This window comes from Clostridium sp. CTA-7, from assembly GCF_054768095.1.
This window is the reverse complement of the sequence record NZ_BAAAAV010000013.1, coordinates 1-56,608: the sequence shown is the minus strand read 5'-3', so window position 1 is coordinate 56,608 and position 56,608 is coordinate 1. Positions and strand designations below refer to the sequence as shown.

The 56,608-nt window shown below is 29.2% G+C and carries 49 protein-coding genes, 1 tRNA gene and 1 rRNA gene; 43 read left to right on the top strand and 8 right to left on the bottom strand.

All coding sequences use genetic code 11. The annotated features are described in order from the left end of the window. Positions 1–92 precede the first annotated feature (92 nt). The 8 genes from ACYUEX_RS18170 (at position 93) to ACYUEX_RS18135 (ending at position 10,349) form a co-directional block, all read left to right on the top strand. Positions 93–2,665 (top strand): 23S ribosomal RNA (locus ACYUEX_RS18170). 59 nt (positions 2,666–2,724) lie between these two features. Beyond that, a tRNA-Asn gene (locus ACYUEX_RS18165) sits at positions 2,725–2,799 on the top strand. Between the two features lie 152 nt (positions 2,800–2,951). Continuing rightward, on the top strand, positions 2,952–3,983 hold the full coding sequence (locus ACYUEX_RS18160; protein ID WP_460289408.1) for a polysaccharide deacetylase family protein: 1,032 nt from the start codon (positions 2,952–2,954) through the stop codon (positions 3,981–3,983). Positions 3,984–4,073: 90 nt separating this feature from the next. Then, positions 4,074–4,748, top strand: a complete 675-nt coding sequence (locus ACYUEX_RS18155) for a response regulator transcription factor (protein WP_411169049.1) — start codon at positions 4,074–4,076, stop codon at positions 4,746–4,748. Positions 4,749–4,750: 2 nt separating this feature from the next. Further along, entirely contained in the window at positions 4,751–6,139 is a 1,389-nt protein-coding gene (locus ACYUEX_RS18150; RefSeq protein ID WP_460289407.1) for a sensor histidine kinase, read from the top strand. A gap of 1 nt (position 6,140) precedes the next feature. Continuing rightward, on the top strand, positions 6,141–7,613 hold the full coding sequence (locus ACYUEX_RS18145) for a hypothetical protein (protein WP_460289406.1): 1,473 nt from the start codon (positions 6,141–6,143) through the stop codon (positions 7,611–7,613). Between the two features lies 1 nt (position 7,614). Next, positions 7,615–8,994, top strand: coding sequence for a TldD/PmbA family protein (locus ACYUEX_RS18140; RefSeq protein ID WP_460289405.1), 1,380 nt, complete (start codon positions 7,615–7,617; stop codon positions 8,992–8,994). Positions 8,995–9,005: 11 nt separating this feature from the next. Then, positions 9,006–10,349 (top strand): TldD/PmbA family protein, encoded by a 1,344-nt coding sequence (locus ACYUEX_RS18135; protein ID WP_460289404.1) that lies wholly within the window; start codon positions 9,006–9,008, stop codon positions 10,347–10,349. A gap of 115 nt (positions 10,350–10,464) precedes the next feature. On the opposite strand, the gene ACYUEX_RS18130 is transcribed toward ACYUEX_RS18135, so the two are convergent. Continuing rightward, on the bottom strand, positions 10,465–12,324 hold the full coding sequence (locus ACYUEX_RS18130) for an LTA synthase family protein (RefSeq protein WP_460289403.1): 1,860 nt from the start codon (positions 12,322–12,324) through the stop codon (positions 10,465–10,467). Between the two features lie 222 nt (positions 12,325–12,546). Here ACYUEX_RS18130 and ACYUEX_RS18125 point away from each other — a divergent pair, with 222 nt between their 5' ends. Beyond that, positions 12,547–13,500 (top strand): NAD(P)/FAD-dependent oxidoreductase, encoded by a 954-nt coding sequence (locus ACYUEX_RS18125; RefSeq protein ID WP_460289402.1) that lies wholly within the window; start codon positions 12,547–12,549, stop codon positions 13,498–13,500. Between the two features lie 20 nt (positions 13,501–13,520). Here ACYUEX_RS18125 and ACYUEX_RS18120 read toward each other — a convergent pair whose 3' ends face one another. Both ACYUEX_RS18120 and ACYUEX_RS18115 read right to left on the bottom strand, forming a co-directional pair. Beyond that, positions 13,521–14,108, bottom strand: a complete 588-nt coding sequence (locus ACYUEX_RS18120) for a GDSL-type esterase/lipase family protein (protein WP_411169042.1) — start codon at positions 14,106–14,108, stop codon at positions 13,521–13,523. 14 nt (positions 14,109–14,122) lie between these two features. After that, positions 14,123–14,761 carry a RusA family crossover junction endodeoxyribonuclease gene (locus ACYUEX_RS18115; RefSeq protein WP_460289401.1) on the bottom strand — a complete coding sequence of 213 codons (639 nt, stop codon included), beginning with the start codon at positions 14,759–14,761 and terminating at the stop codon, positions 14,123–14,125. 226 nt (positions 14,762–14,987) lie between these two features. On the opposite strand from ACYUEX_RS18115, the gene tsaD reads away from it, so the two are divergent. From tsaD to eutH, 5 genes are all read left to right on the top strand, one after another. Beyond that, complete coding sequence (gene tsaD, locus ACYUEX_RS18110) at positions 14,988–15,998, top strand: tRNA (adenosine(37)-N6)-threonylcarbamoyltransferase complex transferase subunit TsaD (protein WP_411169040.1); 1,011 nt, start codon at positions 14,988–14,990, stop codon at positions 15,996–15,998. A 21-nt stretch (positions 15,999–16,019) separates the two neighbouring features. Then, the gene (locus ACYUEX_RS18105) at positions 16,020–17,048 is read left to right on the top strand and encodes an alpha/beta fold hydrolase (RefSeq protein ID WP_460289400.1); all 1,029 of its coding nucleotides are present in this window, start codon (positions 16,020–16,022) and stop codon (positions 17,046–17,048) included. A gap of 92 nt (positions 17,049–17,140) precedes the next feature. Further along, positions 17,141–18,385, top strand: a complete 1,245-nt coding sequence (locus ACYUEX_RS18100; protein ID WP_411169038.1) for a S1C family serine protease — start codon at positions 17,141–17,143, stop codon at positions 18,383–18,385. Positions 18,386–18,577: 192 nt separating this feature from the next. Then, positions 18,578–18,988: a carboxypeptidase regulatory-like domain-containing protein gene (locus ACYUEX_RS18095; protein ID WP_322459093.1), complete on the top strand. Its 411-nt coding sequence runs from the start codon at positions 18,578–18,580 to the stop codon at positions 18,986–18,988. A gap of 108 nt (positions 18,989–19,096) precedes the next feature. Continuing rightward, positions 19,097–20,179: an ethanolamine utilization protein EutH gene (gene eutH, locus ACYUEX_RS18090; RefSeq protein ID WP_460289399.1), complete on the top strand. Its 1,083-nt coding sequence runs from the start codon at positions 19,097–19,099 to the stop codon at positions 20,177–20,179. Between the two features lie 11 nt (positions 20,180–20,190). On the opposite strand, the gene ACYUEX_RS18085 is transcribed toward eutH, so the two are convergent. Continuing rightward, complete coding sequence (locus tag ACYUEX_RS18085) at positions 20,191–21,234, bottom strand: FAD:protein FMN transferase (RefSeq protein ID WP_460289409.1); 1,044 nt, start codon at positions 21,232–21,234, stop codon at positions 20,191–20,193. 113 nt (positions 21,235–21,347) lie between these two features. Next, entirely contained in the window at positions 21,348–21,779 is a 432-nt protein-coding gene (locus ACYUEX_RS18080) for an FMN-binding protein (RefSeq protein WP_411169036.1), read from the bottom strand. A 318-nt stretch (positions 21,780–22,097) separates the two neighbouring features. Here ACYUEX_RS18080 and ACYUEX_RS18075 point away from each other — a divergent pair, with 318 nt between their 5' ends. From ACYUEX_RS18075 to ACYUEX_RS18060, 4 genes are all read left to right on the top strand, one after another. After that, complete coding sequence (locus tag ACYUEX_RS18075) at positions 22,098–23,975, top strand: FAD-dependent oxidoreductase (RefSeq protein ID WP_411169035.1); 1,878 nt, start codon at positions 22,098–22,100, stop codon at positions 23,973–23,975. A 142-nt stretch (positions 23,976–24,117) separates the two neighbouring features. Further along, entirely contained in the window at positions 24,118–24,498 is a 381-nt protein-coding gene (locus ACYUEX_RS18070) for a NusG domain II-containing protein (protein ID WP_460289398.1), read from the top strand. Between the two features lie 9 nt (positions 24,499–24,507). Further along, positions 24,508–25,020, top strand: coding sequence for a Gx transporter family protein (locus ACYUEX_RS18065; protein WP_460289397.1), 513 nt, complete (start codon positions 24,508–24,510; stop codon positions 25,018–25,020). 79 nt (positions 25,021–25,099) lie between these two features. Then, positions 25,100–26,065, top strand: coding sequence for a polyprenyl synthetase family protein (locus ACYUEX_RS18060; protein ID WP_460289396.1), 966 nt, complete (start codon positions 25,100–25,102; stop codon positions 26,063–26,065). An 8-nt stretch (positions 26,066–26,073) separates the two neighbouring features. On the opposite strand, the gene ACYUEX_RS18055 is transcribed toward ACYUEX_RS18060, so the two are convergent. Continuing rightward, entirely contained in the window at positions 26,074–26,961 is an 888-nt protein-coding gene (locus tag ACYUEX_RS18055; protein ID WP_460289395.1) for a LysR family transcriptional regulator, read from the bottom strand. Positions 26,962–27,098: 137 nt separating this feature from the next. On the opposite strand from ACYUEX_RS18055, the gene ACYUEX_RS18050 reads away from it, so the two are divergent. After that, on the top strand, positions 27,099–28,205 hold the full coding sequence (locus tag ACYUEX_RS18050; RefSeq protein WP_460289394.1) for an ABC transporter substrate-binding protein: 1,107 nt from the start codon (positions 27,099–27,101) through the stop codon (positions 28,203–28,205). Here ACYUEX_RS18050 and ACYUEX_RS18045 read toward each other — a convergent pair. After that, complete coding sequence (locus ACYUEX_RS18045) at positions 28,202–29,323, bottom strand: glycosyltransferase family 4 protein (protein WP_460289393.1); 1,122 nt, start codon at positions 29,321–29,323, stop codon at positions 28,202–28,204. The genes ACYUEX_RS18050 and ACYUEX_RS18045 overlap by 4 nt on opposite strands. A 153-nt stretch (positions 29,324–29,476) precedes the next feature. Here ACYUEX_RS18045 and ACYUEX_RS18040 point away from each other — a divergent pair, with 153 nt between their 5' ends. Genes ACYUEX_RS18040 through ACYUEX_RS18030 form a run of 3 tightly spaced genes read left to right on the top strand, consistent with a single transcriptional unit; the run spans position 29,477 to position 32,296 of the window. After that, positions 29,477–30,472, top strand: coding sequence for a CotS family spore coat protein (locus tag ACYUEX_RS18040; protein WP_460289392.1), 996 nt, complete (start codon positions 29,477–29,479; stop codon positions 30,470–30,472). A gap of 9 nt (positions 30,473–30,481) precedes the next feature. Next, positions 30,482–31,234, top strand: coding sequence for a hypothetical protein (locus tag ACYUEX_RS18035; RefSeq protein WP_460289391.1), 753 nt, complete (start codon positions 30,482–30,484; stop codon positions 31,232–31,234). A 15-nt stretch (positions 31,235–31,249) separates the two neighbouring features. Beyond that, positions 31,250–32,296 (top strand): CotS family spore coat protein, encoded by a 1,047-nt coding sequence (locus tag ACYUEX_RS18030; protein ID WP_460289390.1) that lies wholly within the window; start codon positions 31,250–31,252, stop codon positions 32,294–32,296. A 62-nt stretch (positions 32,297–32,358) separates the two neighbouring features. Here ACYUEX_RS18030 and ACYUEX_RS18025 read toward each other — a convergent pair whose 3' ends face one another. Next, a complete protein-coding gene (locus ACYUEX_RS18025) occupies positions 32,359–33,477 on the bottom strand; it encodes a glycosyltransferase family 4 protein (RefSeq protein WP_460289389.1) in 1,119 nt (372 codons plus the stop codon). Between the two features lie 105 nt (positions 33,478–33,582). Between ACYUEX_RS18025 and ACYUEX_RS18020 the strand changes: the two genes are divergently transcribed. From ACYUEX_RS18020 to ACYUEX_RS17920, 21 genes are all read left to right on the top strand, one after another. Next, complete coding sequence (locus ACYUEX_RS18020; protein WP_460289388.1) at positions 33,583–34,584, top strand: CotS family spore coat protein; 1,002 nt, start codon at positions 33,583–33,585, stop codon at positions 34,582–34,584. Between the two features lie 86 nt (positions 34,585–34,670). After that, positions 34,671–35,561: a sporulation peptidase YabG gene (gene yabG, locus ACYUEX_RS18015; protein WP_411169024.1), complete on the top strand. Its 891-nt coding sequence runs from the start codon at positions 34,671–34,673 to the stop codon at positions 35,559–35,561. Positions 35,562–35,820: 259 nt separating this feature from the next. After that, on the top strand, positions 35,821–36,057 hold the full coding sequence (locus ACYUEX_RS18010) for a Veg family protein (RefSeq protein ID WP_322413704.1): 237 nt from the start codon (positions 35,821–35,823) through the stop codon (positions 36,055–36,057). Positions 36,058–36,432: 375 nt separating this feature from the next. Next, positions 36,433–38,016: a DUF3794 and LysM peptidoglycan-binding domain-containing protein gene (locus tag ACYUEX_RS18005; protein WP_460289387.1), complete on the top strand. Its 1,584-nt coding sequence runs from the start codon at positions 36,433–36,435 to the stop codon at positions 38,014–38,016. A gap of 144 nt (positions 38,017–38,160) precedes the next feature. Next, positions 38,161–38,997: a cyanophycinase gene (locus ACYUEX_RS18000; protein WP_460289386.1), complete on the top strand. Its 837-nt coding sequence runs from the start codon at positions 38,161–38,163 to the stop codon at positions 38,995–38,997. Continuing rightward, the gene (gene cphA, locus ACYUEX_RS17995) at positions 38,978–41,602 is read left to right on the top strand and encodes a cyanophycin synthetase (protein ID WP_460289385.1); all 2,625 of its coding nucleotides are present in this window, start codon (positions 38,978–38,980) and stop codon (positions 41,600–41,602) included. The genes ACYUEX_RS18000 and cphA overlap by 20 nt, the downstream gene beginning before the upstream one ends. Positions 41,603–41,723: 121 nt before the next feature. Continuing rightward, positions 41,724–42,566, top strand: coding sequence for a 4-(cytidine 5'-diphospho)-2-C-methyl-D-erythritol kinase (gene ispE, locus ACYUEX_RS17990; RefSeq protein ID WP_460289384.1), 843 nt, complete (start codon positions 41,724–41,726; stop codon positions 42,564–42,566). A gap of 60 nt (positions 42,567–42,626) precedes the next feature. Next, positions 42,627–43,280, top strand: coding sequence for a stage II sporulation protein R (gene spoIIR / locus ACYUEX_RS17985; protein ID WP_460289383.1), 654 nt, complete (start codon positions 42,627–42,629; stop codon positions 43,278–43,280). A 92-nt stretch (positions 43,281–43,372) separates the two neighbouring features. Further along, complete coding sequence (locus ACYUEX_RS17980; protein ID WP_460289381.1) at positions 43,373–44,362, top strand: tRNA 4-thiouridine(8) synthase ThiI; 990 nt, start codon at positions 43,373–43,375, stop codon at positions 44,360–44,362. A 13-nt stretch (positions 44,363–44,375) separates the two neighbouring features. Continuing rightward, positions 44,376–44,792 (top strand): YwiB family protein, encoded by a 417-nt coding sequence (locus ACYUEX_RS17975; RefSeq protein WP_460289380.1) that lies wholly within the window; start codon positions 44,376–44,378, stop codon positions 44,790–44,792. A 133-nt stretch (positions 44,793–44,925) separates the two neighbouring features. Then, the gene (locus tag ACYUEX_RS17970; protein ID WP_460289379.1) at positions 44,926–45,228 is read left to right on the top strand and encodes a hypothetical protein; all 303 of its coding nucleotides are present in this window, start codon (positions 44,926–44,928) and stop codon (positions 45,226–45,228) included. A 172-nt stretch (positions 45,229–45,400) separates the two neighbouring features. Further along, positions 45,401–47,005 (top strand): CTP synthase, encoded by a 1,605-nt coding sequence (locus ACYUEX_RS17965; RefSeq protein ID WP_460289378.1) that lies wholly within the window; start codon positions 45,401–45,403, stop codon positions 47,003–47,005. 128 nt (positions 47,006–47,133) lie between these two features. After that, positions 47,134–48,885: a sensor histidine kinase gene (locus ACYUEX_RS17960; protein WP_460289377.1), complete on the top strand. Its 1,752-nt coding sequence runs from the start codon at positions 47,134–47,136 to the stop codon at positions 48,883–48,885. An 11-nt stretch (positions 48,886–48,896) separates the two neighbouring features. After that, positions 48,897–49,646 carry a response regulator transcription factor gene (locus ACYUEX_RS17955; RefSeq protein WP_460289376.1) on the top strand — a complete coding sequence of 250 codons (750 nt, stop codon included), beginning with the start codon at positions 48,897–48,899 and terminating at the stop codon, positions 49,644–49,646. A 203-nt stretch (positions 49,647–49,849) separates the two neighbouring features. Next, entirely contained in the window at positions 49,850–50,932 is a 1,083-nt protein-coding gene (locus ACYUEX_RS17950) for a BMP family lipoprotein (protein WP_460289375.1), read from the top strand. Between the two features lie 14 nt (positions 50,933–50,946). Then, positions 50,947–52,251, top strand: coding sequence for a pyrimidine-nucleoside phosphorylase (locus tag ACYUEX_RS17945; protein ID WP_411169011.1), 1,305 nt, complete (start codon positions 50,947–50,949; stop codon positions 52,249–52,251). 37 nt (positions 52,252–52,288) lie between these two features. Further along, on the top strand, positions 52,289–52,954 hold the full coding sequence (gene deoC / locus ACYUEX_RS17940; protein WP_460289374.1) for a deoxyribose-phosphate aldolase: 666 nt from the start codon (positions 52,289–52,291) through the stop codon (positions 52,952–52,954). Positions 52,955–53,013: 59 nt separating this feature from the next. Continuing rightward, the gene (locus ACYUEX_RS17935; protein WP_460289373.1) at positions 53,014–53,838 is read left to right on the top strand and encodes a transketolase; all 825 of its coding nucleotides are present in this window, start codon (positions 53,014–53,016) and stop codon (positions 53,836–53,838) included. A gap of 2 nt (positions 53,839–53,840) precedes the next feature. Beyond that, on the top strand, positions 53,841–54,764 hold the full coding sequence (locus ACYUEX_RS17930) for a transketolase family protein (protein ID WP_460289372.1): 924 nt from the start codon (positions 53,841–53,843) through the stop codon (positions 54,762–54,764). 96 nt (positions 54,765–54,860) lie between these two features. Continuing rightward, complete coding sequence (locus tag ACYUEX_RS17925) at positions 54,861–55,883, top strand: LacI family DNA-binding transcriptional regulator (RefSeq protein WP_460289371.1); 1,023 nt, start codon at positions 54,861–54,863, stop codon at positions 55,881–55,883. A 109-nt stretch (positions 55,884–55,992) separates the two neighbouring features. After that, the coding region (locus ACYUEX_RS17920; protein ID WP_460289370.1) for a BMP family lipoprotein at positions 55,993–56,608 on the top strand (616 nt) is incomplete at its 3' end.

The following is a 56,608-nucleotide window of genomic DNA, read 5'->3' as shown; positions in this document are numbered from 1 at the left end:
AAAAACAACTTTAATTAACAACGTTAATTGAGAAGTGACAACAAGCCAAAAATATTCTTTGTGAATAACTTTGTAATTTATAAAACCATAAAGGTCAAGCTACAAAGGGCACATGGTGAATGCCTTGGCATCAGGAGCCGATGAAGGACGTGATAAGCTGCGATAAGCTTCGGGTAGGCGCACATAGCCAGTGATCCGAAGATTTCCGAATGAGGGAACTCACATGGGAAACCCCATGTATTCTGTAGAGTTCTGATCCAGAGTACCACGAGACACGTGAAACCTTGTGGGAAGCAGGGAGGACCACCTCCCAAGGCTAAATACTACCTGATGACCGATAGTGAAGCAGTACCGTGAGGGAAAGGTGAAAAGAACCCCGGGAGGGGAGTGAAATAGAACCTGAAACCGTGTGCCTACAACCGGTCAAAGCCCCTTATGAGGGTGATGACGTGCTTTTTGTAGAACGAGCCAACGAGTTACGGTATGTAGCAAGGTTAAGTACTTAAGGTACGGAGCCGAAGGGAAACCGAGTCTTAATAGGGCGACTAGTTGCATGCCGTAGACCCGAAACCGGGTGACCTATCCATGGCCAGGTTGAAGCGGGGGTAAAACCCCGTGGAGGACCGAACCACGTTGCTGTTGAAAAAGCATGGGATGAGCTGTGGATAGCGGAGAAATTCCAATCGAACTCGGAGATAGCTGGTTCTCCTCGAAATAGCTTTAGGGCTAGCGTCGGATATGAGTAATGGAGGTAGAGCACTGAATGGGCTAGGGGGCATATCGCTTACCGAACCTTATCAAACTCCGAATGCCATATACTATKAGTCCGGCAGTCAGACTGCGAATGATAAGATCCGTAGTCAAAAGGGAAAAAGCCCAGATCGTCAGCTAAGGTCCCAAAGTGTAAGTTAAGTGGTAAAGGATGTGGGATTTCTAAGACAACTAGGATGTTGGCTTAGAAGCAGCCACTCATTTAAAGAGTGCGTAATAGCTCACTAGTCGAGAGATCCTGCGCCGAAAATGTCCGGGGCTCAAACTTACCACCGAAGCTACGGGTTCAAGTTTAACTTGAGCGGTAGAGGAGCGTCGTAATCGGGCTGAAGTCGTACCGTAAGGAGCGGTGGACTGATTACGAGTGAGAATGTTGGCATTAGTAGCGAGATGTAAGTGAGAATCTTACAGGCCGAAAATCTAAGGTTTCCTGGGGAAGGCTCGTCCGCCCAGGGTTAGTCGGGACCTAAGCCGAGGCCGAAAGGCGTAGGTGATGGACAATTGGTTGATATTCCAATACCACTATTATCGTTATTATCGATGGTGTGACGGAGAAGGATAGGATGTGCTAGCGATTGGAAATGCTAGTCTAAGCATTTAGGGAGTTAAGACAGGAAAATCCGTCTTAACAATTCTGAGGTGTGATGGGGAAGGCCAATTTGGCCGAAGTATCTGATTCCATGCTTCCAAGAAAAGCATCTAGAGAGAGAAGTAGTGCCCGTACCGCAAACCGACACAGGTAGATGAGGAGAGAATCCTAAGGCCATCGGAAGAATTGCAGTTAAGGAACTAGGCAAATTGACCCCGTAAGTTCGCGAGAAGGGGTGCCTGCGAGAGCAGGCCGCAGAGAATAGGCCCAAGCAACTGTTTAGCAAAAACACAGGTCTCTGCTAAAGCGTAAGCTGATGTATAGGGGCTGACGCCTGCCCGGTGCTGGAAGGTTAAGGGGAACACTTAGCGCAAGCGAAGGTGTGAACTTAAGCCCCAGTAAACGGCGGCCGTAACTATAACGGTCCTAAGGTAGCGAAATTCCTTGTCAGGTAAGTTCTGACCCGCACGAATGGCGTAATGACTTGGGCACTGTCTCAACTGCAAATCCGGCGAAGTTGTAGTGCGAGTGAAGATGCTCGCTACCCGCGATTGGACGGAAAGACCCCGTAGAGCTTTACTGTAGCTTAGCATTGAGTTTCGATATTGTCTGTACAGGATAGGTGGGAGACTGAGAAGCTAGGGCGTCAGCCTTAGTGGAGTCATCCTTGGGATACCACCCTGACAGTATTGGGATTCTAACCGGRCGCCATGAATCTGGTGACGGGACATTGTTAGGTGGGCAGTTTGACTGGGGCGGTCGCCTCCAAAAAAGTAACGGAGGCGCCCAAAGGTTCCCTCAGAACGGTCGGAAATCGTTCGAAGAGTGCAAAGGCAGAAGGGAGCCTGACTGCGACACCCACAAGTGGAGCAGGGACGAAAGTCGGGCTTAGTGATCCGGTGGTACCTCGTGGGAGGGCCATCGCTCAACGGATAAAAGCTACCTCGGGGATAACAGGCTGATCTCCCCCAAGAGTCCACATCGACGGGGAGGTTTGGCACCTCGATGTCGGCTCGTCGCATCCTGGGGCTGTAGTAGGTCCCAAGGGTTGGGCTGTTCGCCCATTAAAGCGGCACGCGAGCTGGGTTCAGAACGTCGTGAGACAGTTCGGTCCCTATCCGTCGCGGGCGTAGGAAATTTGAGAGGAGCTGTCCTTAGTACGAGACGTGAAGCCCCCCTCAAGATGAGATTTCCCATAGCATAAGCTAGTAAGACCCCTTGAAGAACACAAGGTTGATAGGTCAGAGGTGTAAGTGTGGTAACATATTTAGCTGACTGATACTAATAGGTCGAGGGCTTGACCAATAATTAAAGATTTTGGCTCTAATTCATGTGCAATTTTCAGGGAACAAACTCTGAATTATTCCGTGGTAGCTCAATGGTGGAGCACTCGGCTGTTAACCGATAGGTTGGAGGTTCGAATCCTCTCCACGGAGCCATTTTAATTTTAAGAGTTTTATAAGAGTAGATTTAAATCTATTGTTATAAAACTCTTTTTTGATGTGGTTAATTGGAAAAAATGTAACTTTTTTGTAACTTTTAGTTAACGAATTGTAATGACTTGTAGAAAAAAATTATATATAATTAAATTATGGGACAAGCAATATCTAAAAAAAGAGAAAGAGTGGGTTTTATGGCTAATAGAAGTAGAGTAATGAGAAAGAAAAGATTTATTATATTTACAGTTGTCTTAATAGCATCTATATTTGCATTATCATTGATTTTTTATGAACTAAAGGAAAATATTTTTTATATAAAGGCAGAGACTTTAGGCAGCAATGTTGAAAATTCTAACGATAAGAAAAATGAAGAAAATGATATAGATTCTGAAAATACTAAACATTCTGACGAACAAACAGATAATATAGTTAATGCTGAGGAAGTTGAAAGTGAAGATTTAAATACTTTAGATAATTCAGGTTATCTGCCACTAGATAAGGATCCAAATGCAGATGATGCTTCAGTAGTTCTCCCTAAAACTATGTATGAATGGAATTTTTATAGAGAAGATGGAAGAAAAATTGCGTATCTTACTTTTGATGATGGACCTTCTAAACATGCAACTGAAAAAATTTTGGATATATTAGCAGCAAATAATGTAAAGGCTACATTTTTTACATTAGGCAGTTCAATTGAGCATAATAATCAAGCAGCAGATATATTAAAAAGGATTGCTAGGGAAGGGCATTCTATAGGAAGTCATGGATATTCACATGATTATTCTATACTTTATCCTAACAGAACAGTAAATGTAGATGCTTTTATAAATGACTTTGAAAAAAATGATAGAATATTGAAGGAAATATTGGGAAAAGATTTTAATACAAGATTAATAAGAATGCCTGGTGGACATGCTAGCTGGAACGGAACAGCAGCATTGGATGAAGTATTGACTAAAAAAGGAATTTATCAAACGGATTGGAATTCATTAAATGGAGATGCAGAAAGTAAGGATTTTTCAACGGAGCATCTATTGAACAAATTAAAGGAAACTGTTGGGGATAAAGATGTAGCAATTGTATTAATGCACGATACTGATGCTAAAAAAGGAACAGTTCATTATTTACAAAGTGCTATAGATTATTTAAAATCAGAAGGATTTGAGTTTAGAACCTTGAAATAAAAAAGGGACGGATATCCGTCTCTTATTTGCATATATAAGAGTATAAATCATTAAAAAAGTTAATAATATTATATATTTAGGGGGAATAAGATGAGTAAAATATTACTAGTAGAAGATGAAGAAAGTATAAGAGGATTTTTAAAAATAAATTTACAAAGAAACAATTTAGATGTAATTGAAGCTAAAAGTGGTGAAGAGGGTCTGAAACTTGCAGCTATAGAAAAGCCTGCAATTGCAGTTTTAGATGTTATGTTACCAGGAATAGATGGCTTTAAAGTATGCAATAAATTAAGAAATGATTTTCCTGACATTGGAATAATAATGCTAACAGCAAAAGGTCAAGATATGGATAAGATTATGGGATTAGAATACGGGGCAGATGATTATATTGTAAAACCCTTTAATCCATTAGAGGTTGTTTTAAGAATAAAAGCATTGATGAGAAGGCTTGGAAATGAGAAAAAGGAAAAGTTGCAATTAGGAGCATTTTTAATAGATATGTATTCTCAGAAGGTTTTAAAGGACAATATAGAAGTAGATGTAACTCCAAAAGAATATTTGTTAATGAAGATATTTTTAGAGAATCCTAATAAAGCTTTCACTAGAGATGAGCTATTAGATTTAGTTTGGGGAAAAAACTATTTTGGAGATGCAAAAATAATAGATGTTAATATTAGAAGGTTAAGGGCAAAAATAGAAGAAAATCCTTCAGAACCTAGATATATAGAAACTATATGGGGCATAGGATATAGGTGGAAGTCATAAGAATGAAGAGTATAAAGAATGAGTTACTAAAAGGAATATTTATAATTATTTTTTCAACTGTTATGTTTTTAAATATTTTACTAATGATATTTATTCGAAAATATTATTATGATAATACTGAAGATCTATTAAAAAATAGAATACAAGTATCTATAAACTTTTATACTAAGTATTTTTCTTCAAAGTCATTAGCTGAAACTATTTATGATAATGTTGATACTTTTTGGAATGATAATAATGCCCAAGTTGAAATTTTTGATTCAGAAGGTAATTTATTAATGGATTCTATTGGAATTAATGATAGTAAGTTAATCAATACACCTGATATAACTAAAGCTATTAAAGGTGAAGCAGCTAGGTGGATAGGAAAAGTTGATTATTATGATAGTAAAGTTATGGCAGTATCATATCCATTAATTATAGATGGAGAAATAATAGGTGTAATTAGATTTATAACTTCATTAGAAGCTATAGATATGGTAATAACTAATATAATCCTTATATTTTTTGCTATATCAATCGTTGTTTTAATATTGGGAATAGTATTAAGTATATTACTATCAAATAGTATAATCAATCCAATTAAATATTTAAATAAAGTTGCAGAAAAAATGGGGAGTGGAAATTTAGGAATTAGAAGTAATCTTAATAGTGAAAATGAAATTGGACAATTATCAAATACTTTAAACTTCATGGCAAATGAGATAGAAAAAAGAGAACAATTAAAAAATGAATTTATATCTTCTGTGTCCCATGAATTAAGAACACCGTTAACAGCTATAAAAGGTTGGACCATAACCCTAAATAATGATGAAACTGATAAAGAAACGTTAAAGTTAGGTTTTGAAATAATAGAAAAAGAAACGGATAGGTTATCCTCAATGGTAGAAGATTTATTAGATTTTTCTAGATTAATAAATGAAAAAATAACGTTAGACTTAAAAAGTATAAATATAATTGAGTTCATGAATCATATAGAATCTTTTATAAAACCTAGAGCAAAAAGAGAAGGTATAAATTTAAAATTTGTAACAGAAGCTGAAGGTTGTATGTGTGTAGATAGTAATAGATTGAAACAAGTATTCATTAATTTGTTAGATAACTCATTTAAATTTACTGAAGAAGAAGGTAGTATAATTTTTACAACGATAAAAATTAATGATAAAATAAAATTTATAATAGAAGACAATGGTTGTGGAATATCTGATGAAGACTTACCTAGAGTAAAAGAAAAATTTTTTAAAGGAAAGAATTCTAAATCTCAAAGTGGCATAGGATTATCAATTTGTGATGAGATAATAAAATTGCATAAAGGTATATTTAATATATATAGTAAATTAGGAATAGGTACAAAGATTGAAATTATTATTCCAATAAGTAAGGAGCAATAGTATGAAAAAATTTTTATTTATATTTGTTATACTAATACTTACTATGAGTATAGGTTGTAGCAAAGTAAGTGGAAAAGATACACAGGCAATAAAAGCTCCTGATAATAATAATCTTAAAATAAAAGGAGTATGGAGTATAGAAGATATTAGTATACTAGATAATGAAATTGAAAATAAAGAAGAGATAATGAATTTAAAATCTTCTTTAATAAGTATAACAAACAATAAATTTTCTATACTTAATAAAGTGTATTCAAATCCAAAATACAAATTAAAAGTTGTTGATGAGACGTATGTTTTGTCATATGAATTAAATTTAAAATTAGGAGATGTATTAGAGGAAGAATCAAAACTAGATTTAATATCAATAATAGATTCTAATACAATTGTAGGAGACTTTATTTCAGTAGATGATGAAAATGGATATATATTTTATGATGGAATACTATTTAAATTAGTCAAAAAGGAGAGTAACCCAAAAGATATAGATTATGAAAATAATATGGTTGAGGCAGAGGTAATAAAAGAAGATTACAATAGCGATATAGGGGTTATGATAGCTTTAAAGACCCCTAGAAAAAAATTAGATAATGGTACCTTTACAGAAGAAAAATATAAAACATTGTGGATATCATTTAAGAATGATAAGCTACAACCTGTTTTAGAAAAGGAAAATATAATATTCCCAAGAATGAATGGAATATGGAGTATTAAAAGTAATTTAATTGAAAATAATGCTGAGCATATAGAATATTTTACTGCTGCACCTTTAGAAGGTAAGCAAGAAATAAAACTAGAAGCAAGTGAGCCTAAGGATGTATATAAAAATATAAACTTCATCTCAAATGATTATATTTCTATTGAAAAATATGAAGGAGATAATTTTCAAAACATATTTCCTATATATCAGACTATTCCTATAGATAATATAAATTCAAAGAAGGGACTTAATATTGAAGAAATATACTCAATTGAGGCTAAAGAAAAATATAAAAAAGATTTTAATTCAACTCTCGATACTTTGTCAGAAGAGAAGAGAAACAGTTTAAATAAAGATATAAATTACAGTAATTTTACTATAAAAAGAGTTGAAGGGAAATGGAGCTTAGTTGGAAATATTCCATCAATTAATACAGATTATAATGGAATAAGTTATAGAATATCTTTAAATCCAAGTAAGAAAATATTAAATTATGATACGCTATTAATTTCATGGAAGGATTTAAAATGGAAATTTCCTTTCATAAAGGATGCTTATACATCTCCAACTGGAAGGTTAGCTGTAATATTATCCAATAATAAATTATTGGTATATGAAATGGAAGATCGAGATGTAAAGGGTAGTCCATTAATAAGTATAGAATTAAATGAAGATGAAGAAGTAATAATGGCTGAGTGGGCTAGTGGTAGTTATGTAGATTCATGGGCAAAGGCATTTAAAGATGGAAAAGAGATAGGCATGGAGGAGGAGTAATATGTTATCAAAAAATATATTGTCTAGTGTTTTAGCTAGATGTTTAATAACAGGTGGAGATTTTGCAGAAATTTTTGAAGAAGATACAATAGATACTTCTATAAGTATTTTAAATGGAAAGGTAGAAAATTCTATATCGGGAAGAACTCATGGAATAGGTATAAGAATTTTTAAAGGTTTTAAAAGTGTTTATGCATACACTAATAATATTAGTTTAGATGCTTTATTAGATACAGCACAAAAAGCAGCATTAGCTCTTGGAGAGTTAAAAGAGGATATAAGTGTAGTGCTTAATGAAAAAACTATATATAATAATAATCCAATTATATATATTCCTTCTTCAATAAGTGCGCAAAAAAAGATAGAAGTTATGAAAATTGGATACAAAGCAGCAAAGGAATATCATGATGAAATAAAGCAAGTATCAGTGGGGTATTTAGATAAAGAACAAAATGTATTAATAGCTAATACAGAAGGTTTATATACAGAGGATAGAAGAGTTAGAACAAGACTTTCAATAAGCTCAGTAGCATCATTAAATGGAGAAAATCAAACTGGTTTTGAAGGACCAGGTGCACATAAAGGATTTGAGTTATTTAATGATATAGATCCAGAGTATTATGGTAAAGAAGCATCTAGAGTTGCTTATACAATGTTACATGCTAAGAATTGCCCAGCAGGTAAAATTCCTGTAGCAATAGATAATGGATTTGGTGGTGTAATATTCCACGAGGCTTGTGGACATTCTTTAGAGGCAACAGCTGTTGCAAAAGGAAACTCAGTATTTACAGATATGCTTGGTAAACAAATAGCATCAACAAAGGTGACTGCAATTGATGATGGAACTATACCTAATGCATGGGGGTCATTAAATATAGACGATGAAGGAAATAAAACTAGAAAAAATGTGTTAATAGAAAATGGTATATTAAAAGGATATTTAATTGATAAATTAAATGGAAGAAGAATGGGGATGGAGGCAACAGGAAGTTCAAGAAGACAAAATTATAAGTTTGCTCCTACTTCAAGAATGACAAACACATATATAGCAGCAGGAACTGATAACGAAGCTGAAATAATTAAATCAATATCAGATGGTTTATATGCAAAGAAAATGGGTGGAGGTTCAGTAAACCCAGTGACAGGAGAGTTTAACTTTGCAGTATCTGAAGGATATATTGTAAAAAATGGTGAAATACAAGAGCCAGTTAGAGGTGCAAGTTTAATTGGTAAAGGTAGCGAAGTATTAATGAATATAGATATGGTAGGCAAGAATTTAGAACAAGGTCAAGGTATGTGCGGATCAATTTCAGGAAGTATCCCAACTAATGTAGGTCAACCTATGATTAGAGTAAAAGAAATTACAGTAGGTGGAAGATAGGGGGAGTAGATGTGGAATTAAAAGTATTTATAAATAAATTATTTGAAGAAGCTAAAAACTCTGGCTTCAATGAATACGAAGTTTATTATGTAGATAGAGAAAGCTTAAGTATAAATGTATATAATGAAGAAGTGGAAAAATACAATTTAACTACCTCATATGGATTATCTTTTAGAGGAAAAATAAATGAAAAAATAGGATATTCATATACAGAAATACTAGATGAAGACGCAATAAAAATGCTTGTTAAAAATGCTAAAGAAAGCGCATTAGCTATTGAAAATGAAGATATACAATTTATTTATGAAGGAGATAAAGAGTATAAAGAGGTCAACACCTATTATAAGGCTTTAGAAAACCTTCCAGCAGATAAATTAATAGATTTAGCACTAAGTATGGAAAGAGAAGCAAAAAAATTAGACGATAGAGTAGTTAGCTTTGGAGGATGTGGAATAGGATATAACAAAGCAAAGTATGGAATAATTAATTCTAAAGGGTTAAATTTAGAGAATAAGTCTAATTTATTAAGCGCTTATGTAGTTCCGATAATAAAAGATGGAGAGAATATGCATGATGGAATAGGGTATATTACAGCTAAATCTTTAGATGAAGTAAACTCAAAAAAATTAGCTGATGATGGAGTTAATGAAGCATTATCAAAAGTTGGAGGTAAATCAGTCCCTTCAGGAAAATATAAAGTAATTATAAATAATGAAGCAATGGTTTCATTATTATCTACATTTGCAGGGGTGTTCAGTGGAGATGCAGCTCAAAAAGGTTTAAGCTTATTAAAAGGGAAAGAAGGAGAGATAATAGCAAGTAAAAAAGTAACTTTATTAGATGATCCTCACTTAGAAGATGGATTAGCATCAGTTCCATTTGATGATGAAGGGGTTTCAACAAAGAAAAAGGATATAATACATGAAGGAAAGCTTATTACTCTTTTGCATAATTTAAAGACAGCTAACAAAGGTAATACAAAGTCTACAGGTAATGGATTTAAAAATTCATATGGATCTCCAGTAGGAGTATCTCCAACTAATTTATACTTAAAGAATGGAGAAAAATCCTTTGATGAATTATTAAAAGAAGTAGGAGAAGGTTTAATAATAACGGACTTTGCAGGATTGCACTCAGGAGCAAATTCAATAACAGGAGATTTCTCACTAGCTGCAAAGGGGTTTTATATAAAGGATGGTAAAAAAGATTATCCAGTAGAACAAATTACAGTAGCAGGAAACTTCTTTAATCTTTTAAAGGACATAGAAGAAGTAGGAAATGACCTAAAGTTCCCTATGAGTAGTATAGGAAGCCCATCTGTTAAAATTAGTGAATTATCAGTAGCGGGAAAGTAATAAGAAAATAAGAAGTAATAACTAGAAGTAGAAGTTTTAGAAAATATATAAGAGCTTTTTAATATATAACAAAAGCGAAGGTATTATCCTTCGCTTTTGTTATATATAATTTTAATTATTTATTTTCTAAATAGTTGCTTCTTATCATTTTATCTGATAATTCAACTATATTTGTATACATTTCTTTTTCTTCATCAGTTAAATCTTCACCTATAACACTTTGGTTAGTAAGCACTGCAAATGACTTATTAGTATTTAATAGATTTCTACCCAAAGCAGTATTTATATATTTATCATTTGGTACGCCCATTAGGTATAGTAAAGTAGGCATAATATCAACTTGTCCACCTATAGTTTCAAAAGTCTTTGGTTCTTTAATATCCTTTGACCAAATTATAAAAGGTATAGTAGGATTTCCATTATCTGAATACCAATCTTCTTTATTAGTAAGCTTATCTATTGAATTGTTATAGTATTTATGAACACCAGTATGATCGCCTTCAATAACAACAACTGTATTATCTAGTAAACCTTCTTTATCTAGAAGCTCTAAGAATTTACCAATTTGAGTATCTGTGTACTTAACACTTTCAAAATATCCACCAAGTTCGTTTTGATCAAGCTCTGGATCTAAGTTTAGAACTCTTTTTTCTTTAGGTAAGTCAAAAGGTCCATGACTAGTTAATGTAACTGTAAATGCATAAAATGGATCCTTTAGATTTTTTAGCATTGGAGTAACTTGTCTAAAGTAGCTTTCATCAGATAGACCAAGACCGATTTCTTCATCTATATTAAATGAATAGTAATCAACAAAATGTTTAAATCCAATACCTGTTAATCCATTTACATAGTTCCAGAAAGAGCCCTTATCAGGATGAATTGCTATAGTTTCATAACCATCTTCCTCTAATAAAAGAGGTAATGAGTTGTACTTAGTTGAAGGATATCTAAAGAAAGTACTTCCTCTTCTTAATGGGAACATAGAAGTATTAATCATTAAATCTGAATCGGAGCTTGTACCTTCATTAACTTGCTCATACACATTAGGGAAGTACAATCCTGTTTTAATTAGTTCATCCATAACAGGAGTTATTTTTTGACCATTTGTTTCTTTTCCAATTATAAAGCTTTCTAAGGATTCAACTTGTATAACTAAAAGATTTTTGTCTTTAAATATCCCCTTATATTGATTATCAGGTAAATTTTCTTTTTGATTAAAGAATTCATCTATCTGAACTTTTTCATTTTTAGTTAGTTCATACGGCTTAGAATCCTTATAAACATTAACTACATCAAATATATGGTAACCTATAGATGAAAAGTATCTTGCAGTATTAGTTGGATCATAATTTGAAAATATATATCCATTTTTAACATCTTCATTTTTAAGTACATATAGATTAAAAGGAACGTATCCTATATATAAAATACTTGATAGTAATATAACTATAAAAGTAATAGGGGCTCTCCTTTTAACTTTTGTATAAGATTTTCTAGTAAAGAACACAAATATTCCAAGCACTATAAAATCAATAACTAATAAGAAATCCTTATTGCTAAACATTGAAGATATGGTACCACCCATATTATCTAAATTTGCTGTTTGAGTTAGTAATAAGGCTGAAGGCATTGTTAAGAAGCCTCTAAAATACCCTAAATCTAATAGTATTAGCAAAGTTATTATTAAATCTATAATAAATAGATATATAACTCGTCCTTTACCTTTAAATAGTAGTGAGAAACTAAGAAAAATTAAAGCAAAGGCATAATAATAATTAATAAATGGCTTTGCTGAATTATATCCAAGAGTAATATCCAAAGTATAAGGATCTTGATTGACTACAAATCCCTGGAACAAGATACCCTTAAAAATAATAGCTGTAAAGGGGATCAAAAATAGTATGGCTCTTATAATGGTATCAAAGCTAAGAGTACTGTAAAAATAGTTTTTTATTTTAACAAAAAAATTGTTCAATTTATCACCTCGTTTATATATAATGCTATGCTATTTATGTTTACAATAATTAAATTATATTATAGTAATTTTCATAAAGCAAATTACATTAATATTAATTTTTTAACCAATATAAAAACTAATTTCAATAACAGAGATAATTTTACAAAGTATATTATAACTTAAGAACATTATGTTATAATATTTATATGTTTTTATTTAACATTGATATGGAGGTTATATATGCTTCAATATGATTTAATTATAATTGGAGGGGGAGCATCAGGACTTTCAGCCGGAGTTTCTGCTCTACGAAATGGAATTAAGAAAGTTTTAATTTTAGAAAGAGAAAATGATTTAGGTGGAAATTTAAACTTATTTATACATATGGGCTTTGGAAGGTATTACTTAGAAAAAGATGTTACAGGACCGGAGTTAAGTAGCAAGCTTATTAAAGAATATAAGGCTTTAGGTGGTGTATATAAGGTAAATACAGAAGTACTAGAAGTAACAAAAAACAAGGTTATTTCCTATGTTAATCCACAAGACGGAATACAGGAGATAAAAACGAGCTCTATAATACTTGCTTCTGGGCGAAGAGAAAGGTTCACTGGAAATATAAATATGCCAGTTCATAAATATACAGGTATATTTACTTTAGCTTCAGCACATAGACTTATAAATTTACAAGGATTTTTACCAGGAAAAGAAATTGTTATAATAGGAAATAATAACTGGTCATTAATTATAGCAAGAAGGCTGTTAATAGAAGGAGCTAGAGTAAATGCTATTATAGATGATTCTAGGAATGGATTTTTAGATGAAAATGGGATTAAATTTATAGAAGGTTTTAATATAGATATAATAAAAAACTGTAATGTTCTTGAACTTTATGGCAATGAAAGAATAGAAAGTATAGACATAGAAAATTTAGAAGACGGAAGTATAAAAAATATAGGTTGTGATTCCTTAATATTAACAGTTGGATATTATCCCGAAATATCTTTTATGAAAAAAACAAATATATTATTAGAGGAAAATAATATACCATTAGTTAAAAATTATGAAACCTCTATAAACGGAATTTTTGCATGTGGTACACTTTTAACTGGAGATAAAGGTATATTAAATAGTGGAGAAAATGGTTATGAAGTTGGAAAAATAGTATCAGAGTATATAAAAAAATATATGTATTAAGGGATAAGGGGAATGAATTTTTAATATGCATTCCCCTTAATATTTAATGAATTTATAAATTCATTAAATATTAATAATTGCCCTTTAGCATTTAAATGGATTCCATCAATAAATATATCATTATGAGAATGGTTTAATGTAACAGTATAAAAATCAACATATTTAATATTATATTTATCGCAAAGTTCAATTATACAACATCTTAGTAAAGGAAGTTGTTTTTCGCAATAATCATACGTAGGAGAAGGCATAAATAAATTGTAAGCATCTTCTTTTAATATAGTAGGGGGAATGCCTATTATTATTTCTTTAGTTAAAGTTAATGCCTCCTTTATTATTAATTCTATATTTTCTAATACTGCATTTATTGGTCTATTGGAAAGAAAATCATTAGTTCCTCCCATAATGAAAATCTTTTGTGGTGAAAGGTAGAGGACATCTTCTGTAAATCTATTTAACATATCTGTAGTTGTATTTCCGTTTACACCTTTATTTATTATAGTCAGTGGTTCAATATTAATTAATTTTTCAACCCAATTAACATTCTTATTTACCCCATATCCATAAGTTAAACTATCTCCAATAAAGATAAAAGAATTTTTATTCAATTAAAAGTTCCTTTCTAAAACAATTTATTAAAACAAGTACGGCAAATTAATGTTTTACCACTATTAGCTTTAATAATATTGCTATCATTAATTTTTTTGCTACAAAATTCGCATATTAATATTTTAGTAGTATCGTCAGATTTAATACTAGAAGATTTAGAGTTAATATTTTTTGGTGTCTTAGATGCACCTTTTTTTATTGAAGAATAAATCTTTTTAAGACTAGTTTTTTTTCTGGGTAAAATCGAATAAGAAATTTCAAATTCACTTTCTCCAAAAAACTCTAATTCGAAACGTGGATTTTCTTTGTCGTAAAATTCCTCTGTAATAATTCTTCTTATTTGCGCATCATTAACTATGAGACCGCTTTTTTCAATCCCGTCAAAAATACTTTTAGTTATATTAGCAGTATCAGGATGCCTTTTTTCACTCTTATAATAAACTTTAAGAACAGCTATAAGTGACTCTTCTAGAACTATATCTGGATTTTGTATTCTGGAATAGTATGCAATTTCTTCTTCATAAAGTGCATACCTATCATGAGCTTTTCCAGTATTATAAGGAAGTATTGCTCTACCATCCTTATTATGTAATTTAAAATTAGATTTAGATATGGGTGAACCTGGTACAATTACTTTTGCATAAGAACTCATTATGAAAACTCCTTTAAAATAATATTAATATATCCTTAAAAATCCATTAATTCTAATAAAAAATAATGAATAATTTGTTTATTCAGTATATAATAAACAATGGTAATAATACGAAATAAGCTTTATTTTAATATACAATAATGAACTTATTTTAACAAGAAAACAAATATAAATATAAATTTGTAATATTTTAATATAAATATAATTAGATTAAGAGGTATTAGTTATGGAAAGTAAATTAATATTATCAATAGAATCAAGCTGTGATGAAACATCAGCAGCTGTAGTTAAAGATGGAAGAGAGGTACTATCTAACATAATAGCTTCTCAAATAGAAACCCATAAAAAATATGGAGGGGTAGTGCCAGAAGTTGCATCTAGAATGCATATAGAAGTAGTAAATGGTGTTGTAATGGAAGCATTACAAGAAGCAGGAGTAAGTTTAAATGATATAGATGCTATTGGAGTTACTTATGGGCCAGGATTAGTAGGAGCCTTATTAGTTGGACTACAATATGCTAAGGGGCTTGCATATGCAGCTAAAAAGCCTTTAGTTGGAGTAAATCATATAGAAGGCCATATTTGTGCTAACTATATAGAACATAAGGATTTAAAGCCGCCTTTCGTATCATTAGTAGTATCAGGAGGACATACATTTATAGTTCATGTTAAGAATTATGGTGAATATGACGTTATAGGGCAAACAAGGGATGATGCAGCTGGAGAAGCTTATGATAAAGTTGCAAGAGCTCTAGGATTAGGATATCCGGGAGGACCTAAAATAGATAAATTAGCTAAAGAAGGAAATGAAAATGCAATAGAATTTCCAAAAGCTAATTTTCATGATGAAACACTGGATTTTTCATTTAGTGGAGTAAAATCAGCTGTATTAAATTATTTAAATAAATGCAAAATGCAAAATATAGAAATAAATAAAGCTGATGTTGCCGCATCATTCCAAAAGGCTGTTGTTGATGTGTTAAAACAAAATGTATTAAAAACTTGTAAGAAAAAGAAGGTTAATAAAATTGCAATAGCTGGTGGTGTAGCATCAAACTCAGCACTTAGAGCATCTCTTATTAAGGCAGCAGAAGAAGAAGGGATAGACGTATTATTTCCTTCACCAATATTATGTACAGACAATGCAGCTATGATAGGTAGTGCAGCTTATTTTAATTTTATTAGAGGAGAAGATAGTTCTTTAGATATAAATGCAAAGCCAAATTTAAAGCTATAATCTATAAGGGGGAGTGGTATCGTGAAACTTTTACCACATTCAAATGGTGTTTATAAGGTAAATATGAAAAATAAATTAAAGCCAAAGGATATAATAAGAAATGTAGTAGTAGGCATAGGAATATTAATTACTATAGGATTCCTGTATCAAAGAATAAGTAACTTCGTAGCAAAAGAAAAACTTAAGCAAAGAGTAGATTATTCTAGAGTAGACGATAAAAGATTAGATTATAGAATGAGTGGTGAGGGAAAATATACTGTTATATTTGATGGAAATATAGGAGCTAACTTAAATCAATGGAATAGTATAACAGATACGTTAACTACAGATTATAGTGATATAACTACATTTGTTTATAATAGAAGAGGATATGGATATAGTGATGGTGGTAGCATAAGAACTCCAAAAGAACAAGCAGAGGATTTAAGAATATTACTTAGAAAGTCAGCTGCTCCAGCTCCCTATATATTAGTTGGAGAAGAATATGGAAGCTTAGTGTTAACTGAGTTTGCAAAGGCTTATCCAGATTTAGTAGCAGGGGTTGTTTTAGTAAATCCATTAGTTGAAGATAATATTAATACTGATGAATTTAGAAAGAGCCTTATTGTAGAGAATATAAGAAGAGATATAGAAAAGGTTGGTTCAAGCATAGGATTTACTACATTAATATACAAATTGAATTTGGCTTGTGATACAGAAGAATTTGAAAGTAAACTAGATGAAATAAATTTAGAAGAATTTAAAGTACATAGAACAAAAAGAGATTATACAAGTGCAGTTTGCAATGAGTTAGAGAATATAACTAGTGGGAATAATAATAGTCAAGAAGATAGCGTATTTAGTGGAAAGCCATATTATTTAATAGCTAAAGAAGGTCAGGAACAGTTAAAATCACTAGGAGATGAATCTTTAACAAAGGTATATAATACTACATCTAAAAGCAATATATTATCTATGTACGAGCCTGACGCAGTTATAACAGGAATAAGGCAAGTTGTTAAGCAAGCAAATGAAATTGAAAGAGCAGAGAAAAAAATAAATAAGAATTAATTACTATAGAGTATATGTCATATAATTGTCACAAAAAAGGGGTATATTAATAACTGTAAAAGTGATTTATAAATGCTTAGGAGGAGTTTGTGATGAGTGATAATAACATATATGATGTAGACAATTATGAAGAGGTTAGTAATGAAAGGTCTTCTTTAGAGAATACTACAAAGGAAGATTATATTGAGGAAGATACATTACTAGAAAAAAATACTACTTTTGATATGAATAAAAGTAATGGGAATAATAAAAAGGAAAAGAAAAAGGGAAGCTTTAAAATAATAGCAATAGCGCTTATAGCAGGTCTTCTAGGAGGAATTATAGGTGGAGGAAGTATATATTATGGAATGAAGGATAGTAATATAAAAAATCAATCTAGTAACCTTACACCTAATCCGCAAACATTTAATACTCAAGAAGGGGCACTAACTGCAAGTGAGGCTTTCGAAAAAGTTGCTCCAGCAGTAGTTATTGTTTCAGCAAATGGAGTAACAGATTATAGTGGAATTATACCTCAACAAGTAGATGGTATTGGATCAGGATTTATAATAAATGAGGAAGGTTACATACTAACTAATTACCATGTTATAAAAGGAGCAAAAGAAGTTGTTGTAACTTTATCTGATGGTAGGGATGTAAAAGCTAAAGTTATTAATTATGATGAAAATCAAGATATTGCAATGTTAAAGCTAAATGATGATAATATTAAGGTACCAGCAATAGTTCAACTAGGTGATTCTGATGTATTAAAACCAGGAGAACAAGTTTTAGCTATAGGGACACCTTTATCTAAAGATTTTAACCAAACTATAACAGGAGGACTTGTTAGTGCTGTTAATAGAACTGTTGAAACAAGTAATGGAGTTAAACTTAATTTAATACAAACAGATGCAGCTATTAATCCTGGAAATAGTGGAGGACCACTTATAAATACTAAAGGTGAGGTAGTAGGAATAAATACATTAAAAATGTCAGGTGGAGCAGAAGGAATAGGATTCTCAATTCCAATAAATGAAGTTAAAGATAGAATAGATGCTTTATCTAAACCAATATTAAATTTAGGGGTATCAATAAGAGAAATAGATCAAAAACTTGCAAAGCAATATGATATGCAAGAAGGGTTATATATAGTTGAAGTATCAGATTTTTCTCCGGCAGAAAAGGCAGGATTAAAGAGTGGGGATATAATAGTTAAATTCGATGGACAAAGAGTTAAGACATTTAATGAATTAAGAACTATTAAGAATACTAAAAAGGACGGCGACGTAGTTAAAGTAGAAGCTGTTAGAAATGGTGAAAATAAAACTTTCGATGTTCAATTAGAAGCAAAACAATAATAGTTATATAGTATTAATAACTTAAATATTAAAAAGACTAGTATTTAGAAATAAAATATATCTAAAGATAGAGTATATTTTATTAAGACTAGTCTTTTTTTATTAAAACTATTATTACTTAAATCACAATTTATGGATAACGGAATAGATTATACTATGAGAATTTAAAATTTAAACTTAGGAGGCAAAGTTATGAGCGGAAGAATAGCATCATGCGAATTAAAAACAGGGTGTAATGAACAAATAGAAGCAATCGTTAGATTACCAGAGGAGAAGAGATCAGTTATATTTGGAACAGTTTTGGACAGTAACAGAATGCCTGTAGCAGACGCAGTAGTAAAATTATTACAAATAGTTGATGGATGTAGATATCCTTATCCACTAACTCATACCTTTACAGATTGTCATGGTCAATTTTTATTAGGACCTCTATGTCCAAATACAAAATATATGCTAAAAATATATAAAGACAATATAGTGATAAGATGTGCAGAATTAGAAACTTCATCATACAACGGAAAATGTATAGGCAAACCAGATAATGGTGGACACAAATCTCCGAAACTATTTCAAGACAAAACCTCAAGTGAATGTGATTGTTAGATAACTGAATAGGTAGTAACAAAAAAAAGCTTCTTAATTAATTTAAGAGGCTTTTTTATTATTAGAAATTTTGGTAGAATTGTTTTAGATTAATTAAGGGGAGATAATATGGAAAAGATAATGCTATATATAGTAGGGGTATTCTTTGCAATAGGAGTAGTAGATTATATATTTGGAAATAGATTTAATTTGTTTAAAGGAATAGAAGATGGAGTAAAAAGTATGGGATCATTAGCTTTATCTATGATAGGAATACTTTCTATAATACCTATTATTTCAGACAGTATTACTAAATATATGTTACCTATTTTTAAAAATAGTTTAGTAGATCCATCAATAGTGATATCTTCGTTTATTGCTGTCGATATGGGAGGATATAAAATTACACAAGCTATAGCTATGGATAAATCAATGATATATTTTTCAGGAATTTTAATATCATCAATACTAGGGTGCACTATAAGTTTTACTTTACCATTAGCATTAGGAATTATTGATGAGAAGTATTTAAACATATTATGTAAGGGTATTCTATGTGGAATAGTTACATTGCCAATAGGATTATTTATTGGTGGGATTTTATTAAAGATGAATTTAAGTAATATAATAATTAATCTTTTACCTATTATTATAATATCTATATTAGTAGCTGTAGGATTATATAGAAAGCCAAATAAAATGATAAAATACTTTACTTATTTAGCAAAAATGATTGTTATATTAGGGGTAATAGGGTTAGGAATACAAGGTTTTTCATCAATAACAGGAATAGTAATAATAAATAATTTGCTTCCACTTGAAGAAACATTAACTATAGTTGGAAAAATAGCAATTTTTTTAGGTGGAGCCAATGTAATGCTAGAGATTATAAAAAGAGTATTTAGAAATAGTATAAGTAATTTAGAAAAAATTTTAGATATTAATTCAGACTCAGTTGCTGCATTAATTGGAAGTTTAGCTTCAGCAGTAATAGTATTCACTGATTTTCATAAGATGGATGATAGAGGAAAACTAATATGTTCAGCCTTCTCAGTTTCAGGTGCTTATGTATTTGGAGGACAGTTAGCATATGTTGCCATAGAGGCTAAAGAAATAGTATTAGTATATGTATTAGTAAAACTAATAAGTGGATTTTTAGGACTAGCATTAGCACTTAAAATAAGTAAAAAAGAGTTAAGAAAAGTTTCTTAACTCTTTTTAGACTAATTAGCTAATGTAAAATCTGTATTAGTTAATTTAAATATATCTCTGATTCCATCAGTAATATAAATTTTATTATCTTTTGTTACAAAGATTGCATCTGTATTTGGTAAAGTATTTACAAACTTCATTCCTTCCTCAACACCCATTGCAAAAACAGAAGTTGATAAAGCATCACCATCAATTGATTTATCACTTACAATGGTTATTCCAGCAATTTCATTATCATATGGATAGCCATTTTGGGGACTTAATATATGGTGATATTTAACTCCATCTTTTTCAATATATCTTTCGTAAATACCAGAAGTAACTATAGATTTATTTTTTACTGTAATGGTACCAATTATATCACCACGATCGGAAAATGGATTTTGAATACCTATTTTCCAGGACTCACTATTAACTTTTTCACCGTGAGCATATATATTTCCACCTAAATCTATAATTGCACTTTTAACATTATTATTTGAAAGTATGTTAGAAATAACATCAGCAGTATATCCTTTAGCTATACCACCAAGATCGATCATCATACTTTTTCTTTTTAGAAATATAGTTTTCTCAGTATCATTTAACTCTAAATCGTTGTAACCAATAAGTGGAAGTTTTGAATTTATTTCTTCCTGAGTAGGAACTTTAGCTTCTGGTAAGCCGATATTCCAAAGTTTAACTATAGGACCTACTGTTATATCAAATAGTCCATTAGAAAGCTTAGAATACTCTACCCCTTTTTTTATTAATGTATATGTATCGGGATCTACTTTAACAGGCTCTATTCCAGCAGATTCATTAATTTTATCTACTAATGTACCATTTTCATTAATACTTAAAGTGCTTTCCAACTCTTTAACTTTGTTAAAAACTTCATCTAAAATTTTCTCATCTTTATTATCGTAAAGAGTAACACTAACAACTGTTCCCATTAAAAGTTCGCTTTTAGAAAGGGGCTCAGAGGCTTTGTTATCTTTTGAACAACTAGTCAAAAGTGAAAGAGAAAAAATTAACAAAATAGATATAGTGAAAAGGTTTAAATGCTTTTTCATCATAATTGATCCTCCTAAATAATATGTCGTTTACTATATATATTATAAATAAAAAACTTTAAAAATACAAAAGACTTTAGGTAAAAACCTAAAGTCTAATATGTTACTAATTATTATTTAGCACCTTCTAAAGCTTTTTCAGCTAAAGTTTTGAATTGATTACTTGAATTTGTAGCACCAGTTACTACATCAACTTTAGAAGCATCTTGCTTTTCAACTAATGAAGCTTCTAATTTTGGGAAAGCTTCTTTTGGATTAGTCTTACTTTTTTCTTTCATTGACGTATTGTAGCCTTCATTAGTAAGCTTGCTACCGTCTTTATCACTAGCTTCATCATATTTAACTGTAGCTATTTTTCCATCTTTAACTTCGATTTCTATAGATCCCTTGTATCCTCTGTCATCAGCTTCTGATTCTTTTTTATATGTTCCGTTTTTTAATCCAGCCTCTTTTTTAGCTTCTTCTTTTTTGTCTCCGCATCCTACAAATACAGTAGTAGCTAATGCAGCAACTGCTAATAAGCTTATAATTCTTCTTGATTTCATTGATAAAATCCCCCTTAAACTTATTTTAAAATATTGAAATATTTCCAATTACTAAATAATTATACACAATATTAAGATAAGTTGATATTCAAATTTCTTATAATACATAAGAAAAACTGATAACGTTAAAAAATATACAATCAGTACAACTTATTGTAACATAAGGGTTTAAGCTCAAATATAGGTTTATTTTTCTTGAAAAAAATTGTTAAAAAAACCACAAAAAATAATGTGACCTATATAGACATATTATAAAATAGTGTATAGAATTAAATATGCTATTTTAGAATTATTTATAATGAGGGGATGATGTGCAACATGTCAAAAAATAAGATACTTGTTCTTGGTGCTGGATATGGTGGTGTACGTACTGCTAAAAAGCTAGCTAAGAAGTATAAGAAAAACAATGATGTGGAAATTACATTGATAGATAGAAATCCATATCATACATTAATGACAGAATTACATGAAGTTGCAGGGGGAAGAGTTCACCCTGAATCAGTTCAAGTAGAACTATGCAAAATTTTTGGAAAATCAAAAGTTAACGTAGTTACTGACTTTATAGAAAAAGTTGATACAGATAAGAAAGTAGTTAAAACAACACATGGAGAATATTCATATGACTACTTAGTAATAGGTACAGGTAGTGAACCAGCATTTTTCGGAGTGCCTGGAGTAAAAGAAAATGGATTCACTTTATGGTCATTTGAAGATGCACTAAAAATAAGAAAGCATATACAAGACATGTTTGCTAAGGCAAGCTTAGAAAGAAATGCTGGTAAGAGAAAAGAAATGCTTACATTTATAGTTGCAGGATCAGGATTTACTGGTATAGAAATGGCTGGAGAACTTTTAGAATGGAAAAGTAGATTAGCAAGAGAGTATAATGTTGATGAAAACGAAGTCACTCTAAAAGTTGTAGAAGCTATGGGAACTATCTTAAATATGTTAGATAGAAAACAAGCAGATAAAGCAGAAAAATATATGGTTAAGCATGGTATGGAGATTTTAAAGAACTCTCCAATTACAGAAGTAACTGAGGATAAAATAATACTTAAGAGTGGACAAGAAATTAAAACAAGAACATTAATATGGACTTGTGGAATACAAGCAAATCAAGATTCTAAAGAGTATGGATTAGATACAGCTAGAGCAGGAAGATTACAAACTAATGAGTTTATGCAAGCTGTTGGAAAGAAAGATGTATTTGTAGTTGGAGATATGGCTTATTTTGAAGAAGAAGCAGGAAAAGGAACTCCTCAAATAGTTGAAGCTGCAGTTCAAACAGCAGATACAGTAGTTAAAAATATAATTGCATCAATAGAAAATAAAGAAATGCAAAAGTTCTCAGGAAAATATCATGGATTTATGGTTTCAATTGGTGGAAGATATTGTGTTGCTAACTTAATGGGACTTAAATTATCAGGCTTCTTTGCAATGATAATGAAACATTTAGTTAATATACATTATTTATTTGAAGTAAATGATGTTCATGCTATATATAGTTACCTACAACATGAGTTCTTTACTATGGAAGATAGAAGATCTATAATGAGAGGTCATTTATCATCTAAGGCAAATAGATTGTGGTTAGTTCCATTAAGATTATATATAGGATCATTATGGTTAATTGAAGGTTTAAAGAAATTACTTGGTGAAGGTACATGGGATTCAATGTGGAAAGCTAATAACATAAGCGATTTCTTTAACAGAGTAACTATTGGTGCTGATAGCTGGACTAAGGCTGGAAATGTTAAAATGCCATTCACTTGGTTACAAGATGCAACTTCAGGAGCATCAGCAGGAGCTTCAGCTGGAGAAGCTGCAGCAGAATTTGCAAAACCAATTATAAAGGAAATTCCAGGTTGGTATTCAGCAATAATGCAAGTAATGATGCCAAATCCTGAAGTAGCTGTATGGTTCCAAAGAATTGTCGTATTAATGGAAATAGGAATGGGATTATGTTTAATTGCTGGATTATTTACATTTATATGTAGTGGAGTATCAGCTGGTATGGTAGTAAACTTTATTTTATGTGCTATGGCTGGTTGGGATATTTTATGGTTCTTCTTTGGTTCAATTGCATTAATGGGTGGTGCAGGTAGAACATTTGGATTAGATTATTATATAATGCCATGGATTACTAGGCTTGCAGATAATTTCTGGCATGGCAAGAAGCAACCAATATATAAATAGAATGATATAGGGATTATTAGTTAAAAATATTCTCATATTGCATAAAGATTTTATGAGGTAGAGTTTTTGCTCTACCTTATAAAATTACAAAAGTTTATGTTACAAATTCATCCAATTATATTATAATGGAGATGATAAATTTATGTTTAAAAAATTAGATTTTGTTATAATAGCAGTGCTAATGTTATTATCCTTTTTACCTGAGATTATTTTAGGTGCTTCAGTAGGTAGGGGGTATAGCAATACATATGCAGAAATAACGATTGCTGGAAAATTATATAAGAATGTTCCTTTATCTGAGCATAGAGGTGAGGACATTATAGAATTAAAAACCAAAGAAGGACTAAATATTATAAAGATAAAGGATGATAAAATAGGTATAATAGAGGCAGATTGCGCTGATAAAGTATGTATGAATCCAGAGTATATAGATAAAGCAGGACAAAGCTTAGTATGCCTTCCTCATAAAGTTATGATTGAAATAAAAGGAAAAAGTGAAGATGATATTATACTATCACATTAAGGAGGAGTTATGAAAAAGACTAGTAAAATAGTATATATAGGATTGTTAGTAGCTCAAGCCTTAGTATTACATATTTTTGAGAGAATGATTCCTGTACCTTTTGTAACACCAGGAGCTAAACTAGGATTAGCAAATTTAATTACTGTTATTGCTCTATATACTTTAAATAGCAAAAAAGATGCTTTTTTAGTATTATTTTTAAGGCTTACATTAGCAACAATGTTTGGTGGTAATTTATCATCATTTATGTATAGTGCAACAGGTGGAATTTTAAGTTTCCTTGCAATGGTTTTTGTAAAGGACTTATTTAAAGATAAAGTTAGTATTATAGGTGTAAGCTCAGCAGGCGCAATATTTCATAATGTTGGACAGCTGGTAATTGCATCATTAATAGTTAGAAACATAGGAGTTATGCTATATTTACCTATACTATCAACAGTAGGTATAGTTACAGGTATCTTTATTGGAATAACTGCAAATTACGTTGTGGAACACTTAAAGAAATTACCGATGTTTAGATAACAGGGGAAAATAATTATATTAACTAGGTGAAATAATACTAAATATATTATTTAGATTGTCACTAAGAAGGTGGATTATAATGGACAAGATTTGGAATAAGTATCCTGAATTAAAGCAAGAACTTGTTTGTGTAATAAATTTAATGAAAAAAAATGTTAAATGCAAAGACAAAAGGATTGAAAACTCCATATTAGAATTAATAGAATCAGGTGGTAAGTTATTAAGACCTGCTTTTGTTTTAATAGGATCAAAATTTGGAAATCCTGATAAAGAAAAGTCTATTCCAACTGCAGCAGTAATAGAAATGTTACATATGGCAACATTAGTACATGATGATGTTATAGATGATTCAAAGCTTAGGAGAGGACAAGAAACTATTCAATCTAAGTATGGAAAGGATTATGCTGTTTATATAGGAGATTATCTTTTCTGTGTATGTTTTAAAATCTTAGCAACAAATTCTTCATTACAGGCTATAAAAATGGATTCAAGAGCAATGTCAAAGATTTGTATGGGAGAAGTTAATCAGTTAAATTCAAGATTTTCTATGAAATTATCTGTAAAAGACTATTTGAGTAGAATATCAGGAAAGACTGCTGAATTATTTTCAATATCACTATATTTGGGTGCAGCTGAATGTGATGCAGATAATAAGATTTGTAGGGAACTTGGAAATATAGGACATAATTTAGGGATGGCCTTTCAGATAATAGATGATATTTTAGATTATGAGGGTAGCGATAAAAGTATTAAGAAGTCTGCAGCAAATGATTTAAAGCAAGGAATATATACAATTCCGTTTATATATGCATATAAAAATAATAAATCTTCATTTGAAGAAATTTTAGAAAAAGACTTTTATACTGAAGAAGAGATAGGCAAAATAATAGACTTAGTTAAAGCAAATGATGGAATTAAAATGGCTAAGGATTTAGCTGGAAAGTATATGAAAAAATGCTTTAAGGGTATAGATAAACTTCCTGAAAATGAATATAAGAATGTATTAAAAGAAATAGCAGAATGGCTATTATTAAGAACATATTAAAGGGTTACTTAGGATAAGTAACCCTTTAATATGTTATTTAATGATTTAATAAAGTCTGAATTAGTTTTATAAAATGATTCAGTATAGTTTATGTATATTGGAAGTGAAACTGAAAAGTCTTCTATTTTAATTCTCTTTATATTAGTTGTAGAGCAGTAGTTATTATATATACTCATAGGTATAAAAGCTACAGCTTTACTTGATAATACGCCATTTAAAGCCGAAAAATAAGAATTAGAACTATAAAGAATATTTACATGCTCTAAATCTTCTTCATTAAAGTTTAAGGCTGAATATAGTGAATTTTTTAAGCAACTTTTATTAAAAGTAAATATTAGTGGCAAATCAAATAGCTGTTCCTTTTTTATAGTGTTAATTGGGAAATTAGAATTGCTTATCAAAACGATTTCGTCAAATCCTATTTGCTTTGTTATAATGCCTTCAAATTCTTCAGGCTTTTTATAACATATATAAATATCACAAATATTATTAGGTAAATTCATGTTTGAGCAGCATTCAATAGTATCTGAATTTATTGTGTAGAAATCATATACTTTTTTCAGCTTAGATATAGCTACTGGTAAAATAGTCAGACTTATTGATTCCACAGCTTCAATTGATATGTATTTTTTTTTATTAATAGAGCTTAATATCTCTTCTTGCATTTTATTATAAGCACTAAGTATAGTTTCGCAATGCTTAAATAGAATTTCTCCTTCAGTAGTTAGGGTAACACCTTTATTACTTCTATTTAATAGTTTTACATTTAACTCATTTTCTAATTTTAGTATTTGTTGACTTAGTGCAGATTGGGATAGATGTGCATTTTTCGCTACAGTTGAAATACTTTTAGAATTAGCAACTTGGAAAAAATAATTTAAATTATCTATATGCATAACAATCTCCTAACTAATAATCTGTATATTTAATTATTATAGTATAATAATCTTTAGAAAGCAAAATTATTTAATATTAATAAATGTATAGGAATAGAGTATAATTTTATTAGATATAATTTTAGGATGTGTTAAAAATGAAGATTAGAAAGAAAATAATAGTTTATTTATTAATAATAGTATTTATTATGGGAGGAATAAGTGTATTTATAAGTAAATCTAATACTAGTTTAATAAAAGGAGATATAGTTATATGGACAAACGATAAGTATTTTTCCTATTTTAATTCCATTTCAAGGGAATTCAAAAAGAATAATAAAAGAGTTAATATAGAAGTAGTTAGTATAAAAGAAGAGGATTATCTAGATAAAATTTTAAATACAGAAAAAAAATTGTTACCTAATATAGTTCATTTAAACTTTATGGAGATAGACAATATAAAGGATAAGATTAATTTTACAGCAGAGAATAAAGAAATAATAGAAACATATAGTAAAAATTTTAATAAAAGTAGGCTGCAAGAAGTGAAAATAGATGACAATTACTACGCAGTTCCTTTTACATCTAATCCAATAGGGTTGTTTTTAAGAAGTGATATATTAAGCGAATTTGGATATAGCGTAGAGGATGTTAGTACTTGGGAACAATTATTAAAAATAGGAAGCGATATATATAATAAGAGTAATGGTGAAATAAGTATATTCTCAAGCAAGGATAGAGACAATATAAATCTTTTATTAGCGGCTCAATTAGTAGATTTACAAAATAAAAATTATTCAAATAGGGAAATTATAGATAATATAAATTCAATATATAATAGTAATTTTACGAATGATAATAATTATATATGTAGATTAGATTCTTTAAATTTTTATAAGGAGTTAAATGATTCAAATATAGATGGGGTATGGGAATGTAGGAACCCTCCAACATTTAATATAGGTGAAAATAGATTTTATGATATAGGTGGTGAAAACTTAGTAGCATTAAAAATTGACAATGAAGAAGCTATAAAAAGTTTTATTTCATATGCTGCTACTAATAAAGAGCTACTTTCCAAGGAATTATTAAATTCTAATTTTGTTCCAAGTTCCTTATATTCATTAAAGATAAAACAGTTAAATGAAAATGTGGATAATTCAGGAAACAACCCTTTCTTAGTATTAAGTAATATAGTAGAAAGGGCACCTGAAATAACGAACTATGAGCTTTTTAAAGATATAGTTTATAATATATACCATTAGAGCCTAAGTATTTTTTCATAGGCCTCTAATGTTTTCATGGCAGTTTGTCTCCAAGAAAATTGGAGACTTCTTTCATATCCTTTTTTAGATAAATCTAATTTTAGATCATTATTATTTAGTAGATTTAACAAGGCACTTTCAAGATCAGACATATTAAAAGGATTTATTAATATACAAGCATCTCCAGTAACCTCAGGGATAGAAGTTATATTAGAGGTTATAACAGGAGTCATACAACTCATTGCTTCTAATGGGGGGAGGCCAAATCCTTCATAAAGTGAAGGATAAACAAAAGCTTCAGCTCCATTATATAGTGTAGGTAAAAGGGAATCTTCTATAAATCCTGTAAAGAGTATATTTTCCTTGGATGATAACTTTTCTACCATATTAACAAGTTTTTTTCCTTCATCTTTAATAGAGCCAGCTAAAAGCAATATATGAGGCTCTTTTAAATCTTTATTTATTTTATCAAAAGCTAAAATAAGTTCTCTAGCATTTTTACGTGCACTAAATCCACCTATGTATAGTATATATGGTTTATCAAAATTAAATTTTTCTTTAATATAGTTTCTACATTGGGCTCTATCCAATGGTTTAAAATTTGAGTTAGCGGCTAAAGGAGTAACAATTATTTTTTCTTCAGGAATATGATTAAAAAACTTTAAAATATCCCTTTTAGAATACTCAGAAACTGTAAGTATTCCTTTAGAGTTATCTATTATAGAAGGCATATTTCTTAAAAATCTCTCTAAGTATCCTCTACCAGTAGTTTCTGGTAAAGTATATGGAATTAAGTCATGAATAGTAACTATACAATTGTTCTCATAATTTTCACAATATCCAATTCCATTTTGAGGAATATGATGAATTTGGATATCATTATTTTTTATGAAGTTGGGAAAATAGTAGTTCTCATAAAATCCACCATGTTTTTTAGAGGTAAATATTATTTTACTATTTTCTTTTTTAAATCTTTCATAGTTTTTCCCTGTCCAAAATAATGAATAATTATTTTTATTATCTATATTAAGCAATTCGGTAACTAGATTTTCTGTATAAGTTCCAATACCAGTTCCGTTATATAAATTGATACCTCTGGCATCTATAGATATTTTCATAGTAATCCTCCTAAAATTATCCTATATATTATAGATATTATGATTTTCATTATATATAACAGGATATTATTAATAATTTAATTATGTGATAGTAAACACAATAAAATATGTATTTTCATATAATGGCATAGAATAAGTCTTAAGGAGAATTACATGGAGATTTCATATATAAAAAATAAGATTCAATCTGAGTATTCCTTAAATATAGATAGTATAGAAAAGGTTAAAAATAGTTATAGACTTAAAACGAATGAGGGAGAGTATGGTATTAAAGTAGTTAAGTACCAATTTCCTCATTTTTATTTTATATTTTCAGCTATAAAGCATTTAGAAAAGAGAGGTTTTAATAAAATACCTAAAATTATTAGTACGAAAGATGACTTTGGTTATATAAAACTTGGAAATTGTTATGCATATTTAACAGAATGGATTAACTCTAGAAATTGTAACTATAAAAATTTAGATGATTTAAGATTAGCAGCAAAAAAACTTGGAGAATTGCATAAGTGTAGTGAATGCTTTACTTTAAATGAAAATATGATGCCTAGAATAGGATGGTATTCTTGGATTACTGTGTTTGAAACAAGATGCAATGAAATACTAGATTTCAAAAATAGAATTTATCAAAAAGCTTATAAATCTGAATTCGATAATATATATTTAAATACTATAAATGAAGAGCTGGATAGAGGAAAGAAAGCAATAGATGAGATAAAATCAAATAGATATATAGAGATAATGAATAAAGAGGTGCTAAAAAGAGGCTTTTGCCATCATGATTATGCTAATCATAATATATTGATAGATACTAACGGAGAGTTAAATATAATAGATTTTGATTATTGTATGCTAGACTCACATATACACGATTTAGCATCGCTATTAATTAGAAGTATGAAAGATGGAAATTGGAATAACGATAAAGCCCAATTAATATTAGAGAATTACTCTAAAACGCACTCTTTATACGATGAAGAAATAAGACTTATGAAAGGCTTTATTAGATTCCCTCAAGGTTTTTGGCAAATTGGTCTTCAATATTATTGGGAGCAGCAACCCTGGGGAGAGGAATTTTTAGTTAATAAGATAAACAAATATTTAAGAGATAGAAATGAAAGAGAAAAATTTGTTGATAATTTCTTTAGTTGAGGTGATGAAATGCAAAGTTTAGAACTAAAGTCATATCTAGAAGAAAAAAATATTTATATAGTAAATGACAAAGTAAATCAATCTAAGTATAAAAGTTCTGATGATATATTGAAACAAGTTGAAAATATAATTTGTTTTCATAATAAAATAGGGGAATATAAGGAAAATTTATTACCTAGAATAGGAGCTTCTATTGGAAGAGAGATTGATAATTATACTGCACAGATATTTTTAATTAATAGGTATCTTAAAGAAATAGAAAATAAAGATAGTTTAAATTCAATAGATTTTTATTTAATAAAAAATGGAGAACTCTTGCTAAATAAAGGTAAGAAAGCATTAAATCATTTATACTCTAATAACTATAGAAAATTAATTGAACGAAGTATGAAAAACTATGAAATTTGCTTAAGTAGAGTAGATGAAAGTAATTTAACTATATCAGATGATAATAAAATATTTATAGGAACTATAAAATATTTAACATACAACATTAAAGAACATGATATATATTCATATATAAAGAAAATGAAGAGAAAAGATATAGATATAAGTATAGAAAAAATAATAGATTTTTATGTTAATGAGGAAAATTTAGGAGTTGATAGCAGAGAATATTTAAGGGCACTAAGTTCTTATCCAAATGAGGAACTAAGGGTTTTAGAAAAATATATAATTGGAAAAACAAAGTTGAGTGAAAATGAAGTTTTAGAGAGCTTAAGTAAAGCAAAGAGTATGGATTTTAGGTGTTTAATAATTTAATGGGGGATCTAAGAAATGAATAAATTTAGATATGTAGATAAGGATATATTGTGTCAATATGACTTAAATGAAGAATTTTTAGGAAAACTATCCTTAGAGATAGAAGATATAATACCACTAAGAAAGGTATTTGTTTTACTAACTAATAAAGGGAAGAAGATATTAAAGATTACAGATTCAAGTGAAGACAGAATAAAATTTATAAATGAAGCCCTAAAATATATATCTGAAGAATATAGTGATGTACTTAGTTATTATATAAGTGACAAAGGAGATATAACTTATAAATTTGGTGATAAAACTTATGTATTATTAGATATGATAGAAGGAAGAGAGGCTACATTTACTAATCCAGTAGAAATTGAAATGTGTTCAAAAAGTATAGCAAGTATGCATAAAGCTTCAAAGGGAATATTTAATAAATTAAGTGGAGAAGTTATTAAGGGAAACTTAGGCGAATATTTACCATATCAATTTAGTAAAGCTAAGGAAGATTTGGTGAGTATTAAAGGATATGTTGAAAGATTTAGGCATAAAAGTGAATTTGATAAAATATTTTTAGAGAATGTAGATAGCAATATTAATCAAATACAGAAATCTATGGAGCTTTTAGCTATGTGTGAATATAATTTCATTTTAGAAGATTATAATAAAAGAGTTCTATGCCATAATGACTTAGCGCATCATAACTTTATCGTTGATGGAGATAAGATTAAAATAATAGATTTCGATTATTGTAAAATAGATACTAGATCATTGGATATAGCTAACTATTCTATTAAGGTAATAAAAAATAGTTGCTACGAAATTAATAAGTTTAAATCCATAATAGATTCATATAATTCTATAGAAAAATTAGATAAACAAGAGATAAAATTAATATATGCAATTTTATGTTTTCCAAAAGACTTTGTTACAATATCAAGAGATTATTACTATAAACAAAAGAAATGGGAATATGAAGTATTTATAAATAGGCTAAAGGATAAGATTAGCAATGAAAATTATAGATTAGATTTCATAAATAGTTTTATATTAGAGATGAATGAATATTTTTATTAATAGACTAAAAGGACATCACTTATTATCTTAAGAAGATGCCCTTTTAGTTTTGTTTTATTATTTTAAGATTTAATAACTTTTTCATAAGCTTTTAAGGTAGTTTCAGCAGTTATATTCCAAGAGTAGTTAGAACTCTTAACAAGTCCTTGCTTAATCATTTCTAACCTAAGTGAATCATCTGTCAAAACTTTTTCTATTGCACAAATCAACTCATCTATATTATAGGGATTGATAAGTAAAGCTGAATCACTACAAACTTCTGGGAGAGAAGTTACATTAGAAGCTATCACAGGTGTGCCACAAGCCATGGCTTCTAGTGGAGGCAATCCAAAACCCTCATAAAAGGATGGATATGCCAATAATTCAGATGCATTATAAAAAATAGGCAAACTTTCAAGGGGAATGAAATCAGTAAAAATAACTTCATTTTCTATATCAAGGTCTATAGTTCTTTTTTTGTATATTTCATATGAAATTCCCTTTTTTCCTGTTATAACTAATTTTAAGTTTCTTTTTATGCTTTTAGAAATAAGAGAAAAAGCTTCTATAAGTCCTAATATATTTTTTCTAGGGCTGAATCCACCTACATAAAGAACAAAATCATCCTTTATGCCATATTCCTTTTCGATTATTTTCTTGCATTCATACTTATCTAATGGTCTATATATATCCTCAGCAGCAAGATGTGTAACAAAAATTTTATCTTGTGGAAAATTAAACTCTTTTGATATATCTTGCTTTGAAAATTCAGAAACTGTTAAAATACCATCACAATCATTTATTATTTTAGGTAGTTCGTTATTAAATATATACAGATATCTATCACTAACGGTTTCTGGCATTCTCAATGGGATTATATCATGCAATGTAATAATTTTGTGACAATTTATGTGGGGAGAGAGACCAACACCATTTTGAGGGACATGATAAATATCTATATTCGTATCATTTAAAATATTAGGAATTCTAACTTCATCCCAAAAGTTAGAATTCGAAGTGGCCTTTACTGGTTCAACTTTAAAATTGTCACTTAAATCTAGAGCTGAATGTTCAGGTAGAAAAACTAAGTAGTCATTAATTTTATCAACCTTATTTATACTGTTTATAAGTTGATAAGTATATGTGCCAATTCCAGTCCCTCTATACCATTTTGCAGCCCTGCCATCTATGCCTATCTTCATGATTTAATCCTTTCACATTGTTTTTAATTTATTATATTAAAGATAGGAATAAAATGTTAATAAAAGAATAGATATAGTCATATAAATATAAAGGGGGTGAGCGTTATGATGAGAGAATTTGAAATCGAAAGGCAGTTTGACATTAAAATTGAAGTTATAAAAGCGAATAAAGGAGTTTATTATTTAAAAACTAATAAGGGAGAGAGATGCTTAAAAAAGATAAATTATGGGCCTCAAAAGCTATTATTTGTTTATGGTGCTAAAGAACATTTAATAAATAATGGTTTTAAAGGAGTGGATAAGTATTTTTTAAACATAGATGGGGATCCATACGCCCTAGTTAATGAAGATCTTTATACATTATCAGAATGGATAGATGGTAAAGAGTGTGATTTTCATAACATAGACGAGGTGAAATTAGCATCAAAGACTCTTGCTAGCTTACATGAGGCATCAAAGGGATATGATCCTCCGGAAAATTCTAAGTTAAAGAGTGATTTGGGTAGGTGGACTCACCTTATGAATAAAAGAATAAAATCCTTTGATAAAATGAGAGATATGGTAAGAAAGAAGAATAATAAAAATAATTTTGACTTGCTATATTTAAAATCAATGGAATTCTATAAAGATATAGGTAAAAAGGCTCTAAAAACATTAGAAGAATCAGATTATATTAAGTTATGTGAAATAGCAGAAAGTGAAAAAAGTTTTTGTCACCATGATTTCACATATCACAATATAATTATAGATGAAAATGATAGCTGTAATGTTATTGATTTTGATTACTGTAAAAGAGAAGTAAGAACCTTTGATATATCTAATTTTATGATAAAAGTTCTTAAAAGGGTTGATTGGGATATTAATTTTGCTAAAGCAATAATAGAGTCCTATAATGAAGTTTCACCGCTTTTAGACTGTGAGTATAAAGTACTATATGCATATTTACAGTTCCCACAAAGATATTGGAGACTTGCAAATAGGTATTATTATAATGAAGTAAATTGGGGCCAAAATACTTTTGGAAATAAAATAGAATCTATAATAAGTGAGCAGGAACTTATGCTTAGATTTTTAGAAGAGTTCAAAAAAGAATATAAGTTAGATTAGAAAAAGTGCCGTGAGCACTTTTTTTATGTACAAATAATTAAAATTCGACATAGGATAATATAAAGCAATATACTAAGAGGTAAAAAATGCAGATAGGAGATTTAGTAGTTAGAAAGTCATATGATAAAGATATCACCTTTAAAATAATAGACATCAAAGAAGATGAAAATGGGAGACCAGTTTATGTATTAAAGGGAATTAGTATTAGAATTATAGCAGATTCAAAAAAAGAAGATTTAGAAAAGGTTGATGGGCAATATATTGGAAGCAAAGAAAAAATATTAAATACAAGAGTTGATGAAGCTATAAAAAAAGCGGTATCAATGAGAGGGGATACAGAAGCTATAAGTAAAATGAATAGCCTAACAAGGGGGAGTAAATCCTCTAAAGTGCAACAAAATAAAGAATTGATATTTGGAAGGCCAGGGAAGATATTGCATATAGATGGTGATAGTGAGTATCTAGAAATGTGCCTTAAAGTTTATAAACAGTTGTCTTTAGAGGCGGTAGGTAGATCTATTCCGGAAAGAAAACAGCCTGAAATAATAGTAGATTTAGTTAAAGAAATAAAGCCTGATATAGTTGTTTTAACAGGACATGATAGTGTTTTAAGAAGTACAGATGACTATTTAAATTTAGATAATTATAGAAATTCAAGATACTATATAGATTCAGTTAAAGCTTTAAGAAATTATAATTCAAGTTATGATGAGCTAGTCATCTTTGCAGGAGCTTGTCAAAGTTGTTATGAATGTATGTTAGATGCAGGAGCTAATTTTGCAAGTTCTCCTAATAGAGTATTAATTCATTGCTTGGATCCGGTATTTGTATGTGAAAAAATAGCATACACAAGAATTGATAAAGTTGTATCTATAATAGAGGTTATAGATAATACAATTACAGGGATAAAAGGAGTTGGAGGATTGCAAACTAGGGGGAAGTATAGAGAGGGATACCCAAGATCTCCATATATTTAAAAATATTTTAACTAATTAAAAATCTACTGAAATCTCAGTAGATTTTTAATTTCTGCACTAAAATGTGACTAGTTTCTTAGAAATATATATAAAATGTATAAAAAAATTAAAGATAGGTATAATAGTAAATGTATATTAGAGGGTTAAAAAAGGTAAAAGTTTACATTGACAACTTATATTAAAGGTGATAAAATATAAATTTTATTTGACAAAAATAGGGTTTGGGTGTATAATATAATTAAGAAAGAAGGTGTTTATGATGGAAAAAGTAAAGACTATCGCCGCTATAAAGAGGGATATAGAAGATCATATAGGGGATAAGGTTACTCTAAAAGCAAACGGTGGAAGGAAAAAGATCCTAATAAACAACGGAGTAATAGAAAGTGCTCATCCAAGCATTTTTGTAGTAAGGCTAGAAAATGATATTCAAAGGACAGTAACATACAGCTATTCAGATGTATTAACAAAGACAGTACAATTATATTTTGCTTTATAGAGAATAGAGCTTCGAAAAAACGAGGCTCTATATTTTTTTGTAAAAATATAAAAAAAGAAAGATGGTGGGTTTCCATCTTTCAACTATGGTATAAAAGGGTATTGAGAATTTATGAGAGGTTATATGGTCAATAACCATATTTATAATACGACATATTTTAATATATGTCAACATTTTATTTAAAAAAAAGTAAAAAAAACTTAAATTATAATTATAATTCGACATTTATCAATATAATCAATCCCATAATGTAAATAAGAGTAGTAAAATTGTTGAATTTTGAGTTTTTTATTTTAGAAACATTATATAAAAGTTTGAATAAATATATAGCGTTAGAAATATATTTGATAATAGGTATTGTATGGGAGGGATTATATGTCACAAATAGATGTAATAAAAGAAGTCGTTCATTATGAACAATTACTTAGGGAAAACTTAACAAATCATGTACTAAAAGGAGAATATTTAATAAGAGATTCACAATACCCTGATATGAAACAAGTATTGGGGGTAGATGCAAAAGCTACTATAACAAATAAAGAGACTCTTGGAGACAAGGTTATGGTAGAAGGTCAGTTAAATTATTTAGTATTTTATTTACCAAAGGATGAAGCTATATCAGAATCTCCATCAAATAAAATACACTCAGTTATTTTTACTGATAAATTTGCCAACTATCTTGATCTTAATAATGATGAACATAATATATTATGCGATGTTGAGTGTGAGATAGAACATATTGAAGCTAATTGGATGAATGAGAGAAAAGTGGGACTTGACGGTATAATGACCTTGAGGTGGGAAGTATACAAGGATGGAGAATTTGAATATGTAAAAGATATAGAAGGCAAAGGAGATATACAAACTCAGAAAAAAGAAGAAATGCTTAACGGAGTAAAGGGAGAAAAAGAAGTAGATCTAATGGGTAAATCTATGTTGAAAGTAACAATGGATAAGCCTGAAATAGAAGAAGTATTAAAATGTTCTATGAATCTTCATAAAAAAGAAATAAAGGTTGTAGAAGATAAAGTATATGTTGGATGCTATTGTAGAATTGAGCTTCTATATAAGGGAAAAGAGAATAAAGAACTTGTAACTTTACAGGATGATGTTTATTTATCAAAAGAAGAAGAAATGCCAGGAATATCAGGTGATATGCTTAGTTCATTAAATATGAATATCAAAGATCATCAATATGCTGTTAATTTAGATGACTTAGGGGAAAATAGAGTAGTTGATATAGAGTTCTTGATTAAGGGCAATGTGAAGGTTTATTCAAAGGATAAAATAGAAATGCTGAAGGATGCATATTGTCCAACTATGAATATTGATTTGGAAAAGGATGCAAAAGAGTTTGGAGCAATACATTCGATAACAAATATGGAATCCATGGTTAAAGATAACGTTGAATTAAGCGGTAAAGATGATAGATTAGAACAAATTATAAGTGTAACAGGAACTCCTTTTATAACAGATAAGATGGTTGAAGATAATAAGGTTAAAGTTGAAGGCGTAGTTAAGATATTAGCTATTTATAAGCTTGCAGGAGATGAATTAAATTACGGAATAGCAAATGGAGAAATCTCCTTCATTACAGCAGCTGATATAAAAGATGCTAAAAAGGGAATGAACGCTTTAATTAAGGTAACTTTAGAAAATATAGATGCGAGTATAGAAGGTAATTCAATAGCTGTAAAAGCTAATGTTGGATTAACTATTAAGCTTTGTTATAGAATGAATAAAGAGTGTGTTGTGGGTGTAGTTGAAGGCCCTGCAGAAGCAAAAGATAAAAAGGCTTCAGTAACCATATATGTTGTTGGTGAAGGAGATACTTTATGGAGTTTAGCAAAAAAATATAACACCACTATGGATGAATTAAGTAAATTAAATGAGTTAGATATAAATCAAAACATAAAACAAGGAGATAAGTTAATAATACCAGGAAGAGCTATATTTTAATATTTAAACCTAGATGAGGATGGAAATCTTTTAGATTTTCATCCTCATTTTTAGTTATATCTAAAAATGGCCTCTTAATTACTTTTAATGAATAAGATTATGTTAGTGTGGATAAAATAAAGATGCATGATAAGAGGTGAGTTTATGTCGGAAAAAATTAAGGGAGATTTAATAATAATTGGAGGGGCGGAAGACAAAGAGGGAGATAAAGAAATATTAAAAAAAGTTTGCAGCTCAATAAATAAAGAAAAAGATGTTATTTTAATAGCCACAATAGCAACAGAATACCCTAATGAAGCTTTAGATAAATACACTAAGGTTTTTAATGGGTTAGGAGTTATAAATATAAAAGGATTAAATATAAAAGAAAGGTCAGATTCCTTAAATAAAGAAAACATTCAGATCATAGAGCAAGCGTCACTTATATTTTTTACAGGAGGAGATCAATTAAGGATAACAAGCTTAGTAGGAGGAACTCCTATTTATGATGCTTTAAAAGAAGCAAGTGAAAGAGGCTGTATAATAGTTGGTACATCTGCAGGTGCATCTGTTATGAGTGATACTATGATTGTTAAAGGAGATGATGAAGAGTCTCCTAGAAAATGCACTTTAAAAATGGCACCGGGATTAGGTTTTGTTAAAGGTATAATGATAGACCAACATTTTGCTCAAAGAGGAAGAATTGGTAGATTATTAACAGGAATAGCTCAAAATCCTGAGGTTTTAGGAATTGGTATAGACGAAGACACGGCAATAGTTGTGAAAGATACTGGAGAAACTGAAGTTATTGGAACTGGAGCTGTATATTTTTTAGATGCTAGAAATATAACTCGTAGCAATGTATCAGAGCAATATTCAGATGAAGTATTAAGTATGTTTAACGTTAGTTTACATGTATTAAAGGAAGGAGACAAATTTAATCTCCTAACTAAGTTACCTTTTGAGGAGGAAAATTGTAAAAATGAAAATAATAGAGACTAAAGTCTTTAAAGGAAAAAATATTTATTCTCATAAAAAATGTATAAGGATAGATGTTGATTTAGAGGGATATAGCGAAACTCCAAGTAAGGATATAGAAGACTTTAATGAAAATTTAATTAATATGATTCCTGAATTAAATACTCATAGATGTGGTATTGATGAAGAAAGAGGTTTTGTAAAAAGACTAAGAGAGGGAACGTATTTAGCTCATATATGCGAGCATATAATAATAGCTATACAAAATAAATTAGGAATAGATATACACTATGGGAAATCTAGAGAAATAAAAAATGATCATTATTATCTAGTCTATCAATATATATATGAAAATGTTGCTTTAGAAACAGCTAAGCTTTCAATAGATATAATAAATGCTTTAATAAAAAAAATACCAATAAATTATGATGAAAGAATAGAGTTTTTAAAAAGTATTTTAAAAGATGAGATTATGGGACCTAGTACAAGGTCTATATGTGACTATGCTTGTAGAGTTGGATTACCAATTACTAAACTTGGAACTGGAGATTTTTATCAAATAGGATATGGTAAGCAAGGTAGAATAATTGAAGCATCAATTGGGTCAAATACAAGGTGTGTATCAGTAGATATATCTTGTGATAAGATGCTAACTAAGGAATTATTAAGAATACAAAATATTCCTGTTGCAAGAGGTGCAAAAGTTAATAATATAATAAGCTTATTAAAAGAAGCAGAGAATATGGGATATCCAGTTGTTTTAAAACCTCAATATGGAAATAAGGGAAATGGAGTAATATTAAATATTAAGAATGAAAAGGAGCTATTAGTAGCTTATAGATCATTGCAAGAAAAGTTTAAAGATCTAATTATAGAAAAACATCATAAGGGAAATGATTTTAGAGTTTGTGTAATAAATTATAAAGTTGTAGCAGTATCATTAAGAGTTCCGCCCTGTGTAGAAGGTGATGGAAAAGATACAATATTAGATTTAATAAATAAATTAAATGATAATCCTGATAGAGGAGAAGATCATGAAAAGCCCTTAACTAAGGTTAAAATTGACGATGAGGTTATTAAGTGTATAAATGAGCAAGGAAAAGAATTGAATCATATATTAAGGGTTAAAGAGAAAATATATTTAAGAAAAAATGCTAACCTATCTACAGGTGGAGAAGCTATAGATTGTACCGATGTAATATGCGATGAAAATATTAATTTGTGTATAAGAGCAGCTAAGGCATTAAATCTTGATATTTGTGGTATAGATATATGTGCTGAGGACATATCTAAACCTATTTTTAATAATGGTATAATAATGGAAGTTAATGCAGCTCCTGGATTAAGAATGCATCTTGATCCAAGTAAAGGTAAGGCAAGGAATGTAGGAAAAGAAATAGTAAATATGCTGTATGATGGTAAGCCTTTCAATATTCCAGTTATATCTGTAACAGGTACAAATGGAAAAACAACAACTACAAGAGTTATAAGTCATACTTTATCTAAGATGGGATACAGTATAGGAATGACAAGTACTGATGGTATTTATATAAATAATGAATGCATTGATTGCGGAGATGATACTGGGTTTGAAAGTGCAAAATCAGTACTATTAAATCCTGATGTAGATATTGCTGTTTTAGAGACAGCAAGAGGTGGAATGATAAGAAAAGGGCTAGCTTATGATTTAGCTGATGTAGCAGTAATTACAAATATAAGAGATGACCATTTGGGAATTGATGGAGTAGATAGCATGGAGAAACTCTGCTATGTAAAATCTTTAGTTGGAGAAGCAGTTAAAGAATGTGGCTATGTTGTATTGAATGCAGATGATTATTGGAGTAAATCTATTTTAAATAGAATAAAAGCTAATATAATATTTTTTAGTAAGGACTGTAATAATCCTTTATTAAAACAAAATAAGATAAGTAGTATATCTGTATATTTAGAAAACAAAGATATAGTTGTTGTTAATGAAGGTAAAAAACATATAATATGTAGAGTGGATGAGGTTCCAATAACCTTAGATGGAAAATTAGAGTTCAATATTGAAAACATATTAGCTGTTTGTGGAGCTTTGGTTGGTATGAAAGTAGACTATTGTATGATAAAGAATGGTATTACAAGCTACTTACTAAACTCTGATAAAAACTTAGGGAGATTTAATTGTTATGATGTAAATGGAATTAACGTAATTTTAGATTATGGACATAATTTAGATGGATATAATGCAGTTCTTTCAGCTGTAAGAGATATGAATAGAGGGGCTATATATGGAGTTGTTGGAATACCTGGTGATAGAAGTAACGATATGGCTTTAGATATAGGTAAGATATCATGTGAATATTTAGATTATATAATTGTTAAAGAAGATAAAAATTTAAGAGGTAGAAAAAAGGGAGAAATAGCGGAAATAATAGTTAATGGAATATTAAGTAAAAATAGCAAAAGGAAATACGAAGTTGTATTAAAAGAAGAAGAGGCCTTAGTTAAAGCTCTTAATATAGCAAAAAAAGGAGATACTGTTGTAGTGTTCTTTGAGGATATTGAACCTCTTGTTAGTATTATAAAAGAATTTTCAGATTATAAAGATGAAAAAATTAATCTAAGTTTTGGTTATACCAATTAGTTGATTAATTATTCCTAGTTTACTATATTATTAAAAAAATATATAATTAAAATAAACTTCAGAGTTAAACCCTGAAGTTTATTTTGAAATATTTATATTATAGTTGAAAGGAAACGAAAGTATGAGAATTAAAGCTTATGCTAAGGTGAATATATCTTTAGATATAATAGGAAAAAGAGAAGATGGATATCATTTATTAGAGATGATTATGCAATCTATAGACTTATATGATGAAATTAGCATAGAAGAACAAAAAGAAGGAATTAATATAAAATGTAATAGGCCTTATGTACCAACAGATGAAAGGAATTTGGCTTATAAAGCGGCTAAGTTGTTTAAAGAAACATATAATATAGATAGTGGAGTAAATATATACATAAAGAAAAATATACCTGTTTGTGCTGGATTAGCAGGAGGAAGTACGGACGGTGCAGCAGTTTTGAAAATAATGAACAATTTATTTAATATTAATGCATCTGATGAAGAGCTAATGGAATTAGGGTTAAAACTTGGGGCAGATGTTCCTTATTGTATAAAAGGTGGGACTGCTTTATGTGAGGGGATAGGAGAAAAGGTAACTGAACTTACAAGATTTAAAGATAAGATTGTAGTATTAGTAAAACCACCATTTGGAGTTTCAACTAAGAGTGTATATCAAGAATTTAATTTAGATAGAGCCAAAAATCATCCTAATACACAAGTTTTAATTGAGGCTATAAAAAATGATGATTTAAAAACAGTATGTAATAATATGAGAAACTTATTAGAGAACGTAACTTTAAGAAAACATAAAGTTTTAATAAATATAAAAGAGGAAATGAGATATTTTGGAGCAGTAGGAACTATGATGAGTGGTAGTGGGCCTACAGTTTTTGCCTTTTTTGATGATATGCTTAAGGCTCAAAAATGCTTTGAGAAGATGAAAGAAAAATATAATGATGTATTTATTACAAGAACAATTTAATTTATAAGTATAAACCTCCTAAAAAATGGTAATAATTTAGCTATGAGGAGGTTTTGTAATATGAAGAAGATTATAGTGGTGATTAGTTTAATGTTTTTTATGTTTGGTATCTCAGGTTGTTCAAGTTCTGTTGTTGGACAAGGCTTAGAAGAAGATAGGGAATTAGTTTATGAGGATATAGTTAATGAAATAATAAGATTTCATGTAATAGCTAATAGTGATAGTGAAGAAGATCAAAATTTAAAGTTAAAAGTTAGAGATAAGGTTATAGAATATGTTTCAGGAAATTTAAAAAATTGTAAAGATTTAAGTGAGGCAAGAAAGTTTATTATAGATAATAAAGATAATATAGAATATATAGCTAGAAGTGTAGTGAGCGAGAATGGATATTCTTATGAGGTAACGAGTATGCTTTCGAGAGAAAGTTTTCCAGATAAAGCTTACGGAGATTTAATTTTTCCACAAGGTGAATATGAAGCTTATAGAATTCTTATTGGTGAATCTAAAGGACAAAATTGGTGGTGTGTAATGTTTCCTCCTCTATGTTTTGTTGATGGAACTAAGGATGCTGTTGACTCTAAAAATATTGAGGAAATGTTAATTAATGAAAAAAAATACGGCAATAAAAAAAGTAAAAATAAAGATAATAATATAAAATTTAAATCTAAAATTTTTGAGTTTTTATCTAAAAATAATGAAGCAGAGGATAAATAAACTTTAAAAGTTAAAATATAAATGTTGATAAATTTTAGTAATAAATTTAAACTATATGATAGATATAAATGTCGAGTTTAGGGGGAAATTAAATGACGAGAGCATTAGCTATGATATCTGGTGGACTAGATAGTATTTTAGCGGCAAAATTAATAAAGGATCAGGGGATAGATGTTATAGGTATTTGCTTTAAATCTTATTTCTTTAGTGAAGAAAGTGCAAAGAAAATGACTAAACAAATAAATATACCACTAGAAGTAATTGATTTTTCTAATGAACATATGAGTATGGTTAAAAAACCAAAACATGGCTTTGGTAAGAATATGAATCCTTGTATAGATTGTCATGCGATGATGATGAATTATTCAGGATATATGTTAAAAAAGTTTAATGCTGATTTTATAATTACTGGAGAAGTGTTAAATCAGAGACCTATGTCTCAAAATAGACAAGCATTAAATATAGTTAAAAAAGAGTCAGGCTTTAGTGATAAAATATTAAGACCGTTATGTGCTAAAAATTTAGAACCTACTGAAATGGAGTTAAATGGACTTGTAGATAGAGAGAAACTTTTAGATATATCAGGAAGATCCAGGAAAATTCAAATTGAGCTAGCAGATAAATGGGGAATAAAGGAGTACCCATCTCCAGCAGGTGGATGTAAGCTAACGGAACCTAATTATTCTGTAAGACTTAAAGATCTACTGTGTAGAAATGAAAATATTACTGAAAATGAAATATCATTATTAAGATATGGTAGACATTTTAGAATTGATGAAAATACAAAGATAATATCAGCAAGAACAGCTGAGGAAGCAAAAGAAATAAAGAAATATTTAGATAAAAATTATACGAGGTTCTTAGTTTCAAATTTCTCAGGATCTTTAGTTGTACTTATTGGGGATGAAACAGAAGAGAATATAGAATTGGGCGCTAGGATAGCAGCTAGATATAGTAAGGGAAAAGATGAAAAAGAAATAGAAGTTAAACATGGAAGCTTTGGAAGTAGATTTACTAAATCCAGAATAGTAAATTCTATAGAGGAAAAAGAACTTTTAAAATATTTAATTTCTGTAAAATAAACGGAGGTAGTAAATGAATAAGAATGCGGTTATATCATTAAAGAGTTTTAATGAATTAGATACAGAAGACGTAATAGAAGTTGTAACACCTGGAGAGTTCTTTGTTACTGAAGATGGATTTAAAGCAGTATATGAGGAAACAGAGATATCAGGTATGGATGGGACGACAACTATTTTAACAATGTTAGATGATGCATTAATTCTTGAGAGAGAAGGAAGTACTAGTGCAAAAATGGACTTTAAAAAGGGTGAAACATCAATATCCCTATATAATACCCCTTATGGAGTTTTAGATTTACAGATACATACTGAGGATTTAGATATTGCTATTGACAAGAATGGTGGAAATATAGTAGCTAAATATTCTCTTGAACTTGCAGGTCAACCTCCTATAACGACTAAATTAGCTGTAAATATAAAAGCTAATTAATAATTAAAAACCTTAGTGATAAAGCAAATAAAGATAAAGCTTTATTACTAAGGTTTTTATTTTATAATAAAGTGTTCTTATTGAATAAATACTATGAAATATGATAATAATATAAAAAATAAGAGGTGATATTGTGAATTGTGCAAATAGTTTAGACAAAGCGAGTATAGTTATAAATGTTTTATGTGCACACTTAGGAATTGACGCAACAGAAATGAGTAAAATATTAAAAAAGAAAGAAAATAAATATTTATTTCTTTTGTTATTAAAGAATTATAAATGCCTTGATAAAGAGAAAGTAAAGCAAATGTTAGAAATAATTAGTGATAAGAGCATTAATTATAATATTAATAAAGCTCAAGAAAAGTTATTGGTTAATAAGGAGTTTAGAGAAATGTATTTTAAAATAGAAGAGGGTTTAAATAAAATAATATAAAATAAATAACAAAAAAACACTAGATTTTATTGTTTATCTGTGATATTATACTACTTATTGAATTTAGGCATTATAAACCCATCATAAATAGTGAGGTAATTATGATTATATCAAACAGGGGATTTAGTGTCAAGAAAATAAATTAAAAATTTTATTTTTTTGGAGGAATAGTATGAAAACTAAATATGTATTTGTAACAGGAGGAGTAGTATCTTCTTTAGGAAAGGGCATAACTGCAGCATCATTAGGTAGATTATTAAAGAATAGAGGACTAAAGGTTTCTATACAAAAATTTGATCCGTATTTAAATGTTGATCCAGGTACAATGAGTCCATATCAACACGGTGAAGTATTTGTAACAGACGATGGTGCTGAAACAGATTTAGACTTAGGACATTATGAAAGATTCATAGATGAAAATTTAAGCCAAAGCAATAATGTTACAACTGGTAGAATATATTGGTCTGTAATATCTAAGGAAAGAAGAGGAGAATATCTTGGTGGAACTGTTCAAGTTATACCGCATATTACAAATGCTATAAAAGAAAGGGTTTATAGAGTATCTAAAGAAAAGGATGTAGATGTAGTAATTACAGAAATAGGGGGAACAGTTGGAGATATTGAGTCCCAGCCATTTCTTGAAGCTATAAGACAAATTAAATATGAAGTTGGAAGAGAAAATGTATGTTTTATACATGTTACTTTAGTTCCATACTTAGGGAAAGCGGGAGAGTTAAAAACTAAGCCAACTCAACATTCAGTTAAAGAATTAAGGAGTATAGGAATACAACCAGACATAATTGTTTGTAGATCACAAAAGGAGTTATCTGAAGATATAAAATCCAAGATAGGATTATTCTGTAACCTAGAAGCTAGATGTGTTATACAAAATTTAGATGCGGAACATTTATATGAAGTTCCACTTATGTTACATAAAGAAGGATTAGATAGATTAGTTTGCGAAAAACTTGAACTAGGATGTAGAGATATAGATAATTCTGAATGGATTGATATGGTTCAAAAAGTAAAGAACTTAAAAGAACATGTTAAGATAGCTTTAGTTGGTAAATACGTAGAGTTACATGATGCATATATATCAATTGTTGAAGCTTTAAATCATGGTGGTTTAGCTAACAATTGTAATGTAGAAATTAAGTGGATTAATGCAGAGGATGTTAATAGAAATAATAGTAATGAAGCCTTAGGAGATTGTGATGGAATTTTAGTTCCTGGAGGCTTTGGAGATAGAGGAATTGAAGGTAAAATAGAGGCCATAAGGTTTGCAAGAGAAAATAAGAAGCCTTTCCTTGGAATATGCTTAGGAATGCAATGTTCAGTAATTGAATTTGCTAGAAATGTATTAGGATATGAAGGGGCAAATAGTGCAGAGATTGATTGTGAAACTAAATATCCAGTAATAGATATAATGCCTGATCAAAAAGATGTAGAAGATTTAGGTGGAACAATGAGATTGGGATTATATCCATGTAAATTAGATGAGAATAGTACAGCTTATAATGTTTATAATGATAAATTAATTTATGAAAGACATAGACATAGATATGAATTTAATAATGAATATAGAAAAGTAATAAAAGAAGCTGGTATGGATATTACAGGAACTAGCCCAGATGGAAGGTTAGTTGAAATTGTTGAAATTAAAGATCATCCATGGTATGTATCTGTTCAATTTCATCCTGAGCTGAAGTCAAGACCTAATAGACCACATCCATTATTTATTGGATTAATAAAGGCTTCATTAATGAAATATAATTAAAAAATGTTGAAAATACTGAGAGGTTATAGAACTCTCAGTATTTTTTATTTAAATAATAGATAGACATATATAATATAAATTTAGTAAAATGATTTGTATAAAAGAATGGTAAAGAGGAATAAGAATTTATGAAAATAAAGAGTATAACTTTAAAATTGTGTTTGCTTTTAATTCTATTCATAATAACTATTTCAGTAGTAATAGGAGTTTGGGCAATAAAGGATACTAATAAAATAGTTCAAATAGAAATTGGAAAAATGAATAATGAAATTCTACAAGAAATATCAGATAATATCTCAATACTCTTATCTAATATTGAAGAGATAGGCAATAATATTGTTGAAGATAATAAATTAATTAGTGTATTATCAATTCCTAAGGAAGAAGTAATGAAGAGAGATGAGGATTTTATAAATGCTGATAAGTATGTAGAGGGACTACTTAATGAACAGGTATGGAAATATGGTAAGTATAACATGAAGCCTGAACTATATGTAATTTCTGAAAACGATTTGAATTTTAGTACCTATGCTAAAAATAAATATAACATAAACTCTATAAAAGATGAAATTTGGTATAATGAAATAGTAGAAGCTGATGGGAATACTGTACTTATTAGCACTTTTGAAGATGAAGAGGGTATAGGCCCATACAAATGTATATTTAGAATGGGTAGATTAATAAAGGACTTAATTACAGATGAAACATTAGGCGTTTTAATAATGGATGTAAGTGAAAAAATGTTATATGATAGATATAATAAAATAATAAAAGATGGTAGAAATATATATATAATAGATTTAAAAGGCGATATAATATCAAGTAGAGACAAAAGATTAATAGGTAATAATTATTATAAAGAATTAGATTATGGACAGCATTTAAAAACTGAGGAATGGTACTCTATATTTGAAAGAGACGGTATAAAGTATATGAAAATGGTGTCAACTCTAGATAGGTATGGATGGTCAATAGTAGAAGAAATTCCATTACATATAGTTAGGCAACCTATAAAGCAAATAACACAAAAGTTTTCATTAACTCTAATTTTAGTAATAATTATATCATTTATAGTTATATATAAAATTTCCGTGTGGGTTACTAAGCCAGTTATAAATATAAAAAATACCATGGGAAAGGTTATGAATGGAGACTTAAAAGCTAAGGTTGAAGTTGATAGAGATGATGAAATAGGTAAATTAGAAGAATCTTTTAACGATATGGTTAAGTGGTTAGATGATTCAATAGAAGAAATAAAGGAAAAAGAGAAGCAAAAACGTATTGCAGAATTAAGCTTTTTACAAGCTCAAATTAATCCTCATTTTTTATATAATACATTAAGTGGTGTTAGATTTTTGGTTTCTATGAATAAAAATGAAGAGGCAGAGGAAATGCTATATAAATTTTCCAAGCTTCTAAGAAATATACTGCCGAGGGCTAGTGAGTTAATTTCTTTAGAGGATGAAATAGAAATAATTAAGACATATGTAGAACTCCAAAAAATAAGATATCCTAATGGATTTACAGTTGATATTGATATAGATAATAAAATAAAAAGTGTGATGGTTCCAGCATTAATATTACAACCAGTTGTAGAAAATGCTATATTTTATAGTATGGAAAGTGAAAATAATAGAGGGATAATAAAAATAAAAGGATATATAGAAGATAAATTTATAAAATTAGAAATAATTGATAATGGCAAGGGTATGAGCAGTAGTCAAATAAATAATTTATTTAACAATAAAGAGTCTATAAATAGAGTTGGATTAATTAACGTACATGAAAGAATACAACTAAATTACGGAAAAGAATATGGAATAGAAGTTATAAGTAAAGAAGGAAATGGAACAAAGGTTATATTTAAATTACCTAAATAAGGAGGATTTATATGTTGAATATATTAGTTGTTGAAGATGAGGCTCCAATAAGAGAGTGGATAGGATATACTATAAAAAATATTTCAGATGAGTTTAATGTAATAGGTAGTGTAAATAACGGTAAAGAAGCCTATGATCTAGCTATAAGTTCCAAGCCAGATGTTATTATAACAGATATAAAAATGCCAATAATGGATGGAATAGAGTTATCTAGAAAAATAAAAGAATTAATGCCAGAGGTATATATAATAATCCTAACTAATTTTGCCGAATTTTCATATGCGAAGGAAGCAATAAGTTGTGGGGTTTACGAATATCTAATAAAATCAGATATTAGACCAAAGGAACTGAAGGAGATACTAAGCAAAATTAATAATAAAATAAAAGTTGAAATTAATAAAAAAGAAGAAGAGGTATTAGACTCCCAAGAAATTATTAAGTCTAAGAAATATTCCAAATCTATAGAAAAGGCCTTAAAGTATATAGATGATAATTATAAAAATCATATTTCATTAATAGATGTGGCTAAACATGTATATTTATCACATGAGTATTTCTCTAGACTTTTTAAAGAAGAAGTTGGTGAAAATTTTAGTACTTATCTAACAATTTATAGAATAAAAAAAGCTAGTGAGCTTATAAAAAAGACAGATATGAAGATATCTCAAATTGCATTAGAGGTAGGATATTCAAATGCAGGATATTTTTCGAAAAACTATAAAAAGTACACTGGAGTTTCTCCAGAAGAAGATAGATATTGATTATATTATAATGAAATGTCAAATAAATTCTGAAAAATCAATATATTACAAGTGTATATTAGAAATTATACTTTAACAGTAAAATTATATCCAAATAATTATAAATAATATCAATATTATTTATATAAAGTAATCGTTTATTTATGTATAATTATATTAACAAAAAAATATTATAGGTTATTATCCAATGAAAAGGAGCGTAAATGATTAAAAAAATAGATACAATATTAATAGTTTCATTAATATTAGCTTTAATAATATTTTTTGCAACATCCTTAGGTGTTAATATGAATAATAATCTAAAGGAAAGAAAAGATTTAGAAACTTTAAAGATAGCAGTAGTTTTTACAGGTAGTGGATTAGGTGATAAATCATTTAATGACTTGATCTATGATGGTTTATTAAAAGCTCAAAAGGAGTTAGGTATAGAATTTGATTATGCTGAACCAATATATCCTGAGGAATATGAAAAGAGTCTAATGGAATTTGCAGAAACAGAGGAGTATCAATTAATAATTGCTATTGGTCCTGAACAAGAAAATGATGTGAAAGCGGTTTCAGAAATATTTCCAAATCAGAAATTTACTTTAATAGACTCTAAGCTTGAAGCAAATAATGTAAGCTCTATTTATACAAGATGGGAAGAACAAGCATTTTTAAATGGTGTTATTTCAGGTATATTAAGCAAAAAAGAGTATGAAGCTAGTGGTTTTATGCCAAAGGCTGGAATAATATTAGGAATGGAAGTCCCTCATTTAAGAGAAGGAGCAATTGGATTTGAGGCAGGATTTAAATATGTTAATCCTGAAGGGGAAGTTATGTCTGCAGTAGTAAACGATTTTAAGAATCCGTTAAAGGCTAGAGAAACTGCACTTTTAATGTATAGTAAAGGTGTTAAATATATTCAACATTTAGCAGGAGCTTCTGGACTAGGAGTATTTTCAGCGGCAAAAGAATCTGGAGGATATGCCTTTGGAGTAGATGAAAATCAGAATTTTTTTGAACCTAATGTTATAATTTCCACAGCTACAAGATATATGAATCAAATTATATTTAATGAAATTAAATATGTAAAGGATAACAGTTGGAATGATGGTGTTCATTTATCGGGATTAAAAGAAGGAATTATAGATATTACTAGAGAAGGGTCGCAAGTGGAATTAGATCCATATGTAATGAAAACAGTTAAAAAAATAAAATCAAAAATAGTAAATGATGAGTTAACTATACCTAAAAGCAAGGAAGAACTTGATGACTGGGTTAAAGTAAATAAATATAAAGATTAAATGGAGGGGTAAACATGAGAGCATTTGATATTATAGCAAAAAAAAGAGATAATAAAGAATTAAGTAAAGAAGAGATAGAATTCTTTATAGAGGGATATACAAAAGGAGATGTAACAGATTACCAAGCATCGGCATTACTAATGGCTATATATATAAATGGCTTCAGCAAGGAAGAAACAGTTAACCTTACTATGGCTATGATAAAATCTGGAGATGTAGTTGATTTAAGTGAAATAAATGGTATTAAAGTTGATAAACATAGTACTGGTGGTGTTGGAGACAAAACTTCTTTAATATTAGTTCCAATGGTAGCAGCAGCAGGTGCAAAAGTAGCTAAGTTATCAGGAAGAGGTTTAGGACATACTGGTGGAACACTTGATAAGCTTGAAGCAGTACCAGGATTTGATATAAATGTAAGCAAGGAGAATTTTATTAATTTTGTTAATAAATCAGGACTTGTTATAGCAGGCCAAACACAAAATATAGTTCCAGCAGATAAAAAATTATATGCACTTAGAGATGTTACTGCAACTATAGATAGTATTTCATTAATAGCTGCAAGTATAATGAGTAAAAAGATTGCATCAGGTTCAGATGCCATATTACTAGATGTTAAATATGGTGATGGAGCATTTATGAAGACTAAAGAAGATGCTGAAAAATTAGCTGAAGCAATGGTATCTATAGGTAAAGGTTTAAATCGTAATACTTCAGCAGCTATAACTTTAAATGGAGAACCTTTAGGACATGCAATAGGAAATGCATTAGAAATACAAGAAGTAATTGAAGTATTAAGTGACAAAGGACCGGAAGATTTAAGAGAATTATGCTTAAGACTTGGTGCTCAAATGCTTAAATTATCTAATGTAGAAGAAGATGTAAATAAGGGTAGAGAAGTATTAGAAGAAGTACTTAGAAATGGACAGGCTCTTGAAAAATTAAAAGAACTTGTTATAAACCAAGGTGGAGATGTAAAAGTAATTGAAAATAAAGACTTATTTACTATTTCAGAAGTAGTACATGAAGTTAAGGCTCAAGAAGAAGGCTATGTATATGAGCTTAATGCAGAAAAAGTAGGAATAGCATCATTACTAGCTGGAGCTGGAAGAGAAACTAAAGATGATTCAATAGATTATGGAGCTGGAATAATATTAGCTAAAAAGATGGGTAGTTATGTTAATAAAGGAGATTTATTAGCTACAATATACACTAGTGATAAAAACAGAATCGAAAAATCTGAAGAAATGTTATTATCAGCATATACAATTTCAAATGAAAAACCATCTAAAAATGAAATAATATATAAAATAATTGAGTAGTTTAATAAATACAAATAAAATAGATAGGAGATAAATAATGGATATAAAAGAAATCTTAAAGACAGTTGATCATACATTACTTTTACAAACATCAACATGGGGTGAAATAAAAGATATATGTGATGATGGAATTAAGTATGGAGTAGCATCAGTTTGTATTCCACCATCATTTATAAAAAGAGTTAAAGAATATGTAAATGATGATTTGAAAATATGCACAGTTATAGGATTTCCTAACGGTTATAATACAACTGAAGTGAAAGTTTTTGAAACTAAGGATGCAATAGAAAAAGGTGCAGACGAAATTGATATGGTAATAAATTTAGGTATGGTTAAAGATAAAAATTATGATTTTATAACTGATGAGATAAAAAAGATAAAGGAAGCATGTGGAGATAAGATATTAAAGGTTATAATAGAAACTTGCCTTTTAACAGAAGATGAGAAAATTGAGTTATGTAATTGTGTAACTAAGGCTGGTGCAGATTTTATAAAAACATCTACTGGTTTTAGCACAGGTGGAGCAACAATAGAAGATATTGAGTTATTTAGAAAAAATGTTGGTAAAGATGTAAAAATTAAAGCTGCTGGTGGAGTAAAGAGTATTGAGAAAGCAGAAGAATTTATAGACAAGGGTGCTTCAAGGCTTGGAACAAGTTCTATAATAAAGATAATGAATAACGAAGAAGTTAAAGGTTATTAATATCAAAAATTTTAATATAGGATTCCTAATCATCTAAATAATTTGTAGGAGGCATTCTTATGTATAATGATTTAAAAGAACATTCTATAAATATAAGAAAAAATATAATAGAAATGATAGCTGAGTCAAAATCAGGACATCCTGGTGGATCATTATCAGCTGTAGAAATACTAACATATCTATATTTTAAAGAAATGAATATAGATAAAAATAATTTAGATAGTAAAGAAAGAGATTATTTTGTATTAAGCAAGGGGCATGCAGCTCCTGCTTTATACTCAACCTTGATTGAAAAGGGTTTAATTGATAAAAATGAAGTGAAAAACTTAAGAAAGATTGGATCCATTTTACAAGGTCATCCAGATAGTAAAAAGATAAAAGCTGTAGATATTTCTACTGGATCATTGGGACAAGGAATATCTAATGCAGTAGGTTTAGCTATAGCTTCAAAAATAAATGAAGATAGAAATAGAGTTTATGCTATCTTAGGTGATGGAGAACTACAAGAGGGAATAGTTTGGGAAGCATTTATGAGTGCAGCGCATTATAAGTTAGACAACTTAGTAGCATTTATAGATAATAACAAACTGCAAATAGATGGGAAAAATGATGATGTAATGAAGGTTCAGCCTTTAGATGAAAAGTTTAAGGGATTTGGATGGAATGTAGAAATAGTAGATGGACATAAATTTGACGAAATAGAAAATGCGTTAGAAAAAGCTAGAGAGTCAAAAGGTAAGCCAACCGTTATTATAGCTAATACCATAAAAGGTAAGGGAGTTTCTTTTATGGAAAATAAAGTTGAATGGCATGGAACAGCTCCTAATAGTGATCAAAAAGAAAAAGCATTATATGAAATAGAAAATGAAATAAGGGAGGAATAAATATGGGAATAGCTACACGTGAGGCATATGGAAAAGCACTTCTTCAGTTAGGAAAAGAAAATGAAGATATAGTAGTTTTAGATGCAGATCTTTCTAAATCTACAAAAACATGTGACTTTGCAAAAGCTTATCCTGAAAGATTTATAAATGCAGGAATTGCGGAGCAAAATCTTATAGGGATGAGTGCTGGATTAGCTAGATATGGAAAAATTCCCTTTGCCAGTACATTTGCAGTTTTTGCATCTGGTAGGGCTTTTGAAGTAATAAGAAACTCAGTATGCTATCCTAAGGCTAATGTAAAAATAGCAGCAACTCATGCTGGAATAACAGTTGGTGAAGATGGTGGTTCTCATCAATCTATAGAAGACATAGCACTTATGAGATCATTACCTAATATGACGATATTAGTTCCAGCAGATGAAAAAGAAACTATAGAAGCAGTTAAGTTTGCAGCTAACTATAAGGGACCTATATATATAAGATTAGGGAGACTTAATAGTGAAGATATATTTGATGATGATTACAGTTTTCAATATGGCAAGGGGATTTCTATAGAAGAAGGTAATGATTGTACTATAATCTCTACCGGTATAATGACAGCTATGGCGAAAAAAGCAGTTTCTAACTTAAAAGAAAGAGGAGTTAATGTAAGATTAATTCATATGCCAACTATAAAACCTATAGATAAGGAAATCATAATAAAGGCTGCCAAAGAAACTAAGTTTATACTTACATGTGAAGAACATTCAATAATAGGAGGACTTGGAGAATCAGTAGCTAGCGTTACAGCAGAATTTGAGCCAACAAAGGTTATTAAGCTTGGAATAAATGATTTGTTTGGTGAATCAGGTACACCTAATGAATTATTAGAAAAGCATGGACTTACATCTGAGAATATAGAAAAAATTATCAAAAGTTATATATAATAAAATTTAGGGCTAGTATAAGTGAATGAAATAGATATATAATATGGATATAAGGGAAATTTTGCTAATCTCATTAAATGTATAAGGAGAATTGAAATGGCAGTAACTATAGATGATATAGCAAAAAAAGCAGGTGTTTCTTCTGCAACTATATCTAGGGTCTTAAATAATTCATCATATGTAAAAGATGAAACTAAGGAAAAGGTTTTAAAAGTTATAGAAGAAATGAATTATGTTCCAAGCGCTATAGCTAGAAGCCTTTCAAGAAGGGAGACTAGCACTATAGGAATAATAGTTCCTGATATAACAAATCCTTATTTTGGAGAAATAATAAAGGGTATAAGTAAAATTGCAGAAGAAGTTGGTTTAAATATAATACTGTTCAATACTAATAACGATATAAAAAGCGAATTAAAGGCATTGGATGAAGTTAAGAAACATAGATTAAAAGGTGTAATAATGACTCCAGGTTTTGGAGACACTAAGTTCGAAGATATATTTATAGATATTATAAAGAGTACAAGTATGCCTATTATACTAGTTTCTGCAGATTTAAATTATATAAATTTAAATGGAGTCTTTGTTGATGATATTAAGGGTGGATTTGATGCAACTGACTTATTAATAAAAAAAGGTCATAAAAAAATAGGTATAATAACAGGAATAATAAGCTCAAGTTCGGCAATAAATAGATTAAATGGATATAAAAAAGCATTAAAGGAAAATAATTTACCCATAATAACTAAATATATAAAAGAAGGAAAATTTAATCTAGATAAAGCTTATGAAATAACTAAAGAGTTTTTAGAAATGGAAGATCCACCTACAGCATTAATTGCATGTAGTAATATGATGACTTTAGGTGCAATTAAAGCTTTATTTGAAAAAAATAAAAAAATTCCTAAAGATATGGCTTTAGTTGGTTTTAATAAAATTGAATTCATAGATATAGTTGGAATTAATTTAACTTATGTAGAGGATTCACCTATAGAACTAGGAAGGTCAGCTATTAAACTACTTTTAGAGATATTTGAATCAGAAGAAAAAAATAAAATAACTCGTATAAAAATACCACCTAAATTAATTTTAAATGGATCTGAAGAAAAAGTAAGTAAATAAAACTTTAACTTTATTTGTAAGCGGTATCAATCGCAAGTATTATAATTTAAAACGATGCATTTCTTTGTAGATCAAAGATTGCTATATATTATTTTATGGAGGGATTATTATGAAAAAAAAGCTAATAGCACTAACACTTTCAGCACTTATGGTTACTGGTTTAGTAGGTTGTGGTAACAAAGGTGGAGAAGCATCAAAGGAAACTAAAAAAGACTTAAAAGTAGGTATGGTTACTGATGCAGGTACTATTGATGACAAGTCATTTAACCAAGGTACTTGGGAAGGTATAAAGAAGGCACAAACAGATTTAAAGGTTGAAACTAATTATTTAAAACCAACTGGAACAACAGAAGCTGATTATATTAAAGAAATAGGAAATCTTTATGACACAGGATATAAATTTATAGTTACTCCTGGATTTAAATTTGAAACAGCTGTATTTAAAGCACAAGATAAATATAAAGATGCTAAATTTGTAATACTAGATGGTAATCCACATAGTGGAGACTTTAAACCAGTTGTAGCTGATAATACAGTTGCTATATTCTTTGCTGAGCAAGAAACTGGATTCTTAGCAGGTGTTGCAACAGCACTTCAATTAAAAGAAGGAGAACTAGGATTTATAGGTGGTATGGAAATACCAGCACCTCAAAAGTTTAACTGGGGATTCCAACAAGGTGTTAAATATGCTAATGAAAATTTTGGAACAAAAATGAATATAAAGA

Coding starts and splice junctions, on each gene's coding strand:
- ACYUEX_RS18160 (WP_460289408.1), top strand. CDS start 2,952: ATGGGACAAGCAATATCTAAAAAAAGAGAAAGAGTGGGTTTTATGGCT.
- ACYUEX_RS18155 (WP_411169049.1), top strand. CDS start 4,074: ATGAGTAAAATATTACTAGTAGAAGATGAAGAAAGTATAAGAGGATTT.
- ACYUEX_RS18150 (WP_460289407.1), top strand. CDS start 4,751: ATGAAGAGTATAAAGAATGAGTTACTAAAAGGAATATTTATAATTATT.
- ACYUEX_RS18145 (WP_460289406.1), top strand. CDS start 6,141: ATGAAAAAATTTTTATTTATATTTGTTATACTAATACTTACTATGAGT.
- ACYUEX_RS18140 (WP_460289405.1), top strand. CDS start 7,615: ATGTTATCAAAAAATATATTGTCTAGTGTTTTAGCTAGATGTTTAATA.
- ACYUEX_RS18125 (WP_460289402.1), top strand. CDS start 12,547: ATGCTTCAATATGATTTAATTATAATTGGAGGGGGAGCATCAGGACTT.
- ACYUEX_RS18115 (WP_460289401.1), bottom strand. CDS start 14,761: ATGAGTTCTTATGCAAAAGTAATTGTACCAGGTTCACCCATATCTAAA.
- tsaD (WP_411169040.1), top strand. CDS start 14,988: ATGGAAAGTAAATTAATATTATCAATAGAATCAAGCTGTGATGAAACA.
- ACYUEX_RS18100 (WP_411169038.1), top strand. CDS start 17,141: ATGAGTGATAATAACATATATGATGTAGACAATTATGAAGAGGTTAGT.
- ACYUEX_RS18095 (WP_322459093.1), top strand. CDS start 18,578: ATGAGCGGAAGAATAGCATCATGCGAATTAAAAACAGGGTGTAATGAA.
- eutH (WP_460289399.1), top strand. CDS start 19,097: ATGGAAAAGATAATGCTATATATAGTAGGGGTATTCTTTGCAATAGGA.
- ACYUEX_RS18085 (WP_460289409.1), bottom strand. CDS start 21,234: ATGAAAAAGCATTTAAACCTTTTCACTATATCTATTTTGTTAATTTTT.
- ACYUEX_RS18080 (WP_411169036.1), bottom strand. CDS start 21,779: ATGAAATCAAGAAGAATTATAAGCTTATTAGCAGTTGCTGCATTAGCT.
- ACYUEX_RS18075 (WP_411169035.1), top strand. CDS start 22,098: ATGTCAAAAAATAAGATACTTGTTCTTGGTGCTGGATATGGTGGTGTA.
- ACYUEX_RS18070 (WP_460289398.1), top strand. CDS start 24,118: ATGTTTAAAAAATTAGATTTTGTTATAATAGCAGTGCTAATGTTATTA.
- ACYUEX_RS18065 (WP_460289397.1), top strand. CDS start 24,508: ATGAAAAAGACTAGTAAAATAGTATATATAGGATTGTTAGTAGCTCAA.
- ACYUEX_RS18060 (WP_460289396.1), top strand. CDS start 25,100: ATGGACAAGATTTGGAATAAGTATCCTGAATTAAAGCAAGAACTTGTT.
- ACYUEX_RS18055 (WP_460289395.1), bottom strand. CDS start 26,961: ATGCATATAGATAATTTAAATTATTTTTTCCAAGTTGCTAATTCTAAA.
- ACYUEX_RS18050 (WP_460289394.1), top strand. CDS start 27,099: ATGAAGATTAGAAAGAAAATAATAGTTTATTTATTAATAATAGTATTT.
- ACYUEX_RS18045 (WP_460289393.1), bottom strand. CDS start 29,323: ATGAAAATATCTATAGATGCCAGAGGTATCAATTTATATAACGGAACT.
- ACYUEX_RS18040 (WP_460289392.1), top strand. CDS start 29,477: ATGGAGATTTCATATATAAAAAATAAGATTCAATCTGAGTATTCCTTA.
- ACYUEX_RS18035 (WP_460289391.1), top strand. CDS start 30,482: ATGCAAAGTTTAGAACTAAAGTCATATCTAGAAGAAAAAAATATTTAT.
- ACYUEX_RS18030 (WP_460289390.1), top strand. CDS start 31,250: ATGAATAAATTTAGATATGTAGATAAGGATATATTGTGTCAATATGAC.
- ACYUEX_RS18025 (WP_460289389.1), bottom strand. CDS start 33,477: ATGAAGATAGGCATAGATGGCAGGGCTGCAAAATGGTATAGAGGGACT.
- ACYUEX_RS18020 (WP_460289388.1), top strand. CDS start 33,583: ATGATGAGAGAATTTGAAATCGAAAGGCAGTTTGACATTAAAATTGAA.
- yabG (WP_411169024.1), top strand. CDS start 34,671: ATGCAGATAGGAGATTTAGTAGTTAGAAAGTCATATGATAAAGATATC.
- ACYUEX_RS18010 (WP_322413704.1), top strand. CDS start 35,821: ATGGAAAAAGTAAAGACTATCGCCGCTATAAAGAGGGATATAGAAGAT.
- ACYUEX_RS18005 (WP_460289387.1), top strand. CDS start 36,433: ATGTCACAAATAGATGTAATAAAAGAAGTCGTTCATTATGAACAATTA.
- ACYUEX_RS18000 (WP_460289386.1), top strand. CDS start 38,161: ATGTCGGAAAAAATTAAGGGAGATTTAATAATAATTGGAGGGGCGGAA.
- cphA (WP_460289385.1), top strand. CDS start 38,978: ATGAAAATAATAGAGACTAAAGTCTTTAAAGGAAAAAATATTTATTCT.
- ispE (WP_460289384.1), top strand. CDS start 41,724: ATGAGAATTAAAGCTTATGCTAAGGTGAATATATCTTTAGATATAATA.
- spoIIR (WP_460289383.1), top strand. CDS start 42,627: ATGAAGAAGATTATAGTGGTGATTAGTTTAATGTTTTTTATGTTTGGT.
- ACYUEX_RS17980 (WP_460289381.1), top strand. CDS start 43,373: ATGACGAGAGCATTAGCTATGATATCTGGTGGACTAGATAGTATTTTA.
- ACYUEX_RS17975 (WP_460289380.1), top strand. CDS start 44,376: ATGAATAAGAATGCGGTTATATCATTAAAGAGTTTTAATGAATTAGAT.
- ACYUEX_RS17965 (WP_460289378.1), top strand. CDS start 45,401: ATGAAAACTAAATATGTATTTGTAACAGGAGGAGTAGTATCTTCTTTA.
- ACYUEX_RS17960 (WP_460289377.1), top strand. CDS start 47,134: ATGAAAATAAAGAGTATAACTTTAAAATTGTGTTTGCTTTTAATTCTA.
- ACYUEX_RS17955 (WP_460289376.1), top strand. CDS start 48,897: ATGTTGAATATATTAGTTGTTGAAGATGAGGCTCCAATAAGAGAGTGG.
- ACYUEX_RS17950 (WP_460289375.1), top strand. CDS start 49,850: ATGATTAAAAAAATAGATACAATATTAATAGTTTCATTAATATTAGCT.
- ACYUEX_RS17945 (WP_411169011.1), top strand. CDS start 50,947: ATGAGAGCATTTGATATTATAGCAAAAAAAAGAGATAATAAAGAATTA.
- deoC (WP_460289374.1), top strand. CDS start 52,289: ATGGATATAAAAGAAATCTTAAAGACAGTTGATCATACATTACTTTTA.
- ACYUEX_RS17935 (WP_460289373.1), top strand. CDS start 53,014: ATGTATAATGATTTAAAAGAACATTCTATAAATATAAGAAAAAATATA.
- ACYUEX_RS17930 (WP_460289372.1), top strand. CDS start 53,841: ATGGGAATAGCTACACGTGAGGCATATGGAAAAGCACTTCTTCAGTTA.
- ACYUEX_RS17925 (WP_460289371.1), top strand. CDS start 54,861: ATGGCAGTAACTATAGATGATATAGCAAAAAAAGCAGGTGTTTCTTCT.